This window comes from Lampropedia aestuarii (genome assembly GCF_004803635.1).
Classification (GTDB): Bacteria; Pseudomonadota; Gammaproteobacteria; order Burkholderiales; family Burkholderiaceae_C; genus Lampropedia; species Lampropedia aestuarii.
Genome location: NZ_SSWX01000002.1, coordinates 1 through 56,186, shown reverse-complemented (window position 1 = coordinate 56,186; position 56,186 = coordinate 1). Strand labels below are relative to the sequence as shown.

General features: G+C 56.8%; 55 protein-coding genes (1 of these 55 running past the window's edge). 27 read left to right on the top strand and 28 right to left on the bottom strand.

What is annotated here, in order from left to right; all coding sequences use genetic code 11:
* From recQ to E8K88_RS01660, 5 genes are all read left to right on the top strand, one after another.
* On the top strand, positions 1 to 474 hold the 3' portion of the coding sequence (gene recQ, locus E8K88_RS01680; protein ID WP_240754264.1) for a DNA helicase RecQ. 1,407 nt of this gene lie to the left of the window's left edge; 474 of the gene's 1,881 nt are visible here — the last part of the coding sequence; its start codon lies beyond the left edge, outside the window; the stop codon is at positions 472 to 474.
* Positions 475 to 655: 181 nt separating this feature from the next.
* The gene (gene rlmB, locus E8K88_RS01675; RefSeq protein ID WP_136404917.1) at positions 656 to 1,396 is read left to right on the top strand and encodes a 23S rRNA (guanosine(2251)-2'-O)-methyltransferase RlmB; all 741 of its coding nucleotides are present in this window, start codon (positions 656 to 658) and stop codon (positions 1,394 to 1,396) included.
* 405 nt (positions 1,397 to 1,801) lie between these two features.
* Positions 1,802 to 2,773, top strand: a complete 972-nt coding sequence (locus E8K88_RS01670) for a GGDEF domain-containing protein (RefSeq protein ID WP_136404916.1) — start codon at positions 1,802 to 1,804, stop codon at positions 2,771 to 2,773.
* Between the two features lie 286 nt (positions 2,774 to 3,059).
* Positions 3,060 to 4,382 carry an efflux RND transporter periplasmic adaptor subunit gene (locus tag E8K88_RS01665; protein ID WP_136404915.1) on the top strand — a complete coding sequence of 441 codons (1,323 nt, stop codon included), beginning with the start codon at positions 3,060 to 3,062 and terminating at the stop codon, positions 4,380 to 4,382.
* 17 nt (positions 4,383 to 4,399) lie between these two features.
* Positions 4,400 to 7,519 (top strand): efflux RND transporter permease subunit, encoded by a 3,120-nt coding sequence (locus E8K88_RS01660; protein WP_136404914.1) that lies wholly within the window; start codon positions 4,400 to 4,402, stop codon positions 7,517 to 7,519.
* Between the two features lie 141 nt (positions 7,520 to 7,660).
* Here the strand turns inward: E8K88_RS01660 and E8K88_RS01655 are convergent, their stop codons facing one another.
* Positions 7,661 to 9,406 (bottom strand): hypothetical protein, encoded by a 1,746-nt coding sequence (locus E8K88_RS01655; protein WP_136404913.1) that lies wholly within the window; start codon positions 9,404 to 9,406, stop codon positions 7,661 to 7,663.
* Between the two features lie 122 nt (positions 9,407 to 9,528).
* Positions 9,529 to 11,265 carry a hypothetical protein gene (locus E8K88_RS01650; protein WP_136404912.1) on the bottom strand — a complete coding sequence of 579 codons (1,737 nt, stop codon included), beginning with the start codon at positions 11,263 to 11,265 and terminating at the stop codon, positions 9,529 to 9,531.
* A 468-nt stretch (positions 11,266 to 11,733) separates the two neighbouring features.
* Between E8K88_RS01650 and hisB the strand changes: the two genes are divergently transcribed.
* From hisB to E8K88_RS01615, 7 genes are all read left to right on the top strand, one after another.
* Positions 11,734 to 12,366 carry an imidazoleglycerol-phosphate dehydratase HisB gene (gene hisB / locus E8K88_RS01645; protein ID WP_136404911.1) on the top strand — a complete coding sequence of 211 codons (633 nt, stop codon included), beginning with the start codon at positions 11,734 to 11,736 and terminating at the stop codon, positions 12,364 to 12,366.
* A 123-nt stretch (positions 12,367 to 12,489) separates the two neighbouring features.
* The gene (gene hisH, locus E8K88_RS01640) at positions 12,490 to 13,161 is read left to right on the top strand and encodes an imidazole glycerol phosphate synthase subunit HisH (RefSeq protein WP_136404910.1); all 672 of its coding nucleotides are present in this window, start codon (positions 12,490 to 12,492) and stop codon (positions 13,159 to 13,161) included.
* Between the two features lie 77 nt (positions 13,162 to 13,238).
* Positions 13,239 to 13,985 carry a 1-(5-phosphoribosyl)-5-[(5-phosphoribosylamino)methylideneamino]imidazole-4-carboxamide isomerase gene (gene hisA / locus E8K88_RS01635; RefSeq protein ID WP_136404909.1) on the top strand — a complete coding sequence of 249 codons (747 nt, stop codon included), beginning with the start codon at positions 13,239 to 13,241 and terminating at the stop codon, positions 13,983 to 13,985.
* The gene (locus E8K88_RS01630; RefSeq protein ID WP_136404908.1) at positions 13,985 to 14,836 is read left to right on the top strand and encodes a D-hexose-6-phosphate mutarotase; all 852 of its coding nucleotides are present in this window, start codon (positions 13,985 to 13,987) and stop codon (positions 14,834 to 14,836) included. The genes hisA and E8K88_RS01630 overlap by 1 nt, the downstream gene beginning before the upstream one ends.
* A gap of 82 nt (positions 14,837 to 14,918) precedes the next feature.
* On the top strand, positions 14,919 to 15,719 hold the full coding sequence (hisF, locus tag E8K88_RS01625) for an imidazole glycerol phosphate synthase subunit HisF (protein WP_136404907.1): 801 nt from the start codon (positions 14,919 to 14,921) through the stop codon (positions 15,717 to 15,719).
* A gap of 55 nt (positions 15,720 to 15,774) precedes the next feature.
* Entirely contained in the window at positions 15,775 to 16,179 is a 405-nt protein-coding gene (gene hisI, locus E8K88_RS01620; protein WP_136404906.1) for a phosphoribosyl-AMP cyclohydrolase, read from the top strand.
* A gap of 18 nt (positions 16,180 to 16,197) precedes the next feature.
* The gene (locus E8K88_RS01615; RefSeq protein ID WP_136404905.1) at positions 16,198 to 16,584 is read left to right on the top strand and encodes a phosphoribosyl-ATP diphosphatase; all 387 of its coding nucleotides are present in this window, start codon (positions 16,198 to 16,200) and stop codon (positions 16,582 to 16,584) included.
* Between the two features lie 73 nt (positions 16,585 to 16,657).
* On the opposite strand, the gene E8K88_RS01610 is transcribed toward E8K88_RS01615, so the two are convergent.
* The 7 genes from E8K88_RS01610 to E8K88_RS01585 form a co-directional block, all read right to left on the bottom strand.
* Positions 16,658 to 17,569, bottom strand: a complete 912-nt coding sequence (locus E8K88_RS01610; RefSeq protein ID WP_136404904.1) for a bifunctional GNAT family N-acetyltransferase/nucleoside diphosphate kinase regulator — start codon at positions 17,567 to 17,569, stop codon at positions 16,658 to 16,660.
* 98 nt (positions 17,570 to 17,667) lie between these two features.
* Positions 17,668 to 19,176, bottom strand: a complete 1,509-nt coding sequence (locus tag E8K88_RS01605) for a glycoside hydrolase family 3 protein (protein ID WP_168797218.1) — start codon at positions 19,174 to 19,176, stop codon at positions 17,668 to 17,670.
* Position 19,177: 1 nt separating this feature from the next.
* A complete protein-coding gene (locus E8K88_RS17965; protein ID WP_168797217.1) occupies positions 19,178 to 19,345 on the bottom strand; it encodes a hypothetical protein in 168 nt (55 codons plus the stop codon).
* Positions 19,346 to 19,571: 226 nt separating this feature from the next.
* Positions 19,572 to 20,990 (bottom strand): dihydrolipoyl dehydrogenase, encoded by a 1,419-nt coding sequence (lpdA, locus tag E8K88_RS01600; RefSeq protein ID WP_136404902.1) that lies wholly within the window; start codon positions 20,988 to 20,990, stop codon positions 19,572 to 19,574.
* A gap of 12 nt (positions 20,991 to 21,002) precedes the next feature.
* Positions 21,003 to 22,322, bottom strand: a complete 1,320-nt coding sequence (locus E8K88_RS01595) for a dihydrolipoamide acetyltransferase family protein (RefSeq protein WP_136404901.1) — start codon at positions 22,320 to 22,322, stop codon at positions 21,003 to 21,005.
* A 1-nt stretch (position 22,323) separates the two neighbouring features.
* A complete protein-coding gene (locus tag E8K88_RS01590) occupies positions 22,324 to 23,328 on the bottom strand; it encodes an alpha-ketoacid dehydrogenase subunit beta (RefSeq protein WP_136404900.1) in 1,005 nt (334 codons plus the stop codon).
* A gap of 10 nt (positions 23,329 to 23,338) precedes the next feature.
* Positions 23,339 to 24,610 (bottom strand): thiamine pyrophosphate-dependent enzyme, encoded by a 1,272-nt coding sequence (locus E8K88_RS01585; RefSeq protein WP_136404899.1) that lies wholly within the window; start codon positions 24,608 to 24,610, stop codon positions 23,339 to 23,341.
* Positions 24,611 to 24,883: 273 nt separating this feature from the next.
* Between E8K88_RS01585 and E8K88_RS01580 the strand changes: the two genes are divergently transcribed.
* From E8K88_RS01580 to E8K88_RS01565, 5 genes are all read left to right on the top strand, one after another.
* Complete coding sequence (locus E8K88_RS01580; RefSeq protein WP_205879999.1) at positions 24,884 to 26,149, top strand: MFS transporter; 1,266 nt, start codon at positions 24,884 to 24,886, stop codon at positions 26,147 to 26,149.
* Between the two features lie 138 nt (positions 26,150 to 26,287).
* Positions 26,288 to 26,422: a hypothetical protein gene (locus tag E8K88_RS18460; RefSeq protein ID WP_276606646.1), complete on the top strand. Its 135-nt coding sequence runs from the start codon at positions 26,288 to 26,290 to the stop codon at positions 26,420 to 26,422.
* 105 nt (positions 26,423 to 26,527) lie between these two features.
* Positions 26,528 to 27,427: a 4-hydroxy-tetrahydrodipicolinate synthase gene (gene dapA / locus E8K88_RS01575; RefSeq protein ID WP_136404898.1), complete on the top strand. Its 900-nt coding sequence runs from the start codon at positions 26,528 to 26,530 to the stop codon at positions 27,425 to 27,427.
* A gap of 142 nt (positions 27,428 to 27,569) precedes the next feature.
* Positions 27,570 to 28,697: an outer membrane protein assembly factor BamC gene (gene bamC / locus E8K88_RS01570; RefSeq protein ID WP_136404897.1), complete on the top strand. Its 1,128-nt coding sequence runs from the start codon at positions 27,570 to 27,572 to the stop codon at positions 28,695 to 28,697.
* 22 nt (positions 28,698 to 28,719) lie between these two features.
* Positions 28,720 to 29,580, top strand: a complete 861-nt coding sequence (locus tag E8K88_RS01565; protein ID WP_136404896.1) for an MBL fold metallo-hydrolase — start codon at positions 28,720 to 28,722, stop codon at positions 29,578 to 29,580.
* Positions 29,581 to 29,721: 141 nt separating this feature from the next.
* Here E8K88_RS01565 and E8K88_RS18260 read toward each other — a convergent pair whose 3' ends face one another.
* The gene (locus tag E8K88_RS18260) at positions 29,722 to 30,342 is read right to left on the bottom strand and encodes a hypothetical protein (protein ID WP_136404895.1); all 621 of its coding nucleotides are present in this window, start codon (positions 30,340 to 30,342) and stop codon (positions 29,722 to 29,724) included.
* Positions 30,343 to 30,645: 303 nt separating this feature from the next.
* Complete coding sequence (locus E8K88_RS01555; protein WP_136404894.1) at positions 30,646 to 32,322, bottom strand: adenylate/guanylate cyclase domain-containing protein; 1,677 nt, start codon at positions 32,320 to 32,322, stop codon at positions 30,646 to 30,648.
* Between the two features lie 364 nt (positions 32,323 to 32,686).
* On the opposite strand from E8K88_RS01555, the gene E8K88_RS01550 reads away from it, so the two are divergent.
* From E8K88_RS01550 to E8K88_RS01540, 3 genes are all read left to right on the top strand, one after another.
* Positions 32,687 to 33,385, top strand: coding sequence for a Crp/Fnr family transcriptional regulator (locus tag E8K88_RS01550; protein ID WP_240754263.1), 699 nt, complete (start codon positions 32,687 to 32,689; stop codon positions 33,383 to 33,385).
* Positions 33,386 to 33,489: 104 nt separating this feature from the next.
* Positions 33,490 to 33,813, top strand: a complete 324-nt coding sequence (locus tag E8K88_RS01545) for a DUF4148 domain-containing protein (protein ID WP_136404893.1) — start codon at positions 33,490 to 33,492, stop codon at positions 33,811 to 33,813.
* A 13-nt stretch (positions 33,814 to 33,826) separates the two neighbouring features.
* Complete coding sequence (locus E8K88_RS01540) at positions 33,827 to 34,228, top strand: DoxX family protein (RefSeq protein WP_205879998.1); 402 nt, start codon at positions 33,827 to 33,829, stop codon at positions 34,226 to 34,228.
* Positions 34,229 to 34,440: 212 nt separating this feature from the next.
* On the opposite strand, the gene E8K88_RS01535 is transcribed toward E8K88_RS01540, so the two are convergent.
* A complete protein-coding gene (locus E8K88_RS01535; protein WP_136404892.1) occupies positions 34,441 to 35,637 on the bottom strand; it encodes a JmjC domain-containing protein in 1,197 nt (398 codons plus the stop codon).
* A gap of 62 nt (positions 35,638 to 35,699) precedes the next feature.
* Here E8K88_RS01535 and E8K88_RS01530 point away from each other — a divergent pair, with 62 nt between their 5' ends.
* Positions 35,700 to 36,227, top strand: a complete 528-nt coding sequence (locus tag E8K88_RS01530) for an FKBP-type peptidyl-prolyl cis-trans isomerase (RefSeq protein WP_136404891.1) — start codon at positions 35,700 to 35,702, stop codon at positions 36,225 to 36,227.
* Positions 36,228 to 36,317: 90 nt separating this feature from the next.
* On the opposite strand, the gene E8K88_RS01525 is transcribed toward E8K88_RS01530, so the two are convergent.
* From E8K88_RS01525 to E8K88_RS18255, 7 genes are all read right to left on the bottom strand, one after another.
* Positions 36,318 to 36,809, bottom strand: a complete 492-nt coding sequence (locus E8K88_RS01525; RefSeq protein WP_136404890.1) for an outer membrane lipoprotein — start codon at positions 36,807 to 36,809, stop codon at positions 36,318 to 36,320.
* A gap of 320 nt (positions 36,810 to 37,129) precedes the next feature.
* Entirely contained in the window at positions 37,130 to 37,579 is a 450-nt protein-coding gene (dut, locus tag E8K88_RS01520; protein WP_136404889.1) for a dUTP diphosphatase, read from the bottom strand.
* 72 nt (positions 37,580 to 37,651) lie between these two features.
* The gene (locus E8K88_RS01515) at positions 37,652 to 38,428 is read right to left on the bottom strand and encodes a hypothetical protein (protein WP_136404888.1); all 777 of its coding nucleotides are present in this window, start codon (positions 38,426 to 38,428) and stop codon (positions 37,652 to 37,654) included.
* Positions 38,425 to 39,438, bottom strand: coding sequence for an MlaD family protein (locus tag E8K88_RS01510; RefSeq protein ID WP_136404887.1), 1,014 nt, complete (start codon positions 39,436 to 39,438; stop codon positions 38,425 to 38,427). The genes E8K88_RS01515 and E8K88_RS01510 overlap by 4 nt, the downstream gene beginning before the upstream one ends.
* 86 nt (positions 39,439 to 39,524) lie before the next feature.
* The gene (locus E8K88_RS01505) at positions 39,525 to 40,355 is read right to left on the bottom strand and encodes an ABC transporter permease (protein ID WP_136404886.1); all 831 of its coding nucleotides are present in this window, start codon (positions 40,353 to 40,355) and stop codon (positions 39,525 to 39,527) included.
* A 98-nt stretch (positions 40,356 to 40,453) separates the two neighbouring features.
* Entirely contained in the window at positions 40,454 to 40,927 is a 474-nt protein-coding gene (locus E8K88_RS01500) for a MerR family transcriptional regulator (protein ID WP_136404885.1), read from the bottom strand.
* A gap of 177 nt (positions 40,928 to 41,104) precedes the next feature.
* A complete protein-coding gene (locus E8K88_RS18255; protein WP_240754262.1) occupies positions 41,105 to 41,410 on the bottom strand; it encodes a hypothetical protein in 306 nt (101 codons plus the stop codon).
* A 24-nt stretch (positions 41,411 to 41,434) separates the two neighbouring features.
* Between E8K88_RS18255 and E8K88_RS01495 the strand changes: the two genes are divergently transcribed.
* Positions 41,435 to 43,408: a heavy metal translocating P-type ATPase gene (locus tag E8K88_RS01495; RefSeq protein WP_240754261.1), complete on the top strand. Its 1,974-nt coding sequence runs from the start codon at positions 41,435 to 41,437 to the stop codon at positions 43,406 to 43,408.
* A gap of 86 nt (positions 43,409 to 43,494) precedes the next feature.
* On the opposite strand, the gene E8K88_RS01490 is transcribed toward E8K88_RS01495, so the two are convergent.
* The gene (locus E8K88_RS01490; RefSeq protein WP_136404883.1) at positions 43,495 to 44,199 is read right to left on the bottom strand and encodes an RNA pyrophosphohydrolase; all 705 of its coding nucleotides are present in this window, start codon (positions 44,197 to 44,199) and stop codon (positions 43,495 to 43,497) included.
* Positions 44,200 to 44,322: 123 nt separating this feature from the next.
* Here E8K88_RS01490 and E8K88_RS01485 point away from each other — a divergent pair, with 123 nt between their 5' ends.
* From E8K88_RS01485 to E8K88_RS01475, 3 genes are read left to right on the top strand one after another with little or no spacing between them, the layout of a single operon-like run.
* Complete coding sequence (locus tag E8K88_RS01485) at positions 44,323 to 46,068, top strand: proline--tRNA ligase (RefSeq protein ID WP_136404882.1); 1,746 nt, start codon at positions 44,323 to 44,325, stop codon at positions 46,066 to 46,068.
* A gap of 38 nt (positions 46,069 to 46,106) precedes the next feature.
* Positions 46,107 to 46,895 (top strand): lytic transglycosylase domain-containing protein, encoded by a 789-nt coding sequence (locus tag E8K88_RS01480; protein ID WP_136404881.1) that lies wholly within the window; start codon positions 46,107 to 46,109, stop codon positions 46,893 to 46,895.
* A 24-nt stretch (positions 46,896 to 46,919) separates the two neighbouring features.
* Positions 46,920 to 47,711, top strand: coding sequence for a metallophosphoesterase (locus E8K88_RS01475; RefSeq protein WP_136404880.1), 792 nt, complete (start codon positions 46,920 to 46,922; stop codon positions 47,709 to 47,711).
* Between the two features lie 289 nt (positions 47,712 to 48,000).
* Here the strand turns inward: E8K88_RS01475 and paeA are convergent, their stop codons facing one another.
* Positions 48,001 to 49,305, bottom strand: coding sequence for a polyamine export protein PaeA (gene paeA, locus E8K88_RS01470; protein ID WP_240754284.1), 1,305 nt, complete (start codon positions 49,303 to 49,305; stop codon positions 48,001 to 48,003).
* Here paeA and E8K88_RS18250 point away from each other — a divergent pair.
* The gene (locus E8K88_RS18250) at positions 49,244 to 49,432 is read left to right on the top strand and encodes a hypothetical protein (protein ID WP_240754286.1); all 189 of its coding nucleotides are present in this window, start codon (positions 49,244 to 49,246) and stop codon (positions 49,430 to 49,432) included. The genes paeA and E8K88_RS18250 overlap by 62 nt on opposite strands.
* 118 nt (positions 49,433 to 49,550) lie before the next feature.
* Here E8K88_RS18250 and E8K88_RS01465 read toward each other — a convergent pair whose 3' ends face one another.
* Entirely contained in the window at positions 49,551 to 51,491 is a 1,941-nt protein-coding gene (locus E8K88_RS01465) for a DEAD/DEAH box helicase (protein ID WP_136404879.1), read from the bottom strand.
* A gap of 372 nt (positions 51,492 to 51,863) precedes the next feature.
* On the opposite strand from E8K88_RS01465, the gene ettA reads away from it, so the two are divergent.
* Complete coding sequence (ettA, locus tag E8K88_RS01460) at positions 51,864 to 53,525, top strand: energy-dependent translational throttle protein EttA (RefSeq protein WP_136404878.1); 1,662 nt, start codon at positions 51,864 to 51,866, stop codon at positions 53,523 to 53,525.
* A gap of 167 nt (positions 53,526 to 53,692) precedes the next feature.
* Here the strand turns inward: ettA and xth are convergent, their stop codons facing one another.
* From xth to E8K88_RS18555, 6 genes are all read right to left on the bottom strand, one after another.
* Entirely contained in the window at positions 53,693 to 54,481 is a 789-nt protein-coding gene (gene xth / locus E8K88_RS01455; protein WP_136405111.1) for an exodeoxyribonuclease III, read from the bottom strand.
* A 109-nt stretch (positions 54,482 to 54,590) separates the two neighbouring features.
* Positions 54,591 to 54,788 (bottom strand): helix-turn-helix transcriptional regulator, encoded by a 198-nt coding sequence (locus E8K88_RS01450; protein WP_240754260.1) that lies wholly within the window; start codon positions 54,786 to 54,788, stop codon positions 54,591 to 54,593.
* 19 nt (positions 54,789 to 54,807) lie between these two features.
* On the bottom strand, positions 54,808 to 55,026 hold the full coding sequence (locus tag E8K88_RS01445; protein ID WP_136404877.1) for a hypothetical protein: 219 nt from the start codon (positions 55,024 to 55,026) through the stop codon (positions 54,808 to 54,810).
* Positions 55,023 to 55,613, bottom strand: a complete 591-nt coding sequence (locus E8K88_RS01440) for an ASCH domain-containing protein (RefSeq protein WP_136404876.1) — start codon at positions 55,611 to 55,613, stop codon at positions 55,023 to 55,025. The genes E8K88_RS01445 and E8K88_RS01440 overlap by 4 nt, the downstream gene beginning before the upstream one ends.
* A gap of 64 nt (positions 55,614 to 55,677) precedes the next feature.
* Positions 55,678 to 55,974, bottom strand: a complete 297-nt coding sequence (locus tag E8K88_RS01435) for a hypothetical protein (RefSeq protein WP_136404875.1) — start codon at positions 55,972 to 55,974, stop codon at positions 55,678 to 55,680.
* A gap of 85 nt (positions 55,975 to 56,059) precedes the next feature.
* Complete coding sequence (locus tag E8K88_RS18555) at positions 56,060 to 56,164, bottom strand: IPTL-CTERM sorting domain-containing protein (protein ID WP_205880006.1); 105 nt, start codon at positions 56,162 to 56,164, stop codon at positions 56,060 to 56,062.
* Between the last annotated feature and the right edge of the window lie 22 nt (positions 56,165 to 56,186).

The window sequence follows — 56,186 nt, the reverse complement described above, 5'->3', positions numbered from 1 at the left end:
GGCGAGGGTTTGAGCCAGCAGCAGTGGGGCGCGGTGGTGCGCCAGCTGGTCGCACGCGATGCCGTGGTGGCCGATGCCCAGGCCTTTAACACCATGCGTTTAGGCCCTGCGGCCAAAACCTTGCTGAGTGGGCAAGCTCAGGTTTTCCTGCGTGAGTCTGAGCGTGTGGCTGCGAGCGGGCGTGGCCGGATGCGCAAAACGGCGACATCGACAGGGCGCCGTCCTGCTTCAGCTGCGCTGGAGTCTTTGGGGCCTGAGGCGCGCAGCCGGCTCGACGCCCTCAAAGCCTGGCGCCGTGAAGTGGCCCAGCAAAATCAATTGCCCGCGTTTGTGGTGTTCAATGATGCGACCTTGATCAGCATTGCCGCTGAGAATCCTGCGGGCTTGGGGGCTTTGAGCCAAATTTCTGGCGTAGGGCAGAAAAAGCTCGATGCCTATGGCGCAGAAATACTGCGTGTTTGCCAAAACGCTTAGTGCTATGCTTGTTTCGCTGAAAAATTGTCAACAGGCCCATTGAACAGGCGCTTGCGTCTATAGTGCCTGCCTTGTCCACGCCCAGTTCCTACAAGCGCCGTTGTGCGGGGCTTGTTTTTTCTTTTTGATTGCTCGGCGCCGCAGGCATCGCCTGCCCGCCATCTCCCTCTCTGGTTGATTTATGTCTGAAAACAAAGTTTTATTCGGCTTCCATGCCGTCTCCGTGCGAATCAAGACCGCGCCCGACTCCGTGATCGAAGTGTTGTTTGACTCGGGACGCCGTGATGCCCGTATGAAACAGTTTCTGATGCGTGCCAAAGAGGCTGAGGTGCGTCTGATTGAGGCCGATAGCACCCGCATTGCGAAGTTGGCCGGCAGCCACGGTCACCAAGGTGTTGCCGCCCGTGTCAAAGAGCTGGCAGTGGCGCGCAGCCTGGACGATTTGCTCGATGGCCTGAGCGTGCCTCCGTTGCTACTGGTGCTCGATGGCGTGACCGATCCGCACAATTTAGGGGCTTGTTTGCGTGTGGCCGATGGCGCTGGTGCCCATGCGGTGATTGCGCCCAAGGACCATGCGGCTGGCATCAATGCAACGGTGGCCAAGGTCGCCAGTGGCGCGGCCGAGACCGTGCCTTATTTCATGGTGACCAATTTGGCGCGCACTTTGGGCGAGCTCAAAGAGCGCAATATCTGGGTCATTGGTACCAGCGAAGATGCGCCTAAGACGGTCTACCAAGTCAATCTGACCACACCCACAGCGCTGGTGTTGGGCGCTGAAGGACCGGGCATGCGCCAATTGACCAAAAAGACCTGTGACGAGTTGGTCAATATTCCGATGATGGGGGCTGTTGAGAGCTTGAACGTCTCGGTCGCCAGTGGCGTGTGTCTGTATGAGGCCTTGCGCCAGCGCATTGCGGGTTAAGCAACGCTGGCATTAAAGCCTGTTCATCACCACCGCGCAGATGTTGAACAGGCGCTGAGAGCATCGCCAGGTTGTTTTTGGCTGAAACAGAATTAGATTCAAATAACAAGTACTTGCATTTGAAATACGTATCGACTATGCTTCGCCTCTTTTATTTAATCGCTTAAAAAACGAGCAGATGGATGACGTTGAGGCCTTGGCTGAGGCGACGAGAAGCAAATGCAAGTGGAATGATTAATCGCGATTTTTTACGCAAAAAAATTGCACTTCAAACCTGCTTGTCTGGCATCGGTTTGCGAGGGACTTTCTGACCTCTCTTGCAATGAGCAAGCGTTGTGGTTGCAAGTGGTGCCTGACTTTCGTCGGAAGTTATGCGTTTGTGTTGTTACTGGGGGAACAATCTATATGACGGTAATTTCCTCAGAGACTGACTCTGCCGCCAGCATGTCTTTGCCGCTGAAGTACGTGCTGCCCCATCTTGAGCAGGTCATGTGCGCCATGCCCATTGGGGTGCTGTGGGTGCAGTTGCCAGAGGGGCAAGTGCTGTTTAGCAATCCTGCGTTTGATCAGATCTTTGGCTACCCAAAGGGCAGGTTTACCAGTCTTGACCAGTTGTTGGAAGAGACGATGCGTTTTGACGTGCAGCGAGAGCAACTGCGGCAAACCTGGGTGGATGCGGCCGCGCAGGTCGGCCAGCGGTGTACGGCGCTGCCTGGCAGAGAGCTGGATATTTGGAGCGGCGAGGACGAGTTCAAAACCATTTTGCAAAATGGCAAGGTGCTGCATGACCAGCAATTGTTGGTCATGACTTACATGGACATCACCTCGATTCGCCAAAACCACCAACTATTGCGTGAATATGCGTACAAGGACCCGCTGACAGGCTTGGCCAATCGCCGAGCGCTCAAAGAGTGGTGGGAGCGCGAGATTTGGCCTGAAAAGCATTCTGTGGCCTTGGTCTTGATTGATCTGGATGGCTTCAAGCCAATCAATGACCGCTTGGGGCACACGGCTGGCGACGCCTTGTTGCGCCGACTGGGCGAGCGTTTGACAAAAACCGTGCGCGACCGTGATTTGGTCTGCCGCCTGGGGGGCGATGAGTTTGTGGTGATGCTGCGCCGCCCCGGTAATGCGGAAACCGTGGCAACCGTTTGCGCACGCATTGCGCACAATCTGCACCGTGCGATTCAGATTGAAGGCGAGGTGTTGCATATTCAGGCTTGCATGGGCGTGTGCCAATTTCCTGAGCAAGCGCTTGACTGGGATTCGCTGTTTCACCGCGCAGATCAGGCTTTGTATGCCGCCAAGGCCAGCGGGCGAGGCACTTGGCTGTGGGCACCTGAGCGTGTCGGCCCAGAATTGCCGACTGGTGATTAAGGTCGGATGGGCCAACGGTGTGGCCCGAATTTGCAAAAAATTGACTAATTATTGGCTTTAATCATCAAATTGCGTAAATATTAGGTAAACCTTTAATAATTTCTTATCTCTGCCACGGAAAATCACTAAGGTGTGGTGTTTCCGTCTGTCGCTGCAGGCCCTGCTTGAATGTATTGCATTGGTTGAGCCGGTTTGACCTGAAAGCCTGAGCAGCCATGCTGATTGGGCTTGTCAGACACGTACGGACTGGACATGTTTTATACGGATGAATGGGTAAGGGTAAGTCATGCGAGCAGCAACCAAGGTCTTTTTGCTAGGCGTAATCGCGGCCACCGTGGCGGGCGCTTGGTGGCTACAGCAACACCGCAGCAACGTATTTCTAGCGCCCAAGCCCGCAGCGGCAGCAGGCACAGCGCCTGCGGGTTCCGCTTCAGCCGACAGCGCACAGCCGCCGCCGGCATTGATTGAGGTGTCACGCGCGCGCGCGCAAACCGTGCGCGATAGCGTGCAGGCCGTAGGCAATCTGCTGTCCAGACAAAGCACGACTCTGCGGCCAGAGGCCAGTGGCCGCGTTACTGCGCTGAACTTCAAAGACGGCCAGCACGTGCGTAAAGGCCAGGTCTTGCTGCAACTCGATGACCAGCTCGAGCGCGCCCAGCTTGCGCAAGTCGAAGCTGAGCTGGCACTGGCACAAGCGCAGTTCGAGCGCAGCCGGGAATTGGTGGGTAAGGGCTTTATCAGCAAAGCCGCCTTGGATGAGTCGGCGGCCAATTTGAAAGTCACACAAGCGCGCCGCGCGCTGGCGCAAACCCAACTGCAGCGGCTGCGCATTATTGCGCCATTCAATGCGACCGCAGGGATTGGCAATGTGAATCTGGGCGATTACTTGCGCGAAGGTGATCCTTTGGTTCAACTGCAGGATTTGCAGGTGCTCTATGTCGACTTCAGACTGCCTGAGCGCTTGAGCTCGGCCGTGCAGACTGGCCAAACCATTGAATTGGAGTTTGATGCCTGGCCGCAAGAGCGCTTTGCCGCAACAGTCATCGCAATCGATCCGTTGATTGATGCGCAAGGCCGCTCGATTGCCTTGCGCGCCAGCCTGCCCAATACCGAGCAACGCCTGCGCCCAGGCATGTTTGCCCGCGTCAATTTGATATTGGCAGAACGCAACCACGCTGTGATGGTGCCCGAGCAGGCCTTGCTGGTCGATGCCAAGGGCGCTGCCGTGATTCGCCTGACGCCCTGGCAAGAAGCCGATGCCGGCAAGGACCCCTCCGAGCTGCCCGACAATGCGCTCTACCGCAGTGAGCGTGTGCCGGTTGAGCTGGGCTTGCGCGAGCCGGGTTTGGTGGAAATACGCTCAGGTTTGGAGGCCGGAGATGTCATCATGACCGCTGGCCAGCACCGCATCAACCGCTCTGACCAGCGCGCATTGCTGGCATGGAGTAACCCGCAGGATGCAACGCCGCTAAAACCCATCGGTGCAGAAGCTGCGGATGAGACGGTAGAAGGCCTGGAGCAACCCAAGGCCGTACCCATTGTCGAGCCAGAGGATGTCACTGGCGCAGCTGCCCATCCGCAGGCCTTGGCTGCTGGCGTGCGGCCTTAAAGCCCGGAGCAGTCGCGATGCAAATCTCAGAAACCTCGATTCGCCGCCCGGTCTTTGCCACTGTGCTGTCGCTGCTGATTGTGCTGATTGGCATGGTCAGTTTTTACACCCTGACGGTGCGTGAGTACCCACAAATCGACGAGCCTGTGGTGACCGTGCGGGTCAAATACGCGGGTGCGTCGGCTGAGGTGATTGAGACCCAGGTGGCCAAGCCCCTGGAGGACTCGATTGCAGGCATTGACAGTGTCGATGTGATCAGCTCGATCAGCCGGGCCGAGCAGGCCCAGATCACAGTGCGGTTTTTGTTGGCCAAAGACCCCGATACCGCCGCAGCTGAGGTGCGCGACCGCGTCTCGCGCGTGCGCAACCGGCTGCCAGACGAAATAGACGAGCCGGTCATTGCCAAGGTCGAGGCTGATGCGTTTCCTGTGCTCTGGCTGGCGTTCAGTTCAGACAGCCGCAACCAGTTGGAGATCAATGATTTGATGATCCGGATTGCCAAGCCCCGCTTGCAAACCGTGCCTGGCGTGGCTGATACGCCCATTTACGGCTCGCGCGACTATGCGATGCGCATTTGGCTCGAGCCCCAGCGCCTGGCCGCTTACGGCCTGACGGTGGATGAGGTAGAGGCCGCGATCCGCGCCAATAATCTGGAGCTGCCAGCCGGGCGTATCGAGTCGGCGCAACGCGAATTCAATGTAGTCTCACAGACCGATCTGGCCAGCGTTGAGCAGTTTGCCAATATCGTCATCAAGACTGTGCAAGGGTATGCCGTGCGTCTGAAGGATGTGGCGCGGATTGAAGAGGGCGCTGCCAACTTGCGCAGCCGTGTGCGTTTTAATGGCGTCGACTCAGTCTCGATGGGCATCGTGCGCCAGGCAACCGCCAACCCATTGGATGTCTCGGCTGGTGTGCGCGCCCAACTTGAGGTTTTGCGCCAGGAATTGCCCGAAGATGTGCAAGTCTCGATTGCCAATGACAGCTCGGTGTTCATTGAGCGCTCGATTGCCAGTGTCTACACCACCATTGTCGAAGCGGTGGTGTTGGTGGTGTTGGTGATTTTTGTGTTTTTGCGTACGCTGCGCGCCTCGATCATCCCGATCATCACGATTCCAGTGAGTTTGATTGGTGCTTTTGCCTTGATGTCGTTGGCGGGCTTTACCATCAATACGCTGACCTTGTTGGCGATGGTATTGGCGATTGGCTTGGTCGTTGATGATGCGATTGTGATGCTCGAGAACATCTACCGCCACATCGAGGAGGGCATGGAGCCGTTTGCCGCAGCCATTGTGGGAGCGAAAGAAATCGGTTTTGCGATTGTTGCGATGACCATGACCTTGGTTGCGGTGTATGCGCCGCTGGCCTTTACTCCGGGGCGCACCGGCCGCTTGTTTGCCGAATTTGCGCTGGCTTTGGCAGGTGCTGTGCTGATTTCAGGGGTGGTGGCGCTGACGCTCTCGCCGATGCTGTGCTCGGTATTGCTCAAGCACAATCCACAACCGAACCGTTTTGACCGCTTGATGGAGCGCTCGCTCAATGGCTTGTCGGATAATTACGCCCGTTTATTGCGCTGGACATTGACGGCCAGGGTGCGTGGCGCCTGGGGAGTCGTGCTGCAAGCGCGCAGCTTGGTACTACTGGTGATGCTGGGTTGCAGCGTGCTGCTGGTTTGGCTGTATCCGCGCATTCCATCGGAGCTGGCGCCGATGGAGGACCGTGGTACCTTGCAGCTGCGCATGACGGCGCCCGATGGTGCTTCGCTGGAGTACACCGACAGCTACGCACGCCAAGCCGAAGAGTTGGCCAAAAAGTACCCAGAGTTCGACACGGTGTTTGCCAACATTGGCTACCCGTCTGTGGTCAATGGCAATGTCATGCTGCGCACGGTGGACTGGGCTGAGCGCAGCCGCAGTGTGAATGACTTGTCGAGTGAAATTGGCCGCGAGGTGCGTGATATTCCCGGCGTCTACACCATTCTCAATACCCCGCCGCCGCTGGGCATGGGCATGAATTCGCGGCCTTTGCAGTTTGTGATTTTGACCAATGAAAGTTACGAAGACCTGTATGCGGTGGTGCAGGAATTCATGCAGGAGATGGCGACCCACCCGGCGATTGACGGGCCTGATGTGGATTTGCGCATGAACACGCCCGAGCTGCGCATTCAGGTGGACCGGGAGCGGGCCGCAGATCTGGGCGTTAGCGCATCGACCGTGGCACGGACCTTGGAGACCATGCTCGGCAGCCGGGTCGTGACGCGGTATAAAAAAGGTTCTGAGCAATACGATGTGATGGTTCAGGTGGCCGCTGGCGATCGCATGACGCCGCAAAGCATTGAACAAATCCATCTGCGTTCAAGCTCTGGCGCCATGGTGCCGCTGTCGGCCGTCGTGACGTTGACAGAAACTGCCAGTCCGCGCGAACTCAACCACTTTGGCCAGCGGCGTTCTGCGACCTTGACTGCGCGTATCAATCCTGGCCATTCTCTGGGTGAGGCCTTGGATTTCATGGACGAGGTCGCCGCCCGGGTTTTGCCAGTGGGTTACGCCACCGACTTGAACGGCACCTCCAGGGAGTACCGCAGCTCGCAAGGCGCGCTGACTTTGGTGTTTGCGCTGGCTTTGGTATTCATTTATTTGGTGTTGGCTGCGCAGTTTGAGAGTTTTGTGGACCCACTCGTGATCATGGTGTCGGTGCCTATGTCGATGGCGGGGGCCTTGCTGGCGCTCAAATGGAGCGGCGGAACGATGAACGTGTACTCGCAAATTGGCCTGATCACTTTGGTCGGCCTGATTACCAAGCACGGTATTTTGATCGTGGAGTTTGCCAACCAGATGCGCCAGCAAGGCACAGAGCGTGTGCAAGCCGTGGTCGAGGCTGCGCGCCAGCGTTTGCGTCCGATTTTGATGACCACAGGTGCGATGGTACTGGGCGCTATGCCATTGGCCTTGGCCACAGGTGCTGGTGCCGAGAGCCGTGTGCAAATCGGTTGGGTGATTGTGGGTGGCATGACGATTGGTACCTTATTGACCATTTTTGTCGTGCCCACTGTGTATTTGCTGTTTGCGCGTGCGCGCGTGCCTGGGCCGCGTACCAAAGAGGTGGCGCAGCCATCGGCTGAAGCTGCCTTGTCGCATTAAAACCCTCTGTTAGCTTGGCGATTGGCGTCTGCAGCATTGATTGCAACGTGCTGTCGCAGGCAAGAAAAAGCCCACTGACAATGGTTGTCGGTGGGCTTTTTAATTGGTTTTGGCGGTGTTGGCGCACCGCCGCTTCACGCTTTATTTTGCCTTGGCTGGCTGGGGCTTGAACACGGTGGTCTGCGGGAATTCAAGACCGCGTTCGGTGGCAAGCCACTGTGCATCCATGTAATCCACTTCTTGGTAGAGTTCGTTGTAGGAGACGCTTATTGGCCAGGCCAGAAAGTTGTACCACCGCTCCCATGGGCTGTCCGTGATTAGGGGCACTTCATGCTCTTCGTATGTATTCATAAGCGCTGCAAAGGCTTGGCCAGTGATGCCAAAATACATCAGAGGCGGCACTGCAGGCATCGGCGCCTGGATGTCTTGCTCCAATTGGGCCTTTTCATTCGCGCCCACGGCCACACCTAAGGAATTCTTGCCCACAATGGCCCAGGCGGGCTGGTCCCAGCCGCTGAATAGGGCGCTCTCAGACACCGCCAGTGGCATGGCGGGGCCGCCCACCACCAAGCCCAGTTTGCCCAGTTCGGGCATGAAGCCTTGTGCCATGCCGACCAAGCCGACTGGATTGGGTGACGCCAGCAGCAAGCTGCCAGTCACATCTTCGGTCTTCGGATCAATGGTGCTGAATTGGGCGCGGAAGCCCTGCACCCAGCTGGAGGCGGCATACAAGGCGGCAATGCCCGAATTGGCCTCGGCTGCCAATGCATTGAGGGGCTCAAGCAGCTCACACTCGTAGGGTTGGGCCGCGATGGCTGCAGCTTGCTTTTGCAAAAAGGCGGCTGTGGCGCTGAGGTTGACGCCAGCACCAAATACTACATTGCCGCGGGTTTGGTTGTCGAGGCCTTGCACTGGCGCAGGCAGTGTGCTCCAGTCTTTGGCCAGGTTGGGCTCAAGTTCCCAAATGACATTGATCTTCAGGTCAGGTTGGAGCAACTGCGTTGCGCCACCCACAATGCGTGGAGCCTTGGCGACAATTGCGCCCAATTCGGACTGGCAACTGGCACTCAAAGGCGCATCCGCGTCATGCAGCAAACCGGCAATCCAGGGCTGGGTTTGCTCGGCATCGGTGGCCAGTGTCAGCACGCGCTGCAAGTCGATGTAGCCAGAAGCCATGCCGGGCTGGAAGCCGTACTGGGTGTTCAAGGCTTCGATAACCCCCGTATCGACCACCGATTGCGCTGGTTTTTTCACACCCAGCTGGGCCAGCAGCGGTGTGTCGGCGTGTTGGCTATCGGCGGTCAACACCAGGTGCTTGCCGACGATGGCCACGACGAAGCGAGGACTGACCATCGCATCCGCATCGGCTGGAGAGGCGGAGTGCCAGAACGCTTGGCCATCGACTTCGGAACGTGCAAATGGCTCGCCAGCTTTGGTTTCTACGGCTTTGATAAAGTTGTTGAAACGCGTTGTGTCGTCCAGCTCCATGCGCAGGACCGGCAAGGCATTGACTTCATACAAAGCCACGCGTGCATTCACATTCAGCCCCAGCGTGGCCAAGCCTTCTGGTTGGCTCAGTTGCTCACTCAGAACCTGGGCAAAAGCATTGGCGCGCTGGCGTGCATTGGGGTCTTGAAAGATTTCTGCACTGATTTGCTCAAAACGCTCCAAACTTTGCACAATGCCGGTATTGATATGCTGGTACCAACGGGCATTGAGCTCAGCATATTCTTTGGGCGGCGCAGTCAAATTGCCAAATACGAAAGCACTGCCAACTGGCGCGTAAGCCAATGGCGATTGTGCCGGACTGCTGGCGCCGCCGAGGCTGGCGCAGCCAGCCAGTGCCAAGGCGGCAGCCAATGTGGTGGGGATGAGGAGGTGTTTCACTGCGAAGGGCCTTTGGGTGATTGTTGCTGCGTGCGACAGACACGCTGGGTATGAAAAAAAGCCGCTTTGGCTGAGCGCAGTCAAAGCGGCTTTGGCAGGGAGCCAAACTGGCTATGCAGGGCTTATTTCAGTGTCATGGTTTGTTTCATTTCCACGCCACGGTCGGTCAGCAAGTAAGACATGCTGACAAAGTCCACCGATTTGTAGAAATTCATCGCGCTTTGCAGCACGGGCCACATCACGTAATTGGCCGCTGCCTCTGCATCGCTTTCAGCCGCTTGTGCCAAGGTATCTTCGTCCAGGCCGCCAGTCATCTTCAGGTAGCTCTGGCCGCTGAAGCCGTAGTACAGCAGTGGCTCAGGGTTGGCTGGGCTGGCTTTGATTGCCGCTTCAACGGCTGCCTGGGTGCCTGCACCAATGCCCAGGCCAACGGCCTTGTCGTTCATCGCAACCCAGACTTGGCTATCTGGTCCCATCGTGCCAGCAACCATTGGTGATTGCAGCTCTTTGGCCTTGCCGTCTGGTGTCAGACCCAACTGGCCCAGCTCTGGCAAGAAACCTTGTGCCATGCCAATCAGACCCATCGGGTTGGGCGAGGCCAGCACGACAGTGCCTTTGACAATTTGGTTTTCAATGTCAAACTCGCTCAGGCTGGCGCGCGCGCCTGTCAGCCAGCCAGCTGCAGCGTACAAACCGGCCAGGTTTTGTGTCAGCTCAGCCATTTGTTCGTTCAGCGGTTGCAGCTGTTCGCACTGGTAGGGCGCTGCTTGCACAGCGGCCGCTTGGGCTTGCAGGAAACCGGCCAATTGGTCGACTTTCAAGCTCATGCCAAATTCCACGCCGGTTGTGTCGGTGCCCAGGCCTGGTACAGGAGCGGTGATTTTTTTCAGCTCGCCAGCGAGCTTGCTCTCGACTTCCAGCACGCCGCCCATGTCGAATTTCTTGGCGGTGATTTCTTTGGCACCCAACACAAAACGTGGGGCCTTGTCAGCAATTGACAGGAACTCGGTGCGGCAAACAGCCGACAGCGTATTGCCATTTTCTTGAGCCACTTTGCTCAGCCAGGTGGTGCTGCCTTCAGCTGGAGCGAACAGGCCGACAACGCGGCGCAGATCCACTACGCCGTTGCTGCCGTAGTTTTGGTAGCCATATTGTTTGTTGATGGCTTGCAATTCGCCGCCATCGACAAACGACTTGGCTGGGCGCTCCAGACCAATCAGCTGTGCCAATGGCAATTCAGCGATTTGTGGGTCGAATGCGACAACCAGTTGCTTGCCCACAATTGCCGCGACCAAGCGTGGCTTGATGGCGGTAGTGGTTTCTGCTGCCTTGTCGCCCAATGGCAAGTGCCAGTAGGCCTGGCCATTGAGTTCGGCTGTTGGCAGTTTTTCACCGGCGCGGGTCTCGACTTCGGCAACAAAGCTTGTGAACAGCGCTGGGTCGGCCAGCTCCAGGCGCAGCACCGGTGCGCCGCTGACTTCATAGGCCGCTTGCAGGCCATTGAGCTTGATGCCCATGCTGGCCAGGGTGTCTGGTTTTTGCAGGCGCTCCTTGAACAGGTCGATCAAGGCGTTGATTTTGGTCAGCTCTTGCTCAGGTGCTTCGTCTGCTGCTACTTCCTTGGCACGGTCGAGCGATTGCACAAAACCGGCCTTCATCGAATCGAGCATTGGCGAAATCGCATCGATATACGACTGTGGTGCAGGCTCGAAATTGCCCATGGCAAAAGCGGTGTTTACGGGCGCGAACGACAGCGGAATGTCTGCTGCTGCAGCCGCTTTAGGGCTTGCTGGTTCGTCTTTGTTGGAGCAGGCAGCCAGTGCCAGTGCAACGGCCAAGAAGAGAGCGGTTTTTTTCATGTTTTCTCCAGATTGAAATAATGAATGCAATGCCTTGGGCGAGCAAAGAGCGGGCTTGTCGGCCTCTAAAAAGGGCTGTGGCGTCTTTATTGATGTGGCGACAGAAACAGCGATTTTTGAGAGTAAATGTTGCTTGTTTGGAAAATCTGACAGGGCAAGGCGTGACAGCCGCCGTAGATGCTGCTGTCTGTGTTTATAGTCTGCGTTGTGTCCCCTACCAACACCCATTACAGTCCAGCCAAAGCAGGCGTCATGCGCAGACCCTAAAACGCTGCATATCATACTGTAGTAAATCCTAATGGCAGAATGGCGAAACATAGAGTTTTTTGACTATCCCAAAAAAATCTCATGGCAGCAGATCACGTACAGAAGGCCTATATTTGATCGCGCATTCGCTACCGGCTTGGCATTGGTGCTTACAATGCAGCCAATACTTGATCAATCGCCCCTGAGTTAAAGACCCATTGAATGACCTCTTCCGCCTTAGTCCCCACGCAAGGAACCGATAAAGCCGACCGTATTGCCGAGGTGAATCGCCACACGGCAGAAACGCGCATCCATGTGCGCGTCAATCTCGATGGCAGCGGTGTGGCTAATTTGCACACAGGCATTGGCTTTTTTGACCATATGCTTGACCAGATCGCCCGCCATGGCCTGATCGACCTGGATGTGCACTGCGATGGTGACTTGCACATTGACGGGCACCACACGGTAGAAGATGTGGGGATCGCGATTGGCCAGGCGATAGCCCAGGCTGTGGGCGATAAAAAAGGCCTGCGCCGCTATGGCCACGCCTATGTGCCGCTGGATGAAGCGCTCAGCCGCGCCGTGATTGACTTGTCTGGCCGACCTGGCTTGTCGTTTGATATCGCGTTTACCAGCGCCATGGTGGGACAGTTTGACACCCAGCTGACCTATGAATTCTTCCAAGGCTTTGCCAACCATGCGTTGGCGACGGTGCATATTGACAACCTCAAAGGCATCAATGCGCACCACCAGGCCGAGACAGCATTCAAAGCGTTTGGCCGTGCCTTGCGCATGGCTGTTGAACGCGATGCCCGCATGGTCGGTATGATTCCCTCGACCAAAGGCGTGCTGTAATAGCTTCTGTGCTCAATTGGTGTTGTCTCTGTGCTTGTCAACAGGGCTTTGAACGCGCGACAATGCAGCCTGTTGTGCGCGATTGTATTGTGGCAATAGTGCCCAAAAAAGTATCACTTTGCGATGAACTCCCTGACTGCTAGCCGCACTCTTGCTGTGGTTGACTACGGCTCTGGCAACTTGCGCTCGGTGTGGCAAGCTGCCAGCCACGCGGCCCTTGATACCGAGTGGAAGGTGGTCTTGACCAACGATGCCAAAGTGATCGCCCAGGCGCAGCGCCTGATTCTGCCCGGTCAAGGCGCAATGGCCGATTGTATGCAGGAGCTGCACGCATCGGGCTTGCTGGAGACGGTGTTGCAGGCAGCGCAGACCGTGCCTTTGTTTGGTGTGTGCGTGGGCATGCAAATGCTGCTGGACCACAGTGAAGAGGGCGATATCGATGCACTGGGTTTGATTGCAGGCCAAGTCAAGCGCTTTGAACTGGCAGGCCGCCGCCAGGCCGATGGCAGCCGCTACAAAATTCCACAAATGGGCTGGAACCGCGTCAACCGCCCGCAAAGCCATGCTGAGCACCCAATGTGGGCCGGCATTGCAGATGGCAGTTGGTATTATTTCGTACACAGCTATTACGCGGATCTGGCCGATCCGGCCCATTGTGCAGGCGAGACTGAATATGGTGCGCGCTTTGCCTCTGCAATCGCACGCGATAATCTGTTTGCGACGCAATTCCATCCGGAGAAAAGTGCTGACCAAGGCATTGCCCTCTACCGCAACTTTCTCTCCTGGAATCCGTAAGTGCATTGGCAACTCCATGCGAATGCTTTTTCAACCTTTGTGCGCGCTGTGCGTGCTGAATTTTCCTCTGACCGACCATGCTGTTGATCCCTGCCATTGATCTTAAAGATGGGCACTGTGTGCGCCTTGTACAAGGCGATATGGAGCAATCCACTACTTTCGGAGAAGAACCTGCGCTGGTGGCCAGACGTTGGCTGGATGCAGGGGCCAGGCGCTTGCACTTGGTCGATCTCAATGGTGCGTTTGCCGGTAAGCCGAAAAACCTCGCTGCGATCAAGTCGATTTTGAAAGAAGTGGACGGCGAGATTCCGGTACAGCTCGGCGGCGGTATCCGTGATTTGGATACCATCGAGCAATACATTGATGCAGGCATGCGCTACATCATCATTGGCACGGCGGCGGTGAAAAATCCTGGTTTCCTGCGTGATGCCTGCAGTGCGTTTGGTGGTCACATCATCGTCGGTATTGATGCCAAGGATGGCAAGGTCGCCACTGATGGCTGGGCCAAAATCTCCAGCGTTGAAGCCGTGGATCTGGCGAAGAAGTACGAAGATTACGGTGTCGAGTCCATCATCTACACCGATATTGGCCGTGACGGCATGCTCACCGGTATCAATATTGAGGCGACCGTGCGCCTGGCTCAGGCCGTGGATATTCCTGTGATTGCCAGCGGCGGTCTGAAAGACATCCACGACATCGAGCAACTGGTGGCAGTCGAGTCTGAAGGCGTTGCAGGCGTGATTTGTGGCCGTGCGATCTACACAGGCGATCTGGACTTTGCCCGCGGTCAAGAGCGCGCCGACGAACTCTCTGATTCGCTTTGATGGCGTCGCGCTGGCTCGATTTTCACGGCCAACCTGCGGTTGGCCTGCAGACTCCCTGGGGAGATCGGGCCACCGTCTTGCTGCATGGCGCCCAATTGGTGTCATGGCAAACCAGCGATGGCTACGAACATCTGTATTGCAGCCCCCAGGCCCGCTTGAACGGCCAAGATGCCGTGCGCGGGGGCGTGCCGGTGTGCTTTCCGCAATTCAACCAGCGCGGCCCGCTGATGAAGCATGGCTTTGCGCGCCATTTGCCCTGGCAATTGCGCAGTATTGAGCCAGAGCGCTTGCGCTTTACATTGGCCGATGGGGCGATGTCCAGGCAGCAGTGGCCTTATGCATTTGCGCTTGAGCTCGACGTCACACTGAATCCCAACGCACTGCGTATCGACCTGCTTGTTCGCAATACCGATGTGCGGCCGTGGTCGTTTACCAGTGCGCTGCATACCTATTTGCGGGTGCCAGACGTGACCCGCATGGAACTGTTGGGCCTGGAGGATACGGCAGTGTGGGACGCCGTGCATGATGTGCACGGCAGGCAGGCTGGCCCAGTGCGTTTTGGGGCAGAATTTGACAGCGTTTTTCAAGCCCAAGCCCAGCAAATGCTGCGTTTGAGGCAGATTGGCGCTGCCCAGCAGGCCGCTGGGGTATTGGACATCACGCAAAGCACTAGTTGTTTGCAAACCGTGGTCTGGAACCCTGGCCAAACCTTGTGCAAGACATTGCGCGATATGCCGCAAGACGGCTGGCGTGAGATGCTGTGCGTCGAAGCGGCCAGCATTGATTCGCCCATTGAGTTGGCTCCGCAACACAGCTGGCAGGCCTGGCAGGCGTTCCATTGGAATGCTTGAGCAATAGCGATGCGCAGCGCTATTGGCGTCGTGTGCATCGCAGGGCACCATCTTTTTTTCTTTGACTACAACAGGACATCTTATGCTGGCCAAACGCATCATTCCATGCCTTGACGTGACTGGCGGTCGCGTGGTGAAGGGGGTCAACTTTGTCGAATTGCGCGATGCGGGCGACCCGGTCGAGATTGCAGCACGTTACAACGAGCAAGGCGCTGACGAGCTGACTTTTTTAGACATCACAGCCACCAGCGATGGGCGCGATTTGATCTTGCCCATCGTCGAAGCGGTCGCTTCACAAGTGTTTATTCCGTTGACGGTGGGCGGGGGGGTGCGCACGGTTGCTGATGTGCGCCGCCTGCTCAATGCGGGCGCGGACAAAACCAGTTTCAACTCGGCCGCCATTGCCAATCCAGATGTGATCAATGAGGCCTCTGGCAAGTACGGCTCACAATGCATTGTGGTGGCCATTGATGCCAAGCGCCGCAGTGCAGAGGCCGAGCAGGTACTCAATGCCCAAGGCCAACCCGTCGGGCCCGGCTGGAATGTGTTCAGCCATGGTGGACGCAAAGACACTGGGCTTGATGCGCTGCAATGGGCGCAGGAAATGGCGCGGCGCGGCGCGGGCGAGATTTTGCTGACCAGTATGGACAAGGACGGCACCAAAAGCGGTTTTGATCTGGCCTTGACCCGGGCAGTCAGCGATGCGGTGCCGGTGCCTGTGATTGCCTCGGGCGGGGTGGGCACCTTGCAGCACATGGCCGATGGCATTACCGAAGGGGGAGCCGATGCCGTGCTGGCGGCCAGTATCTTCCACTTTGGCACGTTCACTGTTGCGCAAACCAAGCAATACATGGCCGAGCGTGGCATTTCGGTGCGTCTGTAAGCACCGCGCAAAGCGGTGTGGGCGATACGAATCTCAATAGGAAAGCAAACGCAAGATGACAAGCAATGACAACAGCTGGTTGGATGCCGTGGCCTGGGACGACAAGGGCCTGGTGCCAGTGATTGCGCAGGAAAAAGGCACGGGCGATGTGTTGATGTTTGCCTGGATGAACCGCGAAGCCTTGGCGCAAACGGCAGCCATTGGTCAGGCCGTTTATTTCAGCCGCTCGCGCAATAAACTGTGGCACAAGGGGGAAGAGTCCGGGCATTTCCAGGACGTGCACGAGATTCGTCTTGACTGCGATAACGATGTGGTGCTGCTGACTATCACGCAACACGGCCATACGCCTTCGATTGCTTGCCATACCGGGCGCCATAGCTGCTTTTACCAACGTCTGGAAGCGGGGCAGTGGCAGGCCGCCACGCCCGTGCTCAAAGACCCGGGTAGCATTTACAAGTAAATCCAGAAAGTACGATTCATGAGCTCAACGCCCGTTTCTCAGGCTGACGCTGTCAGCGCAGATGCTTTGTTTGCACATCTCAGCCAGGTGCTGCATGCGCGCAAACCAGCCAATGGTGGCGATCCAGCGGCCAGCTATGTGGCCAAGCTGCTGGCTGAAGGCAAGGCACCCGATTCTTTTTTGAAGAAGATTGGTGAGGAAACCGCCGAGGTCATCATGGCTGCCAAAGATGTAGAGCAAGGCCACAAGAGCAAAGCGGATCTGGTGTATGAAGTGGCCGATTTGTGGTTTCATACACTGGTGGCGCTGACCCATTTCGATATCAGCGCCCAAGATGTGGTGGCTGAGCTGGCGCGCAGAGAAGGTGTGAGCGGTTTGGTTGAGAAAGCCTCGCGCAACGCTTAGATTTTGTTCACAATACCGACGTGACTGCGTGGGGATTTTGAACAGGCTCTAAGGCTGGCAATGCACACGCAGATCACAAGTGATAGTGGCCAGCTGCTTCGGGCTGGTACAACACCTTCTGAATCTGAATTTGCTGCGTCTGGCCATTCACACGCCAATCGACGCAATCGCCTTCGCGGTAGCCCAGAATGGCGGTGCCAATATCCGAGAAGATCGACAGCTTATGGGCGCTGTAGTCGGCATCTTCCGGGTAGACCAGGGCGACATCCAGCTCTTGCTGGTTCATGCGCAGCAAAGCTCTGGAGTTCATTGTGACCACTTGCTGTTGGACCTGGCTGGGCTCGACCACCATCGCACGCGCGATCTCGTGCTCTAGCTCAAACAGCGATGGGTTGTGCTCAATCTCGACCAGCTGCCGCAACCGTGCTTGGTCCAACTCAGTCATGACGATGTGGTTGCTGCCAGCGGCAGCACCATTGCGCAGTTGACGCAGATAGCGGGCGGCATCGATCGTGTACGAATGCAGCTTGGGTGTCTGGCTGCTGAGCTCGAAACCGCAGCGCTCAAAGGTCTTGACCGAGCGCGTGTTGTCCGTGTGGATTTTGGCAATCAACTGCTCGGCACGCATTTCAAAAAATGCCAGCTTCATGCCTTCATGCAAAGTACTCGCACCCAAGCGGCGGCCCCAGTTGTACTGATCGCCAATGACCAACACGATCTCACAATCGCTGCCATTTTTGATCAGGCGTACAAAACCAACTGGTTTGTCGCTGCTGTCGCAGGCCATGAAGAAACGGCCACCCTGGTTGAAGAGGTGCGTGACAATGGGCAGCTGCACCCTGTTGATCGCTTGTTCGATCGATTGGGCGCTGTGGTGTGAATCGCTCAGGTAGCGAGTCACATCGTCGTCGCGCATCCAATCGACCATTGTGAAAGCATGGGTCCGGGTAATTTCCGGACACAGCGAAATGAAAGGCTTGTTCATCTTAACCACCCTTGGTTGCAAGAATGAAAGCCCTTCATGGCATGTAGGAGGCGCTCTAAAGTCCCCTGACCATGACGGTTCTTTCGGCAAACCCATCATTATAACTGAGCGTGCAAAAGGGTCTTTTCTTGCTCTGCAGTAGCCATTGCAGTGGGGCGGAAGAAGCGCGCAATGCGTGCATGGGTTTGCGGGCTTTGGCTCAATTGCAGCTCACCTCGTGCCATCGCTGTCAAAGCACAGTCCATGGCTGGGTAGTACTGGTCAGAGTCATACGAAATGAGCACCAGGTCCACGCCTGCATTGAGTGCACGCACTGTGCTTTCGCAAATGCCATAGCGGTGGTAGAGCGCGCCCATATTGATGTCGTCGGTCATCAGCAAGCCTTGGTAGCCCCAGTCTTGGCGCAGCATCGCCACCACTTTGGGTGACAGCGAGGCTGGGGCATTGGGGTCAAGGTCTTGGACGATCACATGCCCCAGCATTGTCGCTGCTGCCTGCGGCATGCTGTGTTGAAACGGCAGCCAGTCGCTTTGTTGCAGCCAGTCGCTGGGCGTGTCCAGTCTGGCGGTGAAGTGGTGGGTGTCGGTGGTGACGCGGGCCAGCCCAGGGAAGTGCTTCAAAGTCGCTTGGATGCCACTGCTGTTGAGGCCGTCAATATAGGCGCTGGTGGCTTGTGCGACCACGTAGGGCGAAGCACTCAGGGCGCGCTTGGATAACAGGGTATGGGTGTCAAAACCGACCTTGGTATCCGCGCTGGGGCTGAGGTCAGCAATGGGACCCAAGTTGAGATTGACGCCCAAGCCGCGCAGTTCTCGCCCTTGTTCATGGCCGTAGTTGTACACCGCCAGCAAGGCATCGGCGGCGGCTTTGTGTGCGCCAGTTGGGCCAGCCATTTCGTCTTCGAGCGAAGTGGGCAAATCGATGAGCAATTCGGCCAGGGAAGGGCGGCTTTGCAGCGGTGGGCTCATGTGCTCGACCGCTCCGCCTTCCTGGTCGGCGGCGATGATCAGCTCAGGCAAGCCATTGCGATGGCGCAAGCGTTGCAGGGCCATGATCTCGCTGCGGATTTCAAAGGCGGATTTGTCCCGCACATTGGCGCTGCGTAAATAAATGCCTGCAATGGCGCCGCGTTCGGCCAAGACGGCCGCTTCTTTGAAATCGCGGTAGCTGATGATGAAGTGGCGGCCCAGAGTGTTCAGGTTTGGGCTCTCGGATGCATGCTCCAACACGCTGCGCTTGGCTTGTGCGAAGCCCCAGACTTGCCAGCTGGCAGCGATGGCGCAGCCAGTAAAACAGAACAGCAGCAATGCCCATTCCAGCATCGATACCATACGCCGCCATTGTTTGGCGGGTGCAATCGCTGAAGCGTCTGCGAGCAGCCAGCGTCGCAGCAAGCACCAGGCACCAATGCCGCCCAGCAGGCACAGGCCCAGCGCCATGGGCAGAACCCATGTGCGGATAATCAGCAAATAAGGACTCAGTGGTGCCCAAGCCAGCACCACAGTGATCGGAACGAGCAGCCATGCAGTTAAACGGATCAGATGCAGCGAGCGCTTGGGCAGTGTGCGTTGTTGCAGCGCGTGTAAGGTAGGGTGGATAGGTGGCATATCAGACCTTTGCATCGTGGTGCAACTGCGAGGGATGCAGCGGCTTGTGCATGAATTGGCCGCCTGCGCTCAGCTGGTAGCTGTGGCCACTGCTGGTTGGCCTTTGTGTGCTGGGCTGGGGTGCTGACGCGCCATTGCGGCGGTCTGTTGTGCTGGGGTGGTAGGGCATCCTGACTCCTGGTCTGTGTGGTTTGTCAGACAGCGAGTGTGCAAATCTGTTGAGAAATGCAGGTGAATGCCGGGTGAAGTCCGTGTGCGCCCAATGCGAAGTGAGCCAGGCATGCGGCGGCGGACTTTTGCCGTGTATGCGTTGTCGCGGAGATGATGAACAGGCTCTTAGTACATAAAAAAACGACGGCTTAACAGCCGTCGTTCTTTATGTTTATAGGCTGCTTTTACACATGCAACGCATGGCCCAGCGCACGCAAAGCGGTTTCCTGAATCGCTTCACCCAAGGTTGGGTGCGCGTGGATGGTGTGGGCCACATCTTCCAAATAAGCACCCATTTCCAGTGATTGGGAAAATGCCGCGGCCAGTTCGGCCACATGGCCGCCGACGGCTTGCCAGCCTAGGATACGGTGGTTGTCCTTGCGGGCAACAACACGGATAAACCCGCCTGTGTCCTCCAGCGTCATGGCGCGGCCATTGGCGGCAAACGGGAACTGCGCGCTCAGCACTTCGTGGCCAGCTGCCTTGGCCTCTGCAGGCGATAGGCCGACGCTGACAATTTCCGGATCGGTAAAGCACACGGCCGGAATTTGCTGGGGCTGGAAGTGGCGTTTTTTCCCGCTGATGATTTCGGCCACCATCTCCCCCTGGGCCATCGCGCGGTGCGCCAGCATCGGCTCACCGGTGATGTCCCCAATCGCCCAGACATTTTTCATGCTGGTTTTGCATTGGTCATCGACCAGCACAGCGCGGCCTTTCATCGTCAGCTGCAGGCTCTCTAGTTGAAAGCCTTCGGTGCGCGGTTTGCGTCCTACTGCCACCAGAATCTGGTCGGCTTTGAGCGTGGTGGTTTTGGCGTTTTCGTCGCCAGCAGGGCGTATTTCAACGCCTGTGGCCTTGCCTTTGGCTGGGCCCACAACCTGGTGTTTCAGATACAGCTCAATGCCCAGTTTCTCCAAACGGGTGTGTACGGGCTTTGTCAACTCCGCGTCGTAAGCGGGCAAGATGCGCTCAGCCGCTTCGACCACGGCTACTTGTACGCCCAGCTTGCGGTAAACAATGCCCAGCTCCAGACCAATATAGCCGCCGCCCACGACAATCAGCTTGTTCGGCAATTGGCGCGGTGACAAGGCCTCGGTTGAGGAGATGGTGGTCTTGCCATCAAACGGCAAGATAGGCAGCGCAATCGGCACTGAGCCATTGGCCAGCAGCAGGTGCTCGCACTGGATGCGGTGCGTGGTGCTTCCAGCGGCATCGCGCACCTCCACGGTTTTGCCGTCGATGATCTGCGCCCAGCCTTCAATGACCTGGACCTTTTGGCGCTTGAGCAAAGCGCCTACGCCGCTGGTCAGTTGCTTGACAATACCGTCTTTCCAGGCCAAGGTTTTGGTCCAGTCGAGCGCGGGTTGCTGCAGCGAGATGCCTAGGTCCGAGCCTTGCTCGGCATAGGCCTGTACTCGGGCAAATTCACCGGCCGCATGGATGAGCGCCTTGGACGGAATACAGCCGATGTTCAGGCAAGTGCCGCCCAAGGCTGCGCCTTCGATCAAGGTGGTTTGCAGGCCGAGCTGGCCGGCGCGAATCGCGGCAATATAGCCACCGGGCCCGCCGCCCAAGACCAGTAGTTGGGTATGAATGGTTTGCACAGGAGTATGTCCTCAATCAATAAACAGCGTCGCTGGCGTCTCCAGCAGGCTGCGCACAGCCTGGATGAAGCGCGCCGCATCCATGCCATCGACCACGCGGTGGTCGAACGAGGACGACAGATTCATGGTTTTACGCACCACAATCTGGCCGTTCATCACGACGGGTTTTTCAACCAGGCGGTTCACGCCAACAATGCCGACTTCGGGATAGTTGATCACCGGTGTGCTGACAATGCCGCCCAGCGCCCCGAGGCTGGTCAGCGTGATGGTTGAGCCGGTCAGCTCATCGCGCGTGGCTTTGCCGCTGCGTGCGGCTTCAGCCAAACGGGCGACTTCGCTGGCATTGCCCCACAAATCGCGTGATTCGGCATGGCGCAATACGGCAACGACCAAGCCGTTGTCGGTTTGCGCGGCAATGCCCAGGTGCACGCCTTCGTAGCGTGTCACCACGCCGGCATCGTCGTCATAACGGGCATTGATTTGCGGGAAGTCGCGCAGCGCCACCACCATCGCGCGCGCAATCAACGGGATCAGCGTGAGCTTGCCGCGTGTTGCGCCGTGCAGATTGTTGAGCTTGTTGCGCAGCGCTTCCAACTCGGTCACATCGACTTCTTCCACATAGGTGAAATGCGGGATGCGGCGCTTGGCTTCTTGCATCTTCTCGGCAATCTTGCGACGCAGGCCAATCACTGGTACTTGCTGGCTGCCCGTGCGTGGTGCGTACTGTGTGATGCAAGCGGCCATCGCGCTATGGCCTTGCTGGGCCTGGATGTAGGCATCCAGATCTTCGTGCAGGATGCGGCCTTGTGGGCCGCTGCCATGCACGTATTGCAGCTCAATGCCCAGGTCCCAGGCGCGTCTGCGCACAGCGGGCGAGGCCAGTGGCGCTTCGCCAAATTGCCGTGTTGCCACAGGTGCAGGCGTTGCGGGTGCACGCGCACTGCCTGCGGCAGCTGGCGCAGAAGGTGCTTTGGCTGCTGGGGCAGGTGCTTTGCTTGCAGCCGCTGGTGATTGCGCTGGCGTTGGTGCAACGGCCTCTGCTGCTGGCGCAGCAGATTCTGCGGCGGCTTGTGCGCTGGTATTGCCTGCGCCTTCGACTTCGATGCGAATCAGCTCGGCGCCCACCGCCATCATTTCGCCCAATGTGCCGCCCAGCGCCAGGACCTTGCCTGCAACGGGCGAAGGGATTTCGACGGCGGCCTTGTCGGTCATGACGTCGGCCAGGTTTTGGTCCTCGCTAATCGTGTCGCCGACCTGGACATGCCAGGCGACCAGTTCGACCTCTGCAATGCCTTCACCAATGTCGGGCATTTTGATGATATGAATTCCCATGTTATGCCTCCATCACTTTCTTGAGCGCTTCACCAACCCGTCCAGGGCCTGGAAAGTACGACCATTCTTGCGCGTGCGGGTAGGGGATGTCCCAGCCGGCTACGCGCTCAATCGGTGCCTCAAGGTGATAAAAACAATGCTCTTGCACGAGCGCGAGCAGCTCTGCGCCAAAGCCGCTGGTTTTGGTGGCTTCGTGCACCACCACGCAGCGGCCGGTTTTTTGTACCGACTTGACGATGCTGGGCAGGTCCAGCGGCCACAGGCTGCGCAAGTCCAGGATTTCGGCATCGACGCCGGTTTCCTGGGCGGCTGCCTCAGCCACATACACCATCGTGCCGTAGGCAATGACGGTGACGTCTTTGCCCTCGCGCACGACTTTGGCCGATTCCAGCGGCACGGTGTAGTGGCCATCGGGCACTTCGCCTAATGCATGTTTGGACCAGGGCACGACCGGTTTGTCGTGGTGGCCATCGAACGGACCGTTGTAGAGGCGCTTGGGCTCCAAGAATACGACCGGGTCGTTGTTTTCAATCGCAGCAATCAGCATGCCTTTGGCGTCATACGGGTTGCTGGGCATGACGGTGCGGATACCGCAGGTGTGCGTGAACAGCGCTTCTGGGCTTTGGCTATGGGTTTGGCCCCCATAAATACCGCCGCCACATGGCATGCGAATCACCATCGGCGCGGTGAAGTCGCCCGCTGAGCGGTAGCGCAACCTGGCCGCTTCGGACATGATTTGGTCCAGTGCCGGGTACACATAGTCAGCAAACTGCACCTCGACGACTGGACGCAGGCCATAGGCGGCCATACCGACTCCAGCGCCGACAATGCCGCTTTCGGTGATGGGCGCATCAAACACCCGGTTCTTGCCGTATTTGGCCTGCAGGCCTTCGGTGCAGCGGAATACGCCGCCAAAGTAGCCAACGTCTTCACCGTAGACGACGACGTTGGAGTCGCGCGCGAGCATTTCATCCATGGCCGAGCGCAGGGCCTGGATCATTGTCATTTTTGCCATTTCAGACCCCCAATTGCTGGCGTTGTGCGACCAAGTGCGCGGGCATGTGTTCGTACACATCGTCGAACATGTCAGCCGCTGTGCGTTGCTCACCACTGATCAAGGTGCCGTTTTGCTCGGCTTCTTTTTGCGCGGCCAGCACCTGCGCTTCCAATTCGGCTTGCACGCTTTGGTGCTCTTGCTCACTCCACGCACCCAGGCTGATCAGGTGTTTGGACAGGCGCACAATCGGGTCGCCCAGCGGAAAGCGCTGCCAGTCATCGGCCGGGCGGTATTTGCTTGGATCGTCCGAAGTGGAGTGGGGGCCGGCGCGGTAGCTGACCCATTCAATCAGCGTTGGGCCATTGTTGTTGCGGGCACGCTCTGCGGCCCAGCGTGAGGCGGCCAGCACGGCCAGGTAATCGTTGCCATCGACCCGCAGTGAAGCAATACCCATACCCACACCACGGGCTGCAAAGGTGGCACTGGTGCCGCCAGCAATGGCCTGGAACGTCGAGATGGCCCACTGGTTGTTGACCACGTTCAAAATGACAGGCGCGTTGTAGACCTGTGCGAACACCAGTGCGGTGTAGAAGTCGGCCTCAGCGGTGGCGCCATCGCCAATCCAGGCCGTTGAGATGCGGGTGTCTTGCTTGATCGCTGAGGCCATTGCCCAGCCGACCGCCTGCACGTATTGCGTACCCAGATTGCCCGAGATCGAGAAGAAGCCGTATTTCTTGGACGAATACATGATCGGCAACTGCCGGCCTTTGAGCGGGTCTGCGGTATTGGAGTAGATCTGGTTCATCATCTCCACCAGAGGCATGCCGCGCGTGATCAGAATGTTCTGCTGGCGGTACGAGGTAAAGCACATATCGTCCTGGTTGATCGACATGGCCTGGCCGACACCAATGGCTTCTTCGCCCAGGCTTTGCATGTAAAACGAGGTCTTTTTCTGTCGCTGTGCGATCACCAGGCGCGAGTCAAAGGTGCGCGTGAGCATCATCAGACGCAAACCTTGACGCAGCTCGTCAACGCTGGCCTTGGGGTTCCACGGGCCAACTGCCTGGTGCTCTTCGTCGAGCACGCGGATCAAGGTGTCTTTCAGGGTAATCGTGTCTTCGTAAGCACAGTCAGGGGCGGGGCGTGCCACTTCACCTGCTTTTGACAGCTTCAGAAACGAGAAGTCGGTTTTCTCGCCGGGGCGTGCGGATGGCTCAGGCACCGTCAGGCGCAGTTTGCCTTTGCCCGGGCCTTTGCTTGCGCTTTTCGCGGGCCCTTTGGGTTTGCTCATGGTTGTCGTCTCCATGTGGATTGTGTCCACCGATAAAGTCATTGACGAGAAATGGGTGACATCTCTCGCATTTCTATATTCACAGCCGGGTTGCAGCCTTCGAATACAGCTGTTCATCAATGTAGCAATGGGTGTGGCACAAGTGTGGTGGTGTAAACCCGAAGTCGCAGCGCCAAGCGGTTCTTTTGGCAGCAATGGTGCCAGCACGATTGTTGATTTTTCCTTAAGATGCCGGCCATCTCTGTTCTTATTACAACGTTTCGCTGGATCTGTATGTCCTCTTCAATCAGTCAATCGCTCCCACAGCTGTCGATGAAACAGGTGCTGCTATGCGGTGCCATGGTCGTGACTTTGTCGATGGGTGTGCGCCATGGTTTCGGCTTGTGGCTGCAGCCTATTACCAGCGAGATGGATTGGACACGCCAGAATTTCTCGATTGCCTTGGCGATTCAAAACCTCGCCTGGGGTTTGTTTGGCGTTTTTGTTGGCATGGCGGCTGACAGGTTTGGCGCCTTCAAAGTGTTGGCCGCTGGTGCTGTGTGCTACAGCGTGGGGTTGCTGGGCATGGCGTATGCGCCTACGCCATTCTGGTTTGCGATGTTCACTGGCGTTTTGCTGGGGCTGGCGCAAGCGGGCACGACTTACGCGGTCGTTTATGGTGTTGTGGGGCGGCAGATCCCGGCTGAGAAGCGTTCTTGGGCGATGGGGGTCACAGCCGCTGCTGGCTCATTTGGCCAGTTTTTGATGCTGCCATTAGAGGGTGGGCTGATCAATGCCTTGGGCTGGCAATCGGCGTTATTGGTATTGGCTGCGGCGATGTTGGGCATCGTGCCATTGGCGCTGGGCTTGCGTGAGCCGCAGTTTGCCAAAGCCAGCAAGCGCTCTGCTGCGGCTGCGCCAGTGGGCAATCCTGCCGACATCCAAACCGCCCGCCAAGCCATGAAAGAGGCCTTTTCGCAGCCGAGCTTCTTGCTCTTGGCCGCCGGCTATTTCGTATGCGGCTTTCAAGTGGTATTTATTGGCGTGCACATGCCCAGCTATCTGCGCGACTACAACATGCCGGCCTATGTCGCGACGTATTCGCTGGCCTTGATCGGCCTCTTTAACGTGTTTGGCACCTATCTGGCGGGGTGGTTGGGCCAGAGCATGGAGCGGCGCAAGATTCTGTCCTTCATCTACTTTGCCAGGGCGGTAGTGATCGCGGTCTTTCTGCTGGCGCCGCTGACGCAGGCCAGTGTTTATATTTTCTCGGCTGTGATGGGCACTTTGTGGCTCTCGACCGTGCCACCAACCAACGCCACCGTCGCCCAGATTTTTGGCGTGCGGCATTTGTCTATGCTCAGCGGCGTGGTGTTTTTTGGCCACCAGGTAGGCAGCTTCATGGGCGTTTGGCTGGGCGGCTATTTGTATGACCGCACCGGCAGCTATGACGTGGTTTGGTATATTGCCATTGCATTGGGCATCTTGGCGGGATTGGTGAATATTCCGGTCAATGAGAAGCCTTTGGTGCGCAAGCCGGTGTTGCAGCCGGCCATGTAAGATCGTGAACAGGCTCTAAGAGCCTGTTCAAAGTCTCCGCGGCTGCCTGGAGATGGTGAACTGGCTCCAAGCGCCTTGCGCACAGAATATTTGGCCGGTAGAGGGCCGCTTTGTCAGCTTTTTTTGTAAGGATGCGTTATGGACAAAAGGCTTGGATGGCGTTTGCTGTGGGCCTTGGTCGCAGCCGCTGTGTTGTCTGCGGTGTTTATGCTGTACGCCGACCCTATGCTGATGGTTTACATGGCCAATCAGCTGTGGTCGTGCTTTGGCTAGGCTGTTTGCGCACAGTGGTTTTTGCTGGTGCACTGCTTAAACTGCATTGGGGCTGTTGAGGCTGCACTAGAATGGTATTTTTTTGGCAGGTAATTGATTTTTCTTATGGCATCCTCTGCAATCGCATTAACGGGCAGTATCGTCGCCCTTGTCACACCACTGCTTGAAGACGGCAGCGTCGATTACCCAAGCTTGCGAAAGCTGGTGGACTGGCATATCGCGCAAGGCACTGATTGCATCAGCGTGGTTGGCACGACCGGTGAGTCCCCTACGCTGAGCCATGAAGAGCACCACGAAGTCATCCGCGTCACGGTTGAGCATGCCGCAGGCCGCGTGCCCGTGATGGCTGGTTGCGGTGCGAACTCAACCGCAGAGGCGATTTCCTTGGCCAAGTACGCCAAGAAAGTCGGTGCACAAAGCCAATTGCAGGTGGTGCCTTACTACAATAAACCTACCCAAGAGGGCCAGTACCAGCATTTCAAGGCGATTGCTGAAGCCACCCCTGATCTGCCAATCTACCTCTACAACGTGCCGGGGCGCTCGGTGGCTGATTTGCAGCACGAAACTGTGCTGCGTCTGGCACAAATCCCGAGCATCATTGGTATCAAGGAAGCGACTGGCGATATCGCCCGTGCGCAATGGCTGATCCGAGATGTACCAGACGATTTTGCCGTCTACTCTGGTGATGATCCAACCGCAATCGCATTGATGCTCTGTGGAGGTCACGGCAACATCAGTGTGACAGCCAACGTTGCACCAGCACTGATGAGCGCGCTGTGCAAAGCCGCAGTTGCTGGCAACGCGAGCGAGGCCAATGCGATTCAGCGCCAATTGCTGCCACTGCACAAGGCACTGTTCAATGAGGCCAATCCCATTCCTGTGAAATGGGCAATGCATCGCATGGGCTTGATTGGCCCTACATTGCGCCTACCAATGACTCAGCTGGCCCCGCAATACCACCAGCCTTTGGAGCAGGCGCTGCGCTCGCTGGGCTTATTGGCTTGAGGGAACTGATTCTTTCGCAGACAATCCCAGTTTTGGTCAACCCGCTGAGGGTGGCGCAGAGCTAAGGTGCTTGTTGGCGAAATTTTAAGCTTCTCTTTCCTCGGCTCGACTTACACTTTTTCGCATGACACATTTGATTGCTATGTCTACCAAATCTGCTGTTATCACCCTGAGCCTGGCTGCCACAGCAGCTGCATTGACTGGCTGCTCGGTGCTCGATGGCGATAAAATCGATTACAAGAGCGCTTCGCGCGGTACCTCTTTGGAAGTGCCGCCGGACTTGACTCAGCTGTCTGGCTCCACGCGCTACAACGTGCCAGGCGGAGCTGTGACAGCCAATGCCCTGCTGGCGACACAAATTCGCCAAGGCGATAGCAAGAATGTGGCCAATGACCAGGTTGCCGATGTGCAAATCCACCGCGAGGGCAATGTGCGCTGGCTGAGTGTGCCGCGCGAGCCTGATGTGCTGTGGGAGCCGGTGCGCCAATTCTGGATGGACAATGGTTTTGTGCTGACCATGGACCAGGCCTCGATCGGCATCATGGAGACCGATTGGGCAGAAAACCGCGCCAAATTACCGCAGGATTTCATCCGCAACACCTTGGGCCGGGTGCTCGATTCGCTGTACTCCACGGGCGAGCGCGATAAGTTTCGTACACGTTTGGAGCGCCGCAGCGATGGTGGCACAGACATTTACGTGACGCACCGCGGCATGGTCGAGGAATACACGAACAACGCAAAAGATTCGACCATCTGGGTGCCGCGCGCTGCAGATCCTGAGCTTGAGACCGAATTCCTGCGCCGTTTGATGGTGCAGTTGGGGTTGACCGAGGAGCAGTCGCGGGCTGTGGTGCAAGCGGAGCAGGCCAGCGGTGTTTCTGGTGGCTCGCGTGCCAGCACTTTTGGCGGTGCGGCGATTGTCAATGTCAGCGGTGCTCCATCCTTGGAATTGCAAGACGATTTTGACCGCGCATGGCGTCGCGTAGGTACGGCGCTGGACCGCACAGGCTTTACTGTCGAGGACCGTGACCGCTCCCAAGGTTTGTACTTTGTCCGCTATATCGCTCCGAATGCAGAGCGTGAGAAGCCAGGCTTTTTTGGCCGTATCTTCGGGCAAGGTACGTCCGCCCCACCCCCGGTGCGCTACCGCTTGCAGGTCCAAAGCCAAGGTGCTGTCTCGCACGTGCAAGTGCAAAATGAAGCCGGCCAATTGGTGCCTGCCAATGAGGCTGACGGCATCATCAAGCTGCTGTACGAGGACATGCGTTGATGCGATGGGGATCTGATTGCCTGTGAGCGGGTTTCGTTTTCGTAGCCTGGTCAGTGGCAGTTCTGGTAATGCCACGCTGATTGAGGGGCCCGGCAGTTTGCCGGGCACGGTGTTTCGGGTGCTGGTCGATTGCGGCCTGAACCTGCGCCAGCTCAAACAGCATTTGGCCCAAGATGGCTTGGATGCTTCAGACATCCAGGCCATTTTTGTCACGCACGAGCATTCGGACCATGTGGGAGCCAGTTTTAGCCTGGCTAAGCAATACGGCATTCCGCTCTGGTGCAGTTATGGCACGTGGCTGGGTGCCGGCGAGCCCGATTGTGCTGGACTATGGCAGCAGGCCAGTGATGGCTTGGCCATTCAATGGGGTGGTATGCAGGCTCTACCATTTACCGTACCGCATGATGCCCGCGAGCCTTTGCAATTGGTGATTCGCAGCCAAGACATGCGGCTGGGTTTGGTGACCGATCTGGGCCATGTGACCGAGCATGTCGTCGCGCATGTGCAAGATTGCCAGGCATTGTTGATGGAATTCAACCATGAGCCTGAGTTGCTGGCGAAGTCACGTTACCCCGCTTTTTTAAAGCGTCGCATCAGTGGACGTTTAGGGCACCTCTCGAATGCTGCTGCCGCGCAGTTGCTCAAGCAAGTCTTGCATCCGCAATTGGGCCATGTGGTTGCTGGGCATTTGAGTCGGCAAAACAACCAGGAGCACAAGGTGCTGGAATGGATGGCGCAAGCTACCGCAGGCCATGCTGTAGCACTGCATATTGCAACGCAAGAAGCTGGCTCGCCTTGGGTCGTATTGCGGGCGCCTGAGCCTGACCAGGTTGTTGAGAGCGCGTTGCACAATGAGTGCAGCCTCAGTGTGTTTGCGGCTTAAGTGGTTGCAGCTTTCATTTGCGCTAGTTGCTGCATCCGCTACGGTCAAAAAAGCCCCGTTGTGGTCTAAACCGCCGCGGGGCTTTTACTTCACACTGAGTGGCTGAGCGACACCATCTGTGTGGGGTGGCGACTGCCAGGTTTATTGGGCTGCAGTGGCGTTGCTATTGGCAGCGTTATTGTCGGTGGCTGCTTTGACGGCGTTTTCAGCTTCCAAACGTGCCTTGGCCGCTTCGAGCTGTGCTTGTTCGGCCGAATGCAGCGCCGCTTGCGCAGCTTCTTGGTTGCTGCCTGGAGTGTTGTTGGCGCTCACTGCTGCATTGAGGGCTTCTTGTGCTTTGGCGGCGGCCTCATTGGCTGCTGCGCTGGCGGCATCCACGGCCTCTTTACTGGCGTTGACTGCATCACTGGCCAAAGTCTGACCAGCTGCGCTTGCAGCTGCGGCGGCTTCTTTGGCCTTCTCCATGGCTTCGGCGGCGGCTTTTTCCGTCGCCTCAGAGGCATTTTGCACAGCTGCTTTGGCATCTGCGGCGACTTCGCTGGTGGCTGCCTGAACCGCTTGGCCTGCTTGTTTGGCGGCTTCAGTGGCTTTTTCGGCCGCTTCCTTGGCTGCTTTGGCCGCGTTGTCCAGGGCCTCTTGGCTTGCGCTTGGCGCCTGGCTTACTGGGGCTGGTGTTGTGGGTTGTGCGGGCTCTTCTTTTTGTCCGCAAGCAACCAGCAGCGCCGCGGCACAGGCGGCAGTCGCCAAATAGTGGAATTTCATGTAAGTGGTCCTTCAAAAACAAAGAAGATGCGTGAAGCAAGCGACGCACCAGCAGGATTGGGCTTTGCAGCTCACCATGCGGCAGATGCGGCACTTGGGCGAGCCCGGCTGGCTTGAGGTCCTGGCTTGGATTGCGCTTGGCTGCACTCTTAACGGCATAGGGTGTGAATGCGTTGACTTGGTCCATTCGCTTGCATTCGCTTCTGCACTTGCGTGATGGGGTGGCGGTGTTTTTTTTATTATTTGTGGCATTGGCATGTAACCACGTTGAGAGAGCCACCATGCCTTATGTCACTCCATGCGTCACAGCTGATACAAGGCGCTAGGGTGTGCAACAGAGTAGACCTGCAGCGCTTGGCTGCGCCCGCGCAGTTGCACCGCTTGGGCATAGCCCAACAGGTGATCGATGCCTGCCAGCTCGGCGACTTTGGCAGAAACGACCAGGCGCACTTGCGCTATTTTCGAGTGGTCTTGCAAGCGGCTGGTGGTGTTGACCACCTCGCCGACGGCGGTGAAGGTGGTGGTCTTGTCAAAGCCCACTTGCCCCAGCAGAACATTGCCGGCATGGATGCCAATGCCAAAGTTCAAGCGTTGGCCAAATTTAGCCATCAAGGTTTCAGACCATTCGTCCATCTGTTGTTCGATGCGGGCGGCCGCTTTCAAGGCTTGCTGTGCCGCTGTGGGCAACTCAGTATCGTGGCCAAAAATCGCCATCACGCTGTCGCCGATGAACTGGTTGGCAATGCCCCCACTGTCTTGAATCGCTGCGCCAACTATGCTGAAGTAACCACTCAAAAGCCATGACAAGTCGGTGGGCCATTGCTGATCAGACAGTGCCGACCACTGGCGCAAGTCGATGAAGAAAACAACCACTTCTTGCTCAATGCTGTCGTGGGCGTGTGCCTTCGCTGTTGTGCTGTTGAATAACGGCGTCACGTAGACATCGGACTGGGGGCGTAACTGGCATGCCAAGCGCACGTCGGCAGAGGCCCGCACGCGGTCCAGGGTTCTGCGCTCATCGGCACTGGCTTCTGGCAAAAAGCCATTGACGCTGCGCACTCTCACCCTGCAGGTGGAGCAGCGCGCGCGTCCGCCGCACAAAGACAAGTGTGCGATGCCATGTGCGCGGCTGGCTTCCAAGATGGAGTAGCCGACGGGCACGGCGACCACGCGCTCTGGGTAATGCACTTGAATACGCTGGGCCTGCGTTGTGCGCTGCCGCCAGTGGCGCAGCAGCCATGGCCCGATCAGTGCCAGGCCCAATAGCAGGCACCAGCCCCAGCGCAGCCCCCACTTCATCCATCTCGCACTCTGCGCCGCCGCCGCTGATGCAGGCAGGGCGACCGTGTTGGCCGCATCCATTTCACGCCCCATGGCCAGCACGCCAAGCGAGGCAAGTACTGGCAGCAGCACTGCAGCGCTGAGCAGGATGGGTTGGTAGTGTTGCCAGCCGCGCCGCGCACGAAAGGCAAAATGCAGGCCCATACAGCCGTGCACCCAAGCGACGATGAGCAAAGCCGTTTGTATGCTGGCACTCCAGGGTGTCCACAGTGCAGCGACTATGCGCTCATAGCTGTTGATAACTCCAAAGTTAGCGCTGGCCCACCGTGTTGCGACGATGTGCCCTGACATCAGCAATGGCAGCATCAGTCCAAATGCCAAACGCACGGCTTCGGCCAATGGCATGCGCCAGGTGCGCCGCTGAGCCACTGCGACTAATGCCAGCGCAGCATGTAGCACCAGTGCGCCGTAGAGCAGCAGTGTGCCAGCTGTGCTGCGCCACAGACTGTGCACCCAAATGCGCATGGTTTCAGCTGCTGACAAAGAGACCAGGCCTGTGGCGTGGTTGAGTAAATGCAGTAAGACGTATGCAAACAGGATCCAGCCGCTGTACCAGCGCAAACTGCGCACCGACAGACCCTGTGCACAACGGGTCTTGAAGGCACTCAAACCTGACGAAAGCAATACAAAAAATGGCATAGGGAAGTGGCAGGCCGCTGCCTTCGTCCACTGCGGTCGCAGTGCAATCGGGTATGGAACCAAGTGCGGCGCAAAAGTTCATAGTTCTCAGTGGAGCGCAGTGTTGTACTGTGCCAAACTTGATTGAGCTGTTAGAGCCTGTCCAAAGTCTCCACGCAGACCGCGTTGGAGCCCCAAAAAGCGCATGACTGCGTTGCCCGTTTTGCTCATACAGATGAATGAGCTGCAACTGGCTTCTTGTACTGCCTCTTTTTTGTGCCTTGCGCGACTGCGTCGAGACTTTGAACAGGCTCTTATACCGCGATATTTGGATTCATCCATTTTTACTGGGGTTGATCTGATGCCAACTGTGCTTGCGCCTTCCATGCCGTCTACGCTGGCCTTGCGTCGTGTTCATTTATTCGCAGGCTGCAGCGATGAGGTACTGCAACATATCGCCTTGCTATGCAACTGGCGCACTGTCGCGGCAAAGACTTCTTTGTTTAGCCGAGAGTCCAGCGGTGGCGAGGTGTATTTTTTGCTGAATGGGCGAGTGCGAATTACCAGCTATTCCGAGCAGGGCCGTGAAGTGTCATTTCGCGACTACGAGGCTGGTGAGCATTTTGGTGATTTGTCAGCGATTGATGGACAGCAGCGCTCAGCCGATGTCATTGCAATCGAGGACAGCCTTGTGGTCAGCATCAGCAGCGCACAGTTTTTGGCGCTGCTCGACCAAGACGCTTTGATTGCTCGGCGCATGATGCAGCACTTGACACAGTTGGTGCGCAAGCTGACCGATCGTGTGCTGGAGCTGAGTAATTTCGACGTACCAGCGCGCGTGCAGATGGAGCTGCTGCGCTTGGCCCAGGCGATAGAGCCCGATGGCAGTGCCCGCATTGAGCCTGCACCCACACACGCAGCCTTGGCTGGCAAGATCAGTGCGACCAGAGAGCAAGTCGCGCGCGAGATCAGCGCCTTGACCAAGCGAGGCTTGATTCGCAAAGAGGGCTCGCGGCTTTTGCGGATTTGCGCGGTATCCGACTTAGAGGCATTGGTGGCCATGACCAAACGGCAGGCGGTTTGAAAAAACTGTGCGCTTTGGCACATACGCTGGCGTTGCAAATGCAGACACTGTAGTCCATGCAGTTCACACCGAGAACTGCTTCTATTGATTAAGGACTTACTGCTATGAAATTTGTACCATCTTTGCGCGGCATCGCTGTCTTGACCGCTGGTTTGATTGCAAGCGTCGCTTTCGCGGCAAACCAGACCAGCAGCCTGCCACAAGAGCTGTGGCCAGGTTCTCCCGTCTCCAGCGGCACAAGCCTCAGCAGGGCTGAAGTGCGGGCTGATTTGCAAGTGTGGAAACAAGCCGGTATGGATCGTTTTGGTTATGGTGATGGCATCAGCTTTGACTCGGCCGATTACGAGCGCCGTTTAAGACACTACCAAGAGCTGCGCCAAAGCCCAAGCTTTCAAACGCTGGTTCAGAAACTGCAAGCACAGCAGTAAAGAGGTGCTTTGAATGCCATCCACAGCCTTTCACATGAATGACAAGCAGACGGCGATGCTGTCTCTGGTCGCCCGTCTGATGCTGGGCTTTTTGTTCCTCTACAGTGGCTGGGGCAAACTGATGGCGCCAGAGGCGACGATAGCGTACATCGCCAGTGCAGGTTTGCCGCTGCCCATGCTCGGCTATGCTGTAGCTTTGGTGGTGGAGTTATTGGTCGCTGCGGCGTTTGTAGTGGGCTATCAACTCCGCTGGAGCGCATTGATTTTGTGTGTCTTTTCAGTGGCATCGGCCTTGGCGTTCCATTCCAATTTTGCTGAAAAAATGCACTTGCTGCAGTTCATGAAAAATATCGCCATCGGCGGTGGGTTTTTACAGCTGGCGCTGCTCACCCCCAGCACAAAAAACACGGTGTAATCGCGTCAGGTTGGCTGCACCTGAGCTGCGTGAGGGCTCTTGTCCTCACGCATAGCCAACAACGCCAAGCCAGCAGCTGCCCTATCGCTGCTGGGCTTTACTCTTCTAGGAGCCTGATCACATGAGTGCCGATCCGCGCGATGGGGTCCTGCGCTCGTTGAGTACACCAAGCGCTCTGTCTTGGGCTCTGGCAAACCGGACGCAGAACATGCTCAGACTTGGAACAACCAGCCCTGGTCAATCCACTCGTGCAATATTTCTTGGGCCGGTTTGCTCAGCTGCTTGAATTGCGGGTAGGGCAAGGCACGGCGGTCCGCCAGCTGGCGCAGCAAGGTGCTGTCTTTGCCTGCGACGCGGTAGCTTTCGCCGTTGATGTAGAGAAAATACTCGTCGTAGAGCATGCGGGTTTTGCGGTTGAGTGCGATGGCAGTCGGCTCATGTGCCAACGCCCATTCGCCATCCACCGCGTCGGGGTGGTCCGCTTCGCTGAAATACACCGCTGCTTTGGGCTCGCTCAAATACTCGCCCAGCAATTGTTCAATCGCATGGGGCTGTTGCAGTTTGTGCATCACGGCTGCGCGTGCAAATTGCTGCATGGCTTCGGGGATCGCGCCGCTGGTGGCCGTGGCCGTTTGCTTGGCGTCTTTGTAGAGCACGGACGCATGCGCCGCCGGTGCTTGCTCGTTGCCGTCTTCGTCGTCGTCGCCCCAGTCATCGGGTTCGGCCAAGCGCTCCAGCAAGGTGCTGGCCAATTCGGCGCGGTTGGGGGAGCGAAAGCCAATCGAGTAGGTCATGCAGTCATTGCCTTCTGCAATGCCATCATGGGCGTACATCGGTGGCAGGTAGAGCATGTCGCCAGGCTCGAGCAGCCACTCTTCTTCGGCTTCAAAATGCTCCAGAATGCGCAGTGGTACGCCTTGCTGCAGTGTCAGGTCTTTTTGCTTGCCAATGCGCCAGCGGCGCGTGCCCTTGGCTTGCAGCAAGAACACATCGTAGCTGTCAAAGTGGGGGCCGACACCGCCTTGGTCGCTTGCATAGCTGATCATCAAATCGTCCAGCCGGGCTTGTGGAATGAACGAGAATTGCTGCAGCAGCGCATGGGCTTGTTGCTGGTACAAGTCCACGCCTTGCACCAGCATGGTCCAGGCTTTTTGCGATTGGGTGGGGATTTGCTTGGGCTTGAATGGCCCATTGCGCAGCTCCCAGCCACCATCAGGCTCGCTGATGATCAGGCGCGACTGAACCTCCTCTTGGGAAGCTAGCGCAAACAAGGCTTGGGCATCCACCGGCGCGCTGAAGTCCTTGATCGCCTGGCGGATCAGCAGGGGCTTGCGCTGCCAGTGGTGGCGCATGAACTGCGCAGGGGTGAGACCACCCAGCAAGGTCAGAGGGGATTGTGGTTCAGGCATGGATGTGAAAACAAAAAAAGAAGGGCTGTACAGCAGGCTTTGAAAACTGCGACAATTCGGCCATGGAAATCATGAAACAAACTGTGGTGGCATTGACCTGGACGATGAAAGATAGTTTAGGGGAGGTGCTCGATACACTGGATGAACCAGTGGAATTTTATGTGGGCGGTGAGGATTTGTTGCCCAGTATTGAGTCTGCTTTGCTGGGCAAGCGCGAGGGTGAGACGCTGTCGCTCTATTTAGAGCCCGAGCATGCTTTTGGTGATTATGACGAAAACCTCGTCTATTTAGAGGCGCGCCACCTGTTTCCAGAGGAAATGGAAGAAGGCATGGTGCTCGAAGGCCGCTCGCTACCGGTTGGCGCTGTCTCCGATGTGGATGCAGATATCCTACTCTCCGTCACTGAGATCTATCCAGAGCATGTGGTGCTGGATGGCAACCATCCGCTGGCTGGCATTGCTTTGCAGCTGGAAATCACCATCAAGAGCGTGCGACCCAGCTCGGCCGATGAGCAACGCCGTGGCTCGACTGGCATTGGTTTTTTTAAGATTTCCCCTGACGAAGACCTGAAGCCGCCTACGCTGCATTGACGCAAGTATTTGTTGGTTGTTATCAGTAGAGTGAAGCAATAAAAAAAGCGCTGCGATAAGACAGCGCTTTTTACTTGTCTGAGCGGATGCTTAGTTGACGCGGGCAATCTGGCCGTTGCGCACTTGCACGCGGTCATTGACGCGCAAGTCACCCGTGTTGGTGACATCAAATACGCGTGTCTGGCCAGAGTCAACGCGAATGGTGATGCGGTAGCCGTAGGCTTGGCCTTGTTGTGCACCGCCATCCATGCGTCCTTCAATCGCATTGCCTGCCATCGCACCGCCGACGCTACCTGCAATCGTGGCTGCGGTGCGGCCAGAGCCGCCACCGACTTGGTTGCCCAATAAGCCGCCGACTACGGCGCCCAGCAAGATGCCTGCGCCTGAGCCGCCACGGTTGCCACCTTGAATGGTTTCGATATTGGTGACATAACCGTATTCCAGCACATTCTCAGGGGCGCGCGAAACCGAGCCGTTCACGTTGCCCGATTGGTTGTTGGCGTACAGCGGGGTGGACTGGCAGCCTGCCAGGCCCAGTGCTGCAACAATGGCGGTGATAAATGTGACGCGAATGTTTGACATGAGTTTCTCCTAATGACCGAGGTTTTTTAGTGCATCCGGCGTTGAATCGCCAGATATGACGCTTGTTGTGCGCAAATCCATTGCATCAATCATGTTAGCGAGGTCTTGCGTATGCAGCGTAGGGCCATTGTGAAGGCGGGTAAAGCAACCGGCTGATCGGCACTCCACAATCGCACAGCGTGACGCGCATTGCACGCCAAAGACGCCACAAGCTCACAAACACTTGTCTCTCAAACGATTGCCAGCAGCAGTGGGTTGACCGATGCTGGTGCTGCTATTGTTGCAAGATGTCAGGGGCAGATGCAAGTTTTATTCACGGATTATTGGCTGCCGGTTGAGCCATACCCCCCTGTGCCACGCGTGGATTGGTCAAATTGCTCGACCAGATTGAATTGCACTTGCACTACGGGCACGATGACCAGCTGGGCAATGCGGTCAAGCGGCTCAATCGTGATGGCTTGTTGGCCGCGGTTCCAGGCGCTGACCATCAGCTGGCCTTGGTAGTCGCTGTCAATCAGGCCGACCAGATTGCCCAGCACCAGGCCTTGCTTGTGGCCCAGGCCCGAGCGCGGCAAGATCAGAGCAGCGTATTCGGGATTGTTCAGGTGAATGGCAATGCCGGTTGGTACCAGCACTGCCGCATCGCCTGGCTGCAAGTGCAGCGTGCTGTCCAGGCAGGCACGCAGGTCTAGGCCAGCGCTGCCAGGTGTTGCGTAAGCGGGCAGTTGGTCGCGCAGGCGCGCATCAAGAATTTGAATATCCAATTTCATAGTGGTTGCATGGGTTGTGCAGCTGGTAGCAAGCTGCGTAAGAAACAAAGCCCCACTACGGGGGCGAGGTGTTTATTGCGTAGCTGGTGCCTGTTGCTCGGGCTGGTGCTCAATTGCGCGGCCCTGTTGCTGGACAATCGCAATGCGCAAATCAGTGCTTTGCTCCAGCTCTGGCAAATGCTGCGCTTGTGCAAATGTTTTTTGCGCCAGCAGCCAAGCCAGTAGGGGGCGGCGCCAACCGGCCTGAGAGGCTGTGTTGATGGCCAGCTCTAGCAGCGGGGCAGGGGTGCTTTGAGCACGCCTGCTCAATGCCGCAATCGCCACCAGGCGCGACAACGGTTCTTCAATGCGTGCGGCTGTTTGCAGACTTTGGGCATCGACCGTGTTGTAGGCCGCTATTGTTTGTTGTGTCTCTGGCAGCGTGGCGCGTTGCCCAGCATCGAGGTGCTGGCCCTGCAGATACAGTGCGTAGTTGCGCTCTTGCGCGCTGGCGCTGGAAGCCAATGGGCTGAAAGCAGTACAGGCTTGGAAGTCCAAGCTGGCCAATTGCATTGCACATTGGTGCAGTTCTAGCCGAGCCAATTCCTGGGGACTGCCAGTGCGGGAGATATCGGCACGCGCTTTATTCAGCTCAAATGCCGCAACCCGCTCATTGCCATCCAGATAAGCCGATTGCGAGACGTTCAACGCGCTGCTGGCCTGTATTTGCCAAGCCGGTGTTGGCGGCTTGCTGGAGCAGGCGCTGATTGCAAGGATGGCGCTCAAGGCCGCTGTGCACGACAAGGCGCGAGCGGTGCGCACAGACCAGATATGGGGCGTGCTGGGAAGGGCAAAGCGGCTTGGCATCATGGCAGTTGAATACGGTGGTCCTTGGCAAATGGCCAGGTGTTTTGAAGCTCGCCGACCATGCTGTCGATTTGGCGCAAATTGCTCTCAATGCTGCTGCGCAGCTCGCCCAGATCATCCGATGATTCGCTGACGTTGCCAGAAATGGTTTTGACATCGCGCAACACCGCATCCACTTGCTTGAGGCTTTGTTGGATTTGTGCCAGCAGGGCCGTTAGTTGCTGCGCCGCTGCCTGTGTCTCACCCATCAGGCCTTGCTTGCCAAAGACTTGCTGATTCGCATTGCTGGCCAAGCGGTTGAGCGTGCCCATCAGGGTATCCAACTGGGCCACCGCATTTTGCAGTTGCTTGAGTTGCGCGCCATCGCCCACTAGCAGTTTGAGCACACCGCCATCACTGACGGTGCCCGAAAGATTGGTGCTCAGAGCCTCAATGCTGGCCAGACTTTGGGCCAAGGCGGAGTCCGAGGCAGTCAACGTGGTTAGATTGTTGATCAGGCCACGCGCTGAGGCCATCAACTGGGGGATTTCTGCTGAGGCATCGCCATACAGCACCGAACGCACTGCATCATTTGGCAGCGGTGGGTCGTCCCAGTCGCTGGTGTAGGCTTTCAAGCTGGTCGAGCCCAAGATGTTGCGCACCATCGTGAAGATACTGGATTCACGCAGTCGATGCGCATTGCGGGTCGGGATGTCGATGATAAAGCGCACCGTGCCATCGTTGGTCAACTCGATCTGGCGTACTTTGCCAATTGGAAAGCCTGAGAAGGTCAAATCCATGCCGATGCTGACGCCTTCGGAGTCATCGGCTTTCAAGATCAAGGTTTGGTGTTCTTCAAAAACGCCGCGGGCATAGAGCACATAGCCAAACGCACCAATCGTCATGATGGTGGTGATGACCATCAACAGCATGGATTTGATGTGCAAGCCTGAAACCGGTTTCAGCGAGGGAATTCCCAAGGACGATTCCGCTGCAGCCGCGCTGTTCTGTGGAGGAGATGAAGAGTGGTTCATCAGGCTTTGGATTGGGGCAGTGGGTGTAGCTCTGAGAAAAATCGCAAACACGTTCTTAGATCGTAAACACGTTCTAAGAGCCAGTTTCAATAGTAGTTGACCACCAAGGATAACACCTCTACTACCATGATTAAGAACAACATGCGCGCCAGGGTGAGCAACTCGGTATCGCGGCGCAGACCAAAGCGGGATCTGGAGAAGGCCGAGGTCAAGGGGATCAGCGCCACAATATAACCAAACGCAATCGCTTTGCCCGCAAAAATGAATGTGAAATAGGGCGTCATGACCCGGGAGAAAATATTGGTGAACGAGTCATAACCAGCCGAAGTGAAGCCATACAGCCCCTGGTACAGCGTCAGCACGACCACGGCGCTGCCCATCACCGAGAACATCACCACGCCATAAATGCCCATCAGCAAGCGTGGCAAGAACTCCATACGGTAAGCATCCAGGCCGGCATCATGCAAGCGGTTGAGATGGCGGCTGCGGCGCAAGTCGGACAGCTCTGCGCCCAATGGGATGCTGAGTTTGATGGCGATAGTCAAAGCGGCCACAATCGGAATGGCCTCAACCAGCATGACCCTAATCATCAGTGTCGAGGCCAAAGTGCCCATGCCGAACTGGGCCAGTGTTTTCGAGACAATTGCGGTAATCACGGTGTTCGTCATGGCCATGATGAAGACGAAAACCAATAATGCCCAGCGCAGCCGCAGGTAGGTATGCAAGATCACAACCCGCGCGGTCGATAACCAATTCCGGTCGGGTGTGAACAGCAGTACCAAGGCGGCGCAGCCCAGATAGGCATTGTTCCACCACAACCACCACCATTCTTGGGCATGGTTCCACGCGCTGTTAGACGGCGCACTGGCATGCGTTGGTGAGTCGACATAAGCGGTGGGAGATTCAGGGTGCTTCATGCGCTGCGTATGAGGTGCAAAAACTGCCAGTGGCGATGGTGTGAATAAATGGCGTCATTCAGCTGCGGCCCAAATGCTTGTCGGCACTGCCTGCACTGTCAAACATGCCTAGGGCGGGCACTGGCCTGCGCAGCATTTTCATGCGCTTGCAGTGTATTGGCTTGCTGGTGCAAGGTTTCAATGATTTGACAAGTCGTTGCCTGGCCGTTGCAAGCGTGCAGCAAAGACTGCAGGCGCAACTCCAGCTGCGAGAGCTCTGCAATGCGTTCGCGCACATGGCTCAAATGCTGGGCGATGGTGTGTGATGCCTGCTCGCATGCCTCGGCGCTCGAGCCATCCAAATGGATGATTTGTCGGATTTCTTCTGCCGACATGTCCAGCGAGCGCGTCAGTCGAATCAAGCGTAGTTGGTGGATGTCGTCTTCACTATAGAAACGATAGCCATTGTCTGCGCGGATGGCGGCTGGCAGTAAACCTTCGCGTTCATAGTGGCGAATATTGGCGGTCGAGACGCCGCTTTTTTGGGCCGCCTCGCCAATGCGAAATTGCGGCGTTTGGGAAAGAGGGCTCATGGTGAAATCCTTGCAAAACCCCGTTTGCTACCGGCATACAGACGCAGTTTGGCTACATTGACACTTGTTCGTAATTGAGGGCCGTCGCAAACTGGGACGCGCGTCTTCTATCGTGGCGTAGCTCTTAGCGCATTGTGGTCTATAAGGCCAATGCACAGTGGATATGGGGGCTTGACATTAAAGCTGCTTCAATGTTTTTAATTCTCTCATTGATTCCAAAGCAGCGGGAGCGTTTCCATGAAACAGACAAAAAGTAACCATCACCATCACCACCATCGGCGTCGGCCTGTCAGCGAAGAAGGGCAAGCGCAGGCCGAGCTGCAAGACGCGCGCAGCACCGCTGCTGGCTGTGGCAGCTGCACCACCACGCCATTTCTCCAGTTGGGTGGCAAAAAGAAGGCGCAGCAAGGCAATAGTCAACAGGGCCACGATCACGACCATGGTGGTGAAGCAGGTGGTTCTGACCATGATGACCACGACCATGGCGATTTGGCGCCATGGTGGCGTGTGAGCTTGGCTCTGGTGCTGGGTTTGTCAGCCGAATTGCTGCATATGTTGCTTGGCGACTCGGCTGCAGTCAGGGGGGCGAGCATGGGTTTGGCTGCCGTGGCGATTGTCATGGCAGGCTTTGGCGTGTACCAGTCGGGCTTGAAATCGTTGCTGCGTGGCCAGCTCAATATCCTCGCTTTGATGGCTGTGGCCGTGACCGGGGCGTTTCTGATTGGTCAGTGGGCCGAGGCCGCCATGGTGATGGCCTTGTTTGTCGCGGCTGAAAAATTAGAAGACGCGTCAATGGAGCGAGCACGCAATGCAGTGCGTGAGTTGATGGTGACGATGCCGCAAACCGTGTTGAAGGTATTTGCTGATGGCCGCACCCAGGAGGTCAACGTGCGAGATGTCCAGCCAGACGATCAACTGCGTGTGGCCGCTGGCGAACGCATCGCTCTGGACGGGGAAGTGCTCAATGGGCAAAGCGCGGTAAACCAGGCCCCGATCACAGGTGAGAGCACGCCTGTTGACAAAAGCACGGGAGATGTGTTGTTTGCTGGCAGTATCAATACTACGGGCACGATCGTAATGCGGGTCACTGGTGAGGCTGGCAAAACGCTGCTGGACCGGATTGTCGAGATGGTTGAGCGTTCGCAGCAAGCCAAAGCACCTATCCAGCGCACAGTGGATCGCTTCGCGCAGATCTATACGCCGATTGTGATGGTGTTGGCTTTGTTGGTTGCTTTGGTGCTGCCTTTGGCGTTTGGTTGGGCCTGGATGGATGCGATTTACCGTGCGCTGGCTTTGCTGGTGATTGCCTGCCCTTGCGCTTTGGTGATTGCCACCCCGGTGGCGATGGTCAGCTCACTGGGCAATGCGGCCAAGCAAGGCGTATTGTTCAAAGGTGGGCAAGCGCTGGAGAAAGCACGCCAAATTGCACTGATCGCATTCGATAAGACGGGCACGCTCACTGAAGGCAAGCCCCAACTGCACAATTGGCAAGCCTTGCCCACCAGCCAGGCTGGTCAAGACGGTGTTGATGGCGCATTGATCAGCCATTTGGCTTATGCACTGGCATCGCATTCCAAGCATCCGGTGTCCACGGCCATTGCACAAGGCTTGCAGTCGCAAGCTGGCGCGTGGACCGCTTCGGACTATGCCGCCCTGGCTGTGCAAGAAGCGCCAGGCTCTGGCATGAGCGGGCAGTGGCAAGGCCGTACTTGGCGTTTAGGCAGCCTGCATTGGTTGCAGCAAGCTGCGCAGGCGAGCGTGGCTGCTGAGGCGACTGCGCAGGTTGAGCAATGGCGCAATCAAGGTTTTTCGGTGACCGCTTTGGCCGCAGACGAGCACATTGTCGGACTGTTCGCAGTCACGGACACAGTGAGGGCCGAGGCGCCGCTGGTGGTACAAAGTTTGCAACAAGCTGGTATGCAAACGGCGATGCTCAGTGGTGATAGTCCTGCGGCTGCGCAATACATCGCCTCGCAAATCGGCATTGCCAAAGCGCAAGGCGGCCTGTTGCCACAAGACAAATTGGATGCGATTGCCGCTTACAGCAAACAAACCCCTACCGCCATGATTGGCGATGGCATCAATGATGCGCCAGCTTTGGCACAAGCCAATTTGGGCATTGCCATTGGAGGCATCCACGGTACGGATATTGCTGCCGAGACCGCCGATGTGGTGCTGATGAGTGGCAATTTGCGCGGCCTGCCAGGTGTTTTCCGCCTGGCGCGCAAAACCCATTTTGTTGTCTGGCAAAACATTGTGTTGGCGCTGGCAGGTAAAGCCATCTTCCTGGCGTTGGCCGTCGCAGGCATGGCGACCATGTGGATGGCTGTCGTGGCCGACTTGGGCATCAGTTTGCTGGTGGTTGCCAACGGCATGCGGCTGCGCAGCGACAAGTCCAGTGCGCCGGTCGGGGAGGCCGCTGTTGCCAGTGCTGCTGCGGCGCAAGCTTCTGATGCGGTATCTGCACAATCGACCGCTTGAGCCCACTGCATGAAAAAAGCCATGTGAGACAGTTTTCTCACATGGCTTTTTTCAGTTGGCAATATGGGCTTGGTTGGCCTAACTGCTTATGCATTGTTGTTGCGGCCGGGGTCTGGGTCAAAACTGGCACCGGGCGGCAAGTCCACATGGCTATTGACCAGCAAAGAGTTGGTGCGCGGCATCAGCGGGTTGCGCATTCTCAGCACTTGTGGATGCCCCTCAGGCGCTTGCTGCAAGTCCTCGTGGACAGAGGCTGGAGACGACAAGCCTTTGTGGTTGGATCTGAAGCCCCCGCGCAGATACCGGTTGCGTGCTTCATTTCTAGGGATAAAGCGAGACAGCTCAGTCAAGGCCATTTCGTACACGCCTCGCTTGAACTCCACCACCACATCCAGTGGCACCCAATAATCATTCCAACGCCAAGCGTCAAATTCCGGATGGTCGGTGGCACGCAAATTCAAATCCCAGTCATTGCCTACTAACTGCAGCAAATACCAAATCTGCTTTTGCCCCTTGTAATGGCCCCTGGCATCACGGCGAATGAATCGGTCTGGCACCTCATAGCGCAACCAGTCTCGGGTTCGGGCAATGATTCGAACGTGGTGGGGGTGTAAGCCCACCTCTTCATGCAGTTCGCGAAACATGGCCTGTTCAGGCCGCTCGCCTCGGTCAATCCCACCTTGCGGGAATTGCCAACTGTGTGTTCTGATACGTTTGCCCCAGAAAACCTGATTTCGCTGGTTGAGCAATATGATGCCGACATTTGGCCTAAAGCCTTCTCTGTCAAGCATAATTGCACCTTAATTTTTAATTGCCCTTATTATGCCGCGATAGACCCATTAAGCCAATGGGCGAATGGCCAAGAGCAGCTCCAACACATTGATTTGCCGTTTTAATTGACGGCTTAGGTCTCCATGAAAGCCTCGAATTTCTTCGTCTCCACCTATAAAGAAGCCCCTGCCGATGCGGAAGTGGTCAGCCACCAGTTGATGATGCGCGCAGGCCTGATCCGCAAGGTCAGTGCAGGTATTTATAACTACATGCCAATGGGCCTGCGGGTTTTGCACAAGGTCGAGGCGATTGTGCGCGAAGAAATGAACCGTGCCCATGCGGTCGAGATGAGCATGCCGGTGATCCAGCCTGGTGAGTTGTGGCAGGAAACTGGTCGTTTTGAAAAAATGGGCGCGGAATTGCTGCGTGTGAAAGACCGCCATGAACGCGATTTTGTGATTCAGCCAACCAGTGAAGAGGTGGTGACCGATGTGGCGCGCAATGAATTGCGCAGTTACAAACAACTGCCGGTGAATTTCTACCAAATTCAAACCAAGTTCCGCGACGAGCGCCGCCCGCGCTTTGGTCTGATGCGTGGGCGTGAGTTCATCATGAAAGACGCCTACAGCTTCGACAAAGACCCGGCTGCCGCGCAAATCAGCTACCAAACCATGCGCCAAGCCTACCGCGAGATTTTTGACCGCTTTGGTTTGAAATACCGCGCGGTCGCTGCCGATAGTGGCGCCATTGGTGGTGACTTGAGTGAAGAGTTTCAAGTGATTGCCGCAACTGGCGAAGATGCGATCATCTATTGTCCTGAGAGCGATTACGCCGCCAACATCGAAAAAGCCGAGGCGCTGGCCCCAACTGAGCCGCGTCCAGCCGCAGCAGCTGCGTTGACGAAAACACCGACGCCAGGCAAAAGCACCTGCGCCGATGTGGCTGAGCTGTTGGCTATTCCCTTGCAGAATACGGTGAAGTCACTGGTGTTGGCAACCGAGCTGCTCGATGATGCAGGCGAGCCAGCGGGTGTGCAGATTTGGCTGCTGTTGCTGCGCGGCGACCATGACATGAACGAGGTCAAGGTCAGCAAGATTGAAGGATTGAATGCTGGCTTCCGCTTTGCCAGCGAAGCTGAAATTCTCGAGCACTTTGGTGCCAAGCCAGGTTACTTGGGCCCCGTCGGTTTGTTGAAGCCGGTCAAAATCATTGCTGACCGCGATGTTGCTGTGCTCAGCGACTGGGTGTGTGGCGCCAACGAGGTGGATTTCCACTACACAGGCGTGAACTGGGGCCGTGATTTGCCAGAACCTGATCTGGTAGCCGATCTGCGCAATGTGGTGGCAGGTGACCGCTCGCCCGATGGCAAAGGTGTGCTGGCGATTGAGCGCGGCATTGAAGTGGGCCATATCTTTTATTTGGGCACCAAGTACAGCAAGGCCATGAATGCGACCTTCTTGGATGTCAACGGCAAGCCCGCATTCTTTGAAATGGGCTGCTATGGCATTGGCGTCTCGCGCCTGCCGGCTGCTGCGGTCGAGCAAAACCACGACGAGCGCGGCATTATCTGGCCCGATGCCATTGCACCGTTTACTTTGGTGATCTGCCCAATTGCCATGGACCGCAGTGAGGCTGTACAAGCCGCAGCTGAGCGTTTGCATGCGCAATTGCTAGCTGCTGGTGTTGATGTCATTTTGGATGACCGAGGCGGCCGGCCAGGTGCGATGTTTGCTGACTGGGAGTTGATTGGCGTGCCGCATCGTGTCGTTATTTCGGAGCGCAACCTCAATGAAGGCCAGTTGGAGTACCAACACCGCCGCCAAACCGAGTCGCAAAAAGTGGCTTTAGACCATGTTGACGCATTCTTGCGCGAGCAAGGTGTTTATTAACTTCAGGACCACCCCGGGCATTGCATCAGGCACGTCTTATGGCAAATTCTCATCTCAACAAGGCCCAGGCACGCGCGCGACTTAAACAGCGGTGTGTTGCAGGTGCTTTGTGCTTGCTCTTGGCGGCTGCACCGCATGTGCAGGCCCAGCAGTTGGAAGAGCCCTTGGTCGATTCGGTGCGCTCGGCCTTGCAGGCGGCAATTGCCAATGCGACGCCGCCAGAGCCTATTTTCGTGGATACGGCCAGCCGCCTGGCTTATCTGCGATGGCTCACAGCCACCAGTGACAAATTGGCCAAGCGCATGCCCAATGTTGGCTTGCGCCATGAGTTTTTGCAAACGGTCTGGTATGAGAGCAAGCGCGCGGGTTTGGATACCGCGATGGTGCTGGGCCTGATCCAGGTTGAGAGCGGCTTTCGCAAGCATGTGATCTCGTATGCGGGCGCGCGCGGCTTCATGCAAATCATGCCATTTTGGACGCGGGTGATTGGGGATGACGACGCGGCAAAGCTGTTTCACATGCAGACCAATTTACGCTTTGGTAATGTGATTTTGCGCCATTACCTGGACATTGAAAAAGGCGATCTTTTCATGGCTTTAGGCCGCTACAACGGCAGCCGTGGTCGTGCAACCTACCCCAATGCGGTGTTTGCCGCGCAGCGTTTTTGGGAGTTTGACGATCCTGGGGAACCTGTGCACCAGGCCGGTGCAGCCACACCTGCCGCAAACCCACCAGCTCCTGCCGCCTCAGGTCTTGCGCAGTTGGATCATCGTGCCTCGGATGCAGCTCTGCCTGCTGCCGTAGTGCAGTCCAATGACGATGCGTAATGCACGTTGACACCACCGATTGCCATGCGTATACAGCTGATATCGGATCTGCACTGGGACAGTGACCCGCTGTTTGTGCCCCGGCCTTTGCCAGGCGCTGAGCTGTTGGTGTTGGCAGGTGATCTGGCGTCGCGGCATTTTCAGGGTGGCCATTTTGGCTTGGATTATTTCTCGCCGCTCAAAGGCTGGCCCGTGCCTGTGCTGTATGTGCCGGGTAACCATGAGTTTGACGATGGCGACTACGACCAGACCTACCTCCAGCTACAACTCGCTTGCGCGCAGTGGGGCATTACGTGGCTCGATCGGCAGTGTGTAGTGCTCGGCGGAATCCGCTGGCTGGGCAGCACGCTATGGGCTGACTTTGATGCCTTGGTCAAACCCACAGACAATGCGCTGGTGCGCCAAGTGCAGCGACGCAAAGCCATGCGGGCCGCCAATTTCTACTTGCCACGCATGCACATCAGCCGGCGTGGCCAGCCTTTTTTAGCGCGGCAAATACGCACACTGGCTTTGCAATCGCGCCAATGGCTGCAAGCGCAGTTGGCGCAGCCCTTTGATGGCAAAACGGTCGTGGTCAGCCATTTCGCACCCTCGCTGTTGAGTGCCGATCCGCGCTATGGCCTCGTGCCCGGTACGGCTGGCTTTTGCAATGCCTGGGACGATTTATTGCCCTTCGTTGACACCTGGTTGCATGGCCATTTGCACTGCCACCTCGACTATGTGCAGCAGGGCTGCCACGTTATGGCCAACCCGGTCGGCTATCCAAAGCCAGAGGAAAGACAGGCCTACCGAGCAGATTGGCTGATTGAGGTGTGAGTCAGGCCCTTAGAACGTGTTTACGATCTTTGCGCAGACCGCGTTGGAGCCCAAAAGGATGCAGTGCGCGGCAAAAATCGCAGTCGGGCTATCTGCCCGGCGAGGATTTTTAACAAAGCAGTGCGCCTTTTGGGCTCCAACCCGAAGGGCAAGGCACAAAAAAGCGCATTGCGGCGTTACCCGTTTTGCTCATACAGACGTATGAGCTGCAACAGGCGCCTTGCACTGCCTCTTTTTTGTGCCTTGCGCGACTATGAAAAGATCGTAAACACGTTCTTAGAGCTGGCGCTTAGTCGCTTGTGAGCCGCTTGTTGTCTGGTGTCGTCTCCGGACTTTGGCCTTGGGCATTCAGGCGTGTGACCAGCACCTGGTCAATGCGGTAGCTGTCCACATCCATCACCTCAAACTTGAAGCCGCCCCAGTTGACGCTGTCGGTGCGCTTGGGAATGCGGCGCAGCATCACCATCAAAAAACCCGCCAAAGTGTCGTAGTCTTCAAAGTGCGGGAATTCTTCAATCGACAATGCATACACCACATCTTCAATCGGTGTGATGCCGTCGATCAGCCAGGAGTTGGCATCGCGCTGCACGATCAGCTCTTCGTCGTCGGGGCCAATCAACCCCCCCATCACGGTACTCATTGCATCATTGAGCGTCACAACACCAACAACCAGGCTGTATTCATTCACCACCACGGCAAAGTCTTCCTGTGCCTGGCGGAATTGGTCCAGGGTTTCAGTCAGTGTGAGTCGATCCGGGATGACCAAGACTTTATGGATCAGGCCTTCGTCCTTGAGCGAAATCGCCTGGTTGTTCAGCGCGCGCTGGAACAGGTCTTTGGCATCGACATAACCAATCACATGGTCAATATCGCGGTCGCAGACTGGATAGGTCGAGTAGGGCTCTTCTGCAATGCGGGCCCTGATCAGCGCATCGGTGTCGTTTTGCAGGAAAAAAGCAATCCGATCACGCGAGGTCATCGTGCTGGTGACCAAGCGGTTATCGAGGTCGAACAGGTTGGCAATCACGCGTTGTTCGCTTTGGGCCAAGCCACCTGCTTGCGTGCTGGCCTCGGCCATTGCCAGAATATCGTCAGAGGTGATGCGGTCATCGCGCACGGTGTTCATGCCCAGCATGCGGAAAATGCCATCGCTGATCTTGCTATAGAGCCACACCAGCGGTTTGAGTACGGTGGTGAAAAACTGCATCAGCCGATAAACACGCATCGCCTGCAGTTCTGGGTCTGTCATGCCCATGCGTTTGGGCACAATGTCAGAGAACACAATAAATAGCGAGGTGACGGTCAGGAACGACACCAGAAAACCGACTGTTTGCGCGCTGCTCTCAGACAACCACAGGCTCAGGACACTGGTGATGTATGGGCTGAATGCGCTTTCACCGACAATGCCGCCCATGATGGAGATGGCATTTTGCGCAATTTGCACGACGGTGAAATAGTCGCCTGGCTGCTCTTGCATTTGCGTCACGCGAGGTGCGCGTGCATCACCATCTGCTGCCAGCTGTCTCAACCGTATGCGTCTTGAAGCGGCAAGGGATATTTCAGCCAGCGAGAAAAACGCGCTGGCGGCAATCAAAACAAAGATAATTATCAAGCTTTGCGCAGCAGTCATAGGTGCTTTGGGCATTGCTCAAGGCGGCAAACTGGTGTGTCAACAGTGCTGCCAGTACTTCAGCGATGCAAAAAAGAAAAATATTACATAGGCAGACGAGCCAGGCCCTGCGTATTGTTTGAAAAATCAGGCAGCATCTTGATCATGTGTTCCAGAGGCTGCCTGCGGGGCGCTGTCTGCCAATATTATTGAGCAGACAGCGCTGTGGCTTACGGTCTACGGCGGCCGGAAAAAGAGGTGCCACTGTGTTGCAGCGGGGAAATGCCCTGGCCACCGCCTGAGCGGCCACGGTTGCCACCACGGTTGCCTCCGTTGCCTCTGCGGCTGCGCTCGGTCATGCTGTCTACGCTGGTGCGCATCGGGTCAGGTTGGCGGCCACTGTCGCCGCGTTGCGCAGGGGCCAGCGAAAAGCCGGTTTGCGTACCCAGATGTGCGTCGGCTCTGAGCATTGGTTCACGCGAGCGTGGTTGCGGTTGCTGCCCGCCCCCAAAGCCCCCATTGTTGCCATTGCCGCCGCCTTGGCGTGAGCGATTACCTTGGTGGTTGGCTCTGGAATTGCCATTGCGCGCTGCGTTTTGCCCGTTGCCAGCGTGGTTGTTGTTGCGGCGCGGCGCCTCTTGCTTTTCAGCGCGTGTGTCTGCGCCGCCTGCCTGTGCCTGGTCATTGCCCCCATTGCTACTGGCGCGAGCGGCACGGCCATTTTTCCCTGCACGGAAACGGTTGCGGCGTTTGATTGGATTGCCATCCGCATCGAGCGGACGCTTTTGGCCAGCTGACTCGCCGTCGGCTTGCTCGCGCATGTCGCCTGCATCGGCGGCGGCATTGAATGGCTGCTCCGTGTTGTGAGCCGGTTTTTTGCGCGCTGGTTTGGGCGTTTTCTTGGCGTTGATACGCTCCATCATTTCCTTGCGCGCTGCTTTCGCTGCCGCTTGCATGACGTCTCGGCTGGGCGGCTTGCCCGCACCACCCCACAGGGTTTGACGACCCATCGCAATCGGCTCGGGCACTTCATCGGGCTCAGGCGCAAACTCAGGCAGGATCTCCACTGGAATTTCCTGCTTGGTAAAGCGCTCAATCTCCATCATGAAGCCTTCTTCGTCTAGGCACACCAGGCTGACGGCATGGCCTTCGTTGCCGGCACGGCCTGTGCGGCCAATGCGGTGCACGTAGTCTTCCGAGACGTTAGGAATTTCGTAGTTCACAACGTGTGGCAGCTCGTCAATGTCAATGCCGCGTGCGGCAATATCGGTGGCCACCAAGACGCGCAACTCGCCGGATTTGAAACTCGACAGTGCTTGGGTGCGGGCGGACTGGCTTTTATTGCCATGCAAGGCCATCGCAGAGACACCGTTCTTATTCAGGTAGTCCGCAATGTGGTTGGCACCAAACTTGGTGCGCGTGAACACCAGTACCTGGTTCCACTCTTTGGAGGTGATGATGTGCAGCAGCGCCGCTTTTTTCTTTTGGCGCCCAACTGGGTAAATCACCTGCGCGATGCGTTGAACCGTCGTGTTGGGCGGTGTCACCTGGATGTGCTGCGGATTGTTCAGCAGCGTGCTGGCCAATTGCTTGATCTCGTCACTGAAGGTGGCAGAGAACAGCAGCGATTGTTTTTGGGCTGGCAGCAGGGCCAGAACTTTGCGCACGTCATGGATAAAGCCCATGTCGAGCATGCGGTCGGCTTCGTCGAGCACCAAAAAGCCCACTTGGCTCAAATCCACATAGCCTTGGCCATGCAAATCCAACAGGCGCCCAGGAGTCGCCACCAGAATATCCACCCCTTTTTTGATGCGGTTAATTTGGGGGGTCATGCCCACACCGCCAAAAATCACTGTCGACTGTATTTTCAAATGCTTGCTATAAGACTTGATGTTGTCGTCGATTTGAGCGGCCAACTCGCGCGTTGGTGTCAAGATCAATGCGCGCACCGGGCGTGGGCCGGTGCGGTTGTCTTCACGGCTGAGCAGTTCCAGCAAAGGCAGGGTAAAGGCCGCTGTTTTGCCAGTGCCTGTTTGGGCACCGGCGAGCAAGTCATGGCCTGCCAGAATAAGCGGAATAGATTGCGCTTGAATAGGAGTTGGCTGGGCGTAGCCCAGCTCTGCCACGGCCGATACGATGTCGGCAGACAGGTTTAAAGATTCAAATGTCACTGTATATTTGGCACGCTGAGGTGCTGACTTCTTGGTTATTACCCGCAGCCCCTAAAATGATAAGAGCTGTTCAGTACCGGGCGATGTGCGTTGTTTTTTTTAAATTGTGCGGTTGATACACCTTGTAGTAAGGCTCAAGCCAACGCTGCGAAATCACCGTGTTTTTGGGCGACTGAAACCCAAAACGCCCCCATTCTCGCATAGGTTGCTGGTTTTTGCAGCTTTTTTAATGGCGATTGCCTGCCTTGTTGTGCACTTGTCCCTGTGCGGCATGGCGTCTATGTTGTCGCAGTATCGTACTTTGCATCGATAATGCGCATGTTGTTGCAAGATGCCTGTTGTTTGCAGCGTGTTTTTAGGAATTTTTAGAAAATGGCTCAATACGTCTATTCGATGAACCGTGTCAGCAAAACGGTTCCTCCCAAGCGTCAGATCCTCAAGGATATTTCTCTCAGCTTTTTCCCCGGCGCCAAAATTGGCGTGCTGGGTCTGAACGGCTCCGGCAAATCCAGTCTGCTCAAAATCATGGCTGGCATTGACAAGGAGATCGAGGGCGAAGCCCTGCCCATGCCGGGCCTGAAAATCGGCTATTTGCCACAGGAGCCTCAGCTCAATCCAGAGCAAACCGTGCGCGAAAGCGTCGAAGAGGCGATGGGCGAGGTGATGGAGGCCAAAGACAAGCTCGAGGCCGTCTACGCAGCTTACGCAGAAGAAGATGCCGACTTTGATGCCTTGGCTGCTGAGCAAGCACGCCTCGAAGCAATTATTGCCACTTCAGGCACTGACTCTGAGCACCAGTTGGAAATTGCCGCTGATGCCTTGCGCCTGCCACCTTGGGATGCGATTGTTGGCAACCTGTCTGGTGGTGAAAAGCGCCGTGTTGCCTTGTGCAAACTGCTGCTGTCCAAACCCGACATGCTGCTGCTGGATGAGCCTACCAACCACTTGGATGCGGAAAGCGTCGACTGGCTGGAGCAGTTCCTGCAGCGTTTCTCTGGCACGGTGGTGGCCATTACCCACGATCGGTACTTTTTGGACAATGCTGCTGAGTGGATTTTGGAGCTCGACCGTGGCCACGGCATTCCATACAAAGGCAATTACAGCGACTGGCTGATACAAAAGCAAACCCGCCTTGAAGCTGAGCAAAAAGGCGAAGATGCCCGTGCCAAAGCCCTGAAGAAAGAATTGGAGTGGGTGCGCCAGAACGCCAAAGGCCGCCAAGCCAAGAGCAAGGCGCGTATTGCCCGCTTTGAGGAGCTGTCAGACCACGAGTACCAGCGCCGCAACGAGACCCAGGAGATTTTCATCCCTGTGGCCGAGCGCTTGGGCACCAAAGTAATCGAATTCAAAAATGTCAGCAAGTCCTTTGGAGACCGTTTGCTGATCGACAACCTGAGCTTCACTATTCCAGCCGGTGCGATTGTCGGCATCATCGGCCCTAACGGTGCAGGTAAATCGACACTGTTCAAGCTGATTGCTGGCCGTGAGCAGCCTGATGCGGGGGTGGTCGATATCGGTGCTACGGTACAAATGGCCTACGTGGACCAGGCCCGTGATGAGCTGGCCGACGACAAAACCGTTTGGGAAGATATCTCAGGTGGGCTGGATATCATCAATGTGGGCAAGTTCCAAATGGCCAGCCGTGCGTATGCAGGCCGTTTCAACTTCAACGGCGGTGATCAGCAGAAGAAAGTGGGCAACCTCTCCGGTGGTGAGCGTGGTCGCCTGCACTTGGCCAAAACCCTGCTCAAGGGCGGCAACGTGCTGCTGCTCGATGAGCCATCGAACGATTTGGACATTGAAACCCTGCGCGCGTTGGAAGACGCGCTGCTGGAGTACGCCGGCTCCGTGTTGGTGATCAGCCATGACCGCTGGTTCCTCGACCGCATTGCCACGCACATCCTGGCCGCTGAAGGGGAGAGCCAATGGGTTTTCTTTGATGGCAACTACCAAGAGTACGAAGCCGACAAACGCAAGCGATTGGGTGATGAAGCTGCACAACCAAAACGTGTGCGTTTCAAAGCGTTGAAATAAGGCTGCGGTGCGGCCATGAAAAGGGCTTGCCTAGCAATTGCCAGGCAAGCCCTTTTTCTTTGTACTGCAACCAAGGCGGCGTGCTGCTGATGACGCTCCTAGGCGAACTGTCTGTGCCGCATATGCATATATATAGTGAACAAGCGCTAGGAATAAGCGCTTGCTAGTTAAAGCCTGTCTATATCCAGCTCAATCACAACCGGCGCATGGTCGCTGGGCTTTTCCCATTTTCTTGGTGCGCGGTCAATCCAGCTGCGGGTTAGGGCTGGGCGCAGTGATTCGCTGACCAGCACATAGTCGATGCGCAAGCCGCGGTTTTTCTGAAAACCCAGCATCCGGTAATCCCACCACGAGAAGCTTTTCTCGACTTGCTCGAATTCTCTGAAGGTATCAACCAGCCCGGCATCAATCAGTTGTTGGAATGCCGCGCGTTCAATGCTGCTGTGGTGAATCGTCTCACGCAATCCGTCTGGATCCCAGGAGTCCTGGTCTTGCGCGGTGATGTTGAAGTCGCCCATCAGCACCACGTGTTTGTGGCTGGCGAGTTGCTCACTGACATAGCGTTGCAAATGTGCCAGCCACTCCAATTTATAGGTGAACTTGTCAGAATCCAGAGCCTGGCCGTTGACGAAATAGGCGTTGATCAGGCGTATCTCCAGTGTGTCAAAGACCAAAGTGGCGCTGATCACGCGCGATTGGCTGTCAGCATAGCCTGGAATATTGCGTTCAATGTCCTTGGCCTGTGCCTTGTGGGCGATTGCGACGCCGTTGTAGGTGGCTTGGCCAAAAGCGTGGGTCTGGTAACCCTGCTCACTGAACGCCGTAGTGGGGAATTTGGCGTCAATCAGCTTCAACTCTTGCAAGCCCAGCGCATCGACGGGGTTGGCTTCGAGCCAGGACAGCACATGGGCAATGCGTACGTTCAGGGAGTTGACGTTCCAGCTGGCAAGCATGATCATTTAAAAAAACCTAACTAAATCAATTCATTGGGAATGCATGTGGTAGCTATATTCTTACTAGCTACCAGTGTAGCTACCGGCAAGGCTAGGCCTTGGCGCACGCAAATTACCTGCCATTCTCGGTCATCCCAGAGGCAATGTGGCGCTCAAGGGAATCTGCGGTTATTCCACTGGCGCGCTCGCCTACTTTTACAAGCACCAGCTTTTTGGCGCGCACTAGCCGGTAAATTGTTGCGCGCGAGACGTCCAGCAATTCGCTTGCGCGGTTCACGCGATATGTACGGACTGGTTCTGTGGTCATCATGATTGACCTTTCTCGTTTGTTATCGTGTTGATTTGAGTTGTGCCGCTGGCGCTGAGCGCTCGGCGTGTTCACGGGCGTTGTATGCGCCCTGGTATTGGGCCCATAGCGCAGCACCGGTGGCGCAGCGCTGTTGTGTGCCTGGTGTGATTCCCGCTGCACTGCAGCTGGGGCAGGCGAAGTGGTGGAGCAGGTAGGCCTGGTCTTCTGGCATGCCTACCGTGCTTCGGGTGAAGCTCATGGCTTTTCGATCCGCTTGAAGTCAATCACCCAGACCCAAGGGTTTGCATCCCAGTCGCCGCCGGTAGATTCCCATGTCTTCTGGAAGTCGTGAATGGCATCATCCCAAGCCATTCCCTCGGCCATGGCGTCGTCGTGGCTGATGTCCTGCAAGCGTTCAACGCGCACGCCGGTGATTTCCAGCCAGATGCGGGCAACATGTTTTGGCATATGGATGCTGGGTCGCCAAGGCGATTTCTCACCATCCTCAGAGTTCACAACATCTGGAGTGCTGGCTCGATACCAGTAGGCATCCAACAGAAAGCCATCCTCATCAACTTGTCGGCACCACGTCTCACGCACATAGATGCGGTCACCGGGCTTGCCGTAGGGACAGCGAGCGCGTTCTGATTCCGAAATGAAATGGCCAGAGCCAGCACCCCAGACGGCTTTCCCGTCATGTTTTCCGCCACTACTACTGATTACCCATCCTTGAAAGCTTTTCCCGGCACTTGGCTGAGGCTTCACAATGCGCCGCGTCTGCGTTTTTTGCCCTGAGAGGATGGCGCGCACCAGCGGTGCTTTGAACATCAGTCCGGTTTCTTTCATTGGTTCTCCAAAGAAAAAGCCCGCTCAATGGCGGGCTTGGTTTGTAAGGGGTGCTGGCGCTGGGTTACTCATCCCATTCATCTCCACCAGGCATGGCATAGCTCAGATATTGAGGATTGCCATCGTCATCTTCACCGTCATGGCACAGGCCAAAGACGCTATCGAACCATTCGCGTTTGTTCATCAGGCGGAAGCCTTCGGGCATTTCCTCCTTCTCAAACTGTGCAACGCGGTCGCGCAGCTCTTGCTCGGTGATATATCGCCCCATGGGCATGCCGATGGTCACTTCACCGATTTGGGTGTCGTTGGTGATCTTGATTTTCAAATCGACTGTGATTGGTGCTTGCAGTTTTGCGGTCATGAAGACTCCTAAATGAAAAAGCCCCGCTAGTGCAGGGCCTTGATAAAAGAAAAGCCACTCGAAAGTGGCTTGGCTTAATTGGGGCTTACTGCCTGCGTCTGCGATTCATCGCAACGCCAGCAGCGCCGATTGCGCCGGCTAGGCCCATGAGGCCGAATGCGCCGAGGGTGGGAACTGGGGTGGGCGCAATAGGCGCTACTGGCGTTAAATCG

Bases quoted from the DNA above. Each gene is read 5' to 3' on its own strand.
- rlmB (WP_136404917.1), top strand. From the start codon at position 656: ATGTCTGAAAACAAAGTTTTATTCGGCTTCCATGCCGTCTCCGTGCGA.
- E8K88_RS01670 (WP_136404916.1), top strand. From the start codon at position 1,802: ATGACGGTAATTTCCTCAGAGACTGACTCTGCCGCCAGCATGTCTTTG.
- E8K88_RS01665 (WP_136404915.1), top strand. From the start codon at position 3,060: ATGCGAGCAGCAACCAAGGTCTTTTTGCTAGGCGTAATCGCGGCCACC.
- E8K88_RS01660 (WP_136404914.1), top strand. From the start codon at position 4,400: ATGCAAATCTCAGAAACCTCGATTCGCCGCCCGGTCTTTGCCACTGTG.
- E8K88_RS01650 (WP_136404912.1), bottom strand. From the start codon at position 11,265: ATGAAAAAAACCGCTCTCTTCTTGGCCGTTGCACTGGCACTGGCTGCC.
- hisB (WP_136404911.1), top strand. From the start codon at position 11,734: ATGACCTCTTCCGCCTTAGTCCCCACGCAAGGAACCGATAAAGCCGAC.
- hisH (WP_136404910.1), top strand. From the start codon at position 12,490: ATGAACTCCCTGACTGCTAGCCGCACTCTTGCTGTGGTTGACTACGGC.
- hisA (WP_136404909.1), top strand. From the start codon at position 13,239: ATGCTGTTGATCCCTGCCATTGATCTTAAAGATGGGCACTGTGTGCGC.
- E8K88_RS01630 (WP_136404908.1), top strand. From the start codon at position 13,985: ATGGCGTCGCGCTGGCTCGATTTTCACGGCCAACCTGCGGTTGGCCTG.
- hisF (WP_136404907.1), top strand. From the start codon at position 14,919: ATGCTGGCCAAACGCATCATTCCATGCCTTGACGTGACTGGCGGTCGC.
- hisI (WP_136404906.1), top strand. From the start codon at position 15,775: ATGACAAGCAATGACAACAGCTGGTTGGATGCCGTGGCCTGGGACGAC.
- E8K88_RS01615 (WP_136404905.1), top strand. From the start codon at position 16,198: ATGAGCTCAACGCCCGTTTCTCAGGCTGACGCTGTCAGCGCAGATGCT.
- E8K88_RS01610 (WP_136404904.1), bottom strand. From the start codon at position 17,569: ATGAACAAGCCTTTCATTTCGCTGTGTCCGGAAATTACCCGGACCCAT.
- E8K88_RS01605 (WP_168797218.1), bottom strand. From the start codon at position 19,176: ATGCCACCTATCCACCCTACCTTACACGCGCTGCAACAACGCACACTG.
- E8K88_RS17965 (WP_168797217.1), bottom strand. From the start codon at position 19,345: ATGCCCTACCACCCCAGCACAACAGACCGCCGCAATGGCGCGTCAGCA.
- E8K88_RS01595 (WP_136404901.1), bottom strand. From the start codon at position 22,322: ATGGGAATTCATATCATCAAAATGCCCGACATTGGTGAAGGCATTGCA.
- E8K88_RS01590 (WP_136404900.1), bottom strand. From the start codon at position 23,328: ATGACAATGATCCAGGCCCTGCGCTCGGCCATGGATGAAATGCTCGCG.
- E8K88_RS01585 (WP_136404899.1), bottom strand. From the start codon at position 24,610: ATGAGCAAACCCAAAGGGCCCGCGAAAAGCGCAAGCAAAGGCCCGGGC.
- E8K88_RS01580 (WP_205879999.1), top strand. From the start codon at position 24,884: ATGTCCTCTTCAATCAGTCAATCGCTCCCACAGCTGTCGATGAAACAG.
- E8K88_RS18460 (WP_276606646.1), top strand. From the start codon at position 26,288: ATGGACAAAAGGCTTGGATGGCGTTTGCTGTGGGCCTTGGTCGCAGCC.
- dapA (WP_136404898.1), top strand. From the start codon at position 26,528: ATGGCATCCTCTGCAATCGCATTAACGGGCAGTATCGTCGCCCTTGTC.
- bamC (WP_136404897.1), top strand. From the start codon at position 27,570: ATGTCTACCAAATCTGCTGTTATCACCCTGAGCCTGGCTGCCACAGCA.
- E8K88_RS18260 (WP_136404895.1), bottom strand. From the start codon at position 30,342: ATGAAATTCCACTATTTGGCGACTGCCGCCTGTGCCGCGGCGCTGCTG.
- E8K88_RS01555 (WP_136404894.1), bottom strand. From the start codon at position 32,322: ATGCCATTTTTTGTATTGCTTTCGTCAGGTTTGAGTGCCTTCAAGACC.
- E8K88_RS01550 (WP_240754263.1), top strand. From the start codon at position 32,687: ATGCCGTCTACGCTGGCCTTGCGTCGTGTTCATTTATTCGCAGGCTGC.
- E8K88_RS01545 (WP_136404893.1), top strand. From the start codon at position 33,490: ATGAAATTTGTACCATCTTTGCGCGGCATCGCTGTCTTGACCGCTGGT.
- E8K88_RS01540 (WP_205879998.1), top strand. From the start codon at position 33,827: ATGCCATCCACAGCCTTTCACATGAATGACAAGCAGACGGCGATGCTG.
- E8K88_RS01535 (WP_136404892.1), bottom strand. From the start codon at position 35,637: ATGCCTGAACCACAATCCCCTCTGACCTTGCTGGGTGGTCTCACCCCT.
- E8K88_RS01530 (WP_136404891.1), top strand. From the start codon at position 35,700: ATGGAAATCATGAAACAAACTGTGGTGGCATTGACCTGGACGATGAAA.
- E8K88_RS01525 (WP_136404890.1), bottom strand. From the start codon at position 36,809: ATGTCAAACATTCGCGTCACATTTATCACCGCCATTGTTGCAGCACTG.
- dut (WP_136404889.1), bottom strand. From the start codon at position 37,579: ATGAAATTGGATATTCAAATTCTTGATGCGCGCCTGCGCGACCAACTG.
- E8K88_RS01515 (WP_136404888.1), bottom strand. From the start codon at position 38,428: ATGATGCCAAGCCGCTTTGCCCTTCCCAGCACGCCCCATATCTGGTCT.
- E8K88_RS01510 (WP_136404887.1), bottom strand. From the start codon at position 39,438: ATGAACCACTCTTCATCTCCTCCACAGAACAGCGCGGCTGCAGCGGAA.
- E8K88_RS01505 (WP_136404886.1), bottom strand. From the start codon at position 40,355: ATGAAGCACCCTGAATCTCCCACCGCTTATGTCGACTCACCAACGCAT.
- E8K88_RS01500 (WP_136404885.1), bottom strand. From the start codon at position 40,927: ATGAGCCCTCTTTCCCAAACGCCGCAATTTCGCATTGGCGAGGCGGCC.
- E8K88_RS18255 (WP_240754262.1), bottom strand. From the start codon at position 41,410: ATGGTCGTGGTCATCATGGTCAGAACCACCTGCTTCACCACCATGGTC.
- E8K88_RS01490 (WP_136404883.1), bottom strand. From the start codon at position 44,199: ATGCTTGACAGAGAAGGCTTTAGGCCAAATGTCGGCATCATATTGCTC.
- E8K88_RS01485 (WP_136404882.1), top strand. From the start codon at position 44,323: ATGAAAGCCTCGAATTTCTTCGTCTCCACCTATAAAGAAGCCCCTGCC.
- E8K88_RS01480 (WP_136404881.1), top strand. From the start codon at position 46,107: ATGGCAAATTCTCATCTCAACAAGGCCCAGGCACGCGCGCGACTTAAA.
- E8K88_RS01475 (WP_136404880.1), top strand. From the start codon at position 46,920: ATGCGTATACAGCTGATATCGGATCTGCACTGGGACAGTGACCCGCTG.
- E8K88_RS18250 (WP_240754286.1), top strand. From the start codon at position 49,244: ATGCGTCTTGAAGCGGCAAGGGATATTTCAGCCAGCGAGAAAAACGCG.
- ettA (WP_136404878.1), top strand. From the start codon at position 51,864: ATGGCTCAATACGTCTATTCGATGAACCGTGTCAGCAAAACGGTTCCT.
- E8K88_RS01450 (WP_240754260.1), bottom strand. From the start codon at position 54,788: ATGATGACCACAGAACCAGTCCGTACATATCGCGTGAACCGCGCAAGC.
- E8K88_RS01445 (WP_136404877.1), bottom strand. From the start codon at position 55,026: ATGAGCTTCACCCGAAGCACGGTAGGCATGCCAGAAGACCAGGCCTAC.
- E8K88_RS01440 (WP_136404876.1), bottom strand. From the start codon at position 55,613: ATGAAAGAAACCGGACTGATGTTCAAAGCACCGCTGGTGCGCGCCATC.
- E8K88_RS01435 (WP_136404875.1), bottom strand. From the start codon at position 55,974: ATGACCGCAAAACTGCAAGCACCAATCACAGTCGATTTGAAAATCAAG.